Source organism: Albimonas marina (assembly GCF_029223255.1).
Lineage (GTDB): Bacteria > Pseudomonadota > Alphaproteobacteria > Rhodobacterales > Rhodobacteraceae > Albimonas.
The window spans coordinates 224,361-279,849 of sequence record NZ_JARHUC010000002.1; the positions used below are offsets into that span (position 1 = coordinate 224,361).

General features: G+C 72.9%; 50 protein-coding genes and 1 tRNA gene (1 of these 51 running past the window's edge). 33 read left to right on the forward strand and 18 right to left on the reverse strand.

The genetic code is table 11. The features are described from left to right. The 9 genes from P2H44_RS04795 to P2H44_RS04835 form a co-directional block, all read left to right on the forward strand. Positions 1–320 carry the 3' end of a bifunctional helix-turn-helix transcriptional regulator/GNAT family N-acetyltransferase gene (locus tag P2H44_RS04795; RefSeq protein WP_275762307.1) on the forward strand. It extends 637 nt beyond the left edge of the window, so 320 of the gene's 957 nt are visible here — the last part of the coding sequence; the start codon falls outside the window, past its left edge; it ends in the stop codon at positions 318–320. Between the two features lie 40 nt (positions 321–360). After that, positions 361–2,028 carry an energy-dependent translational throttle protein EttA gene (gene ettA / locus P2H44_RS04800; RefSeq protein ID WP_275762308.1) on the forward strand — a complete coding sequence of 556 codons (1,668 nt, stop codon included), beginning with the start codon at positions 361–363 and terminating at the stop codon, positions 2,026–2,028. 159 nt (positions 2,029–2,187) lie between these two features. After that, on the forward strand, positions 2,188–2,892 hold the full coding sequence (locus P2H44_RS04805) for an NlpC/P60 family protein (protein ID WP_275762309.1): 705 nt from the start codon (positions 2,188–2,190) through the stop codon (positions 2,890–2,892). A 105-nt stretch (positions 2,893–2,997) separates the two neighbouring features. Next, positions 2,998–3,834 carry a pentapeptide repeat-containing protein gene (locus tag P2H44_RS04810; protein WP_275762310.1) on the forward strand — a complete coding sequence of 279 codons (837 nt, stop codon included), beginning with the start codon at positions 2,998–3,000 and terminating at the stop codon, positions 3,832–3,834. A gap of 160 nt (positions 3,835–3,994) precedes the next feature. Then, complete coding sequence (gene serS, locus P2H44_RS04815; protein ID WP_275762311.1) at positions 3,995–5,287, forward strand: serine--tRNA ligase; 1,293 nt, start codon at positions 3,995–3,997, stop codon at positions 5,285–5,287. A gap of 185 nt (positions 5,288–5,472) precedes the next feature. Then, complete coding sequence (locus P2H44_RS04820; protein WP_275762312.1) at positions 5,473–5,889, forward strand: SET domain-containing protein; 417 nt, start codon at positions 5,473–5,475, stop codon at positions 5,887–5,889. A gap of 168 nt (positions 5,890–6,057) precedes the next feature. Next, complete coding sequence (gene surE, locus P2H44_RS04825) at positions 6,058–6,867, forward strand: 5'/3'-nucleotidase SurE (protein WP_275762313.1); 810 nt, start codon at positions 6,058–6,060, stop codon at positions 6,865–6,867. A 63-nt stretch (positions 6,868–6,930) separates the two neighbouring features. Then, positions 6,931–7,599, forward strand: coding sequence for a protein-L-isoaspartate(D-aspartate) O-methyltransferase (locus tag P2H44_RS04830; protein WP_275762314.1), 669 nt, complete (start codon positions 6,931–6,933; stop codon positions 7,597–7,599). 85 nt (positions 7,600–7,684) lie between these two features. Next, entirely contained in the window at positions 7,685–9,157 is a 1,473-nt protein-coding gene (locus P2H44_RS04835) for a peptidoglycan DD-metalloendopeptidase family protein (protein ID WP_275762315.1), read from the forward strand. Between the two features lie 189 nt (positions 9,158–9,346). Here the strand turns inward: P2H44_RS04835 and P2H44_RS04840 are convergent, their stop codons facing one another. The 4 genes from P2H44_RS04840 to P2H44_RS04855 all read right to left on the reverse strand — a co-directional run bounded on the left by P2H44_RS04840 (position 9,347) and on the right by P2H44_RS04855 (position 11,900). Beyond that, entirely contained in the window at positions 9,347–10,150 is an 804-nt protein-coding gene (locus P2H44_RS04840) for an ATP-binding protein (RefSeq protein WP_462976265.1), read from the reverse strand. Positions 10,151–10,233: 83 nt separating this feature from the next. Next, positions 10,234–11,055 (reverse strand): twin-arginine translocase subunit TatC, encoded by an 822-nt coding sequence (gene tatC / locus P2H44_RS04845; protein WP_275762317.1) that lies wholly within the window; start codon positions 11,053–11,055, stop codon positions 10,234–10,236. Positions 11,056–11,134: 79 nt separating this feature from the next. After that, positions 11,135–11,644: a Sec-independent protein translocase protein TatB gene (gene tatB / locus P2H44_RS04850; RefSeq protein ID WP_275762318.1), complete on the reverse strand. Its 510-nt coding sequence runs from the start codon at positions 11,642–11,644 to the stop codon at positions 11,135–11,137. A 31-nt stretch (positions 11,645–11,675) separates the two neighbouring features. After that, positions 11,676–11,900, reverse strand: a complete 225-nt coding sequence (locus tag P2H44_RS04855) for a twin-arginine translocase TatA/TatE family subunit (RefSeq protein ID WP_275762319.1) — start codon at positions 11,898–11,900, stop codon at positions 11,676–11,678. 277 nt (positions 11,901–12,177) lie between these two features. Here P2H44_RS04855 and P2H44_RS04860 point away from each other — a divergent pair, with 277 nt between their 5' ends. Beyond that, positions 12,178–12,477, forward strand: coding sequence for a hypothetical protein (locus tag P2H44_RS04860; RefSeq protein ID WP_275762320.1), 300 nt, complete (start codon positions 12,178–12,180; stop codon positions 12,475–12,477). Between the two features lie 63 nt (positions 12,478–12,540). Here P2H44_RS04860 and P2H44_RS04865 read toward each other — a convergent pair whose 3' ends face one another. The 3 genes from P2H44_RS04865 to P2H44_RS04875 form a co-directional block, all read right to left on the reverse strand. Further along, complete coding sequence (locus P2H44_RS04865; RefSeq protein ID WP_275762321.1) at positions 12,541–13,626, reverse strand: ABC transporter ATP-binding protein; 1,086 nt, start codon at positions 13,624–13,626, stop codon at positions 12,541–12,543. A 146-nt stretch (positions 13,627–13,772) separates the two neighbouring features. Continuing rightward, complete coding sequence (locus tag P2H44_RS04870; RefSeq protein WP_275762322.1) at positions 13,773–14,306, reverse strand: GNAT family N-acetyltransferase; 534 nt, start codon at positions 14,304–14,306, stop codon at positions 13,773–13,775. Positions 14,307–14,341: 35 nt separating this feature from the next. Next, positions 14,342–15,136 (reverse strand): SDR family oxidoreductase, encoded by a 795-nt coding sequence (locus P2H44_RS04875; RefSeq protein ID WP_275762323.1) that lies wholly within the window; start codon positions 15,134–15,136, stop codon positions 14,342–14,344. Between the two features lie 223 nt (positions 15,137–15,359). Between P2H44_RS04875 and P2H44_RS04880 the strand changes: the two genes are divergently transcribed. The 3 genes from P2H44_RS04880 (at position 15,360) to P2H44_RS04890 (ending at position 18,912) form a co-directional block, all read left to right on the forward strand. Further along, positions 15,360–16,190 carry a universal stress protein gene (locus P2H44_RS04880; RefSeq protein ID WP_275762324.1) on the forward strand — a complete coding sequence of 277 codons (831 nt, stop codon included), beginning with the start codon at positions 15,360–15,362 and terminating at the stop codon, positions 16,188–16,190. Positions 16,191–16,381: 191 nt separating this feature from the next. Next, the gene (locus P2H44_RS04885) at positions 16,382–17,230 is read left to right on the forward strand and encodes a DUF1206 domain-containing protein (RefSeq protein WP_275762325.1); all 849 of its coding nucleotides are present in this window, start codon (positions 16,382–16,384) and stop codon (positions 17,228–17,230) included. 77 nt (positions 17,231–17,307) lie between these two features. Then, on the forward strand, positions 17,308–18,912 hold the full coding sequence (locus tag P2H44_RS04890; protein WP_275762326.1) for a peptide chain release factor 3: 1,605 nt from the start codon (positions 17,308–17,310) through the stop codon (positions 18,910–18,912). A 16-nt stretch (positions 18,913–18,928) separates the two neighbouring features. Here the strand turns inward: P2H44_RS04890 and P2H44_RS04895 are convergent, their stop codons facing one another. Further along, on the reverse strand, positions 18,929–19,861 hold the full coding sequence (locus tag P2H44_RS04895) for a sulfotransferase family protein (protein ID WP_275762327.1): 933 nt from the start codon (positions 19,859–19,861) through the stop codon (positions 18,929–18,931). 366 nt (positions 19,862–20,227) lie between these two features. Here P2H44_RS04895 and P2H44_RS04900 point away from each other — a divergent pair, with 366 nt between their 5' ends. From P2H44_RS04900 to P2H44_RS04935, 8 genes are all read left to right on the forward strand, one after another. After that, a complete protein-coding gene (locus tag P2H44_RS04900) occupies positions 20,228–20,842 on the forward strand; it encodes a hypothetical protein (RefSeq protein WP_275762328.1) in 615 nt (204 codons plus the stop codon). 45 nt (positions 20,843–20,887) lie between these two features. Next, entirely contained in the window at positions 20,888–22,663 is a 1,776-nt protein-coding gene (locus tag P2H44_RS04905; protein WP_275762329.1) for a DEAD/DEAH box helicase, read from the forward strand. Positions 22,664–23,028: 365 nt separating this feature from the next. Next, positions 23,029–24,141 (forward strand): Gfo/Idh/MocA family protein, encoded by a 1,113-nt coding sequence (locus tag P2H44_RS04910; protein WP_275762330.1) that lies wholly within the window; start codon positions 23,029–23,031, stop codon positions 24,139–24,141. Beyond that, positions 24,138–24,500, forward strand: coding sequence for a nuclear transport factor 2 family protein (locus P2H44_RS04915; protein ID WP_275762331.1), 363 nt, complete (start codon positions 24,138–24,140; stop codon positions 24,498–24,500). The genes P2H44_RS04910 and P2H44_RS04915 overlap by 4 nt, the downstream gene beginning before the upstream one ends. Before the next feature lie 121 nt (positions 24,501–24,621). Then, entirely contained in the window at positions 24,622–26,067 is a 1,446-nt protein-coding gene (locus tag P2H44_RS04920; RefSeq protein WP_275762332.1) for an amidase, read from the forward strand. A 103-nt stretch (positions 26,068–26,170) separates the two neighbouring features. Next, positions 26,171–26,980, forward strand: coding sequence for an N-acyl homoserine lactonase family protein (locus P2H44_RS04925; RefSeq protein WP_275762333.1), 810 nt, complete (start codon positions 26,171–26,173; stop codon positions 26,978–26,980). A gap of 111 nt (positions 26,981–27,091) precedes the next feature. Beyond that, positions 27,092–29,398, forward strand: a complete 2,307-nt coding sequence (locus tag P2H44_RS04930; protein ID WP_275762334.1) for a tetratricopeptide repeat protein — start codon at positions 27,092–27,094, stop codon at positions 29,396–29,398. Further along, positions 29,395–30,279 (forward strand): class I SAM-dependent DNA methyltransferase, encoded by an 885-nt coding sequence (locus tag P2H44_RS04935; protein ID WP_275762335.1) that lies wholly within the window; start codon positions 29,395–29,397, stop codon positions 30,277–30,279. Before P2H44_RS04930 ends, P2H44_RS04935 begins: the two co-directional genes overlap by 4 nt. Before the next feature lie 259 nt (positions 30,280–30,538). On the opposite strand, the gene P2H44_RS04940 is transcribed toward P2H44_RS04935, so the two are convergent. Next, complete coding sequence (locus P2H44_RS04940; protein ID WP_275762336.1) at positions 30,539–31,255, reverse strand: alpha/beta fold hydrolase; 717 nt, start codon at positions 31,253–31,255, stop codon at positions 30,539–30,541. 332 nt (positions 31,256–31,587) lie between these two features. On the opposite strand from P2H44_RS04940, the gene P2H44_RS04945 reads away from it, so the two are divergent. The 6 genes from P2H44_RS04945 to P2H44_RS04970 all read left to right on the forward strand — a co-directional run bounded on the left by P2H44_RS04945 (position 31,588) and on the right by P2H44_RS04970 (position 38,962). After that, positions 31,588–32,559, forward strand: coding sequence for a DMT family transporter (locus P2H44_RS04945; RefSeq protein WP_275762337.1), 972 nt, complete (start codon positions 31,588–31,590; stop codon positions 32,557–32,559). Between the two features lies 1 nt (position 32,560). Then, positions 32,561–33,151 (forward strand): NAD(P)H-dependent oxidoreductase, encoded by a 591-nt coding sequence (locus tag P2H44_RS04950; RefSeq protein ID WP_275762338.1) that lies wholly within the window; start codon positions 32,561–32,563, stop codon positions 33,149–33,151. Positions 33,152–33,305: 154 nt separating this feature from the next. Then, complete coding sequence (locus P2H44_RS04955; protein ID WP_275762339.1) at positions 33,306–33,692, forward strand: RidA family protein; 387 nt, start codon at positions 33,306–33,308, stop codon at positions 33,690–33,692. A 1-nt stretch (position 33,693) separates the two neighbouring features. Next, entirely contained in the window at positions 33,694–34,428 is a 735-nt protein-coding gene (gene recO / locus P2H44_RS04960) for a DNA repair protein RecO (RefSeq protein ID WP_275762340.1), read from the forward strand. 424 nt (positions 34,429–34,852) lie between these two features. Continuing rightward, a complete protein-coding gene (locus tag P2H44_RS04965) occupies positions 34,853–36,892 on the forward strand; it encodes an ASKHA domain-containing protein (protein WP_275762341.1) in 2,040 nt (679 codons plus the stop codon). Positions 36,893–37,273: 381 nt separating this feature from the next. Beyond that, complete coding sequence (locus P2H44_RS04970; RefSeq protein ID WP_275762342.1) at positions 37,274–38,962, forward strand: ABC transporter substrate-binding protein; 1,689 nt, start codon at positions 37,274–37,276, stop codon at positions 38,960–38,962. Between the two features lie 494 nt (positions 38,963–39,456). Here P2H44_RS04970 and P2H44_RS04975 read toward each other — a convergent pair whose 3' ends face one another. Beyond that, on the reverse strand, positions 39,457–40,518 hold the full coding sequence (locus tag P2H44_RS04975) for an alcohol dehydrogenase (RefSeq protein WP_275762343.1): 1,062 nt from the start codon (positions 40,516–40,518) through the stop codon (positions 39,457–39,459). Between the two features lie 100 nt (positions 40,519–40,618). Beyond that, positions 40,619–41,386: a glucose 1-dehydrogenase gene (locus P2H44_RS04980; protein WP_275762344.1), complete on the reverse strand. Its 768-nt coding sequence runs from the start codon at positions 41,384–41,386 to the stop codon at positions 40,619–40,621. Between the two features lie 187 nt (positions 41,387–41,573). On the opposite strand from P2H44_RS04980, the gene P2H44_RS04985 reads away from it, so the two are divergent. Continuing rightward, entirely contained in the window at positions 41,574–42,542 is a 969-nt protein-coding gene (locus P2H44_RS04985; RefSeq protein WP_275762345.1) for an alpha/beta fold hydrolase, read from the forward strand. Positions 42,543–42,545: 3 nt separating this feature from the next. On the opposite strand, the gene P2H44_RS04990 is transcribed toward P2H44_RS04985, so the two are convergent. Both P2H44_RS04990 and P2H44_RS04995 read right to left on the reverse strand, forming a co-directional pair. Beyond that, positions 42,546–43,160, reverse strand: a complete 615-nt coding sequence (locus tag P2H44_RS04990; RefSeq protein WP_275762346.1) for a PIN domain-containing protein — start codon at positions 43,158–43,160, stop codon at positions 42,546–42,548. 5 nt (positions 43,161–43,165) lie between these two features. After that, positions 43,166–44,392, reverse strand: coding sequence for an RSP_2647 family RNA methyltransferase (locus tag P2H44_RS04995; protein WP_275762347.1), 1,227 nt, complete (start codon positions 44,390–44,392; stop codon positions 43,166–43,168). A 173-nt stretch (positions 44,393–44,565) separates the two neighbouring features. Between P2H44_RS04995 and pth the strand changes: the two genes are divergently transcribed. The 3 genes from pth to P2H44_RS05010 all read left to right on the forward strand — a co-directional run bounded on the left by pth (position 44,566) and on the right by P2H44_RS05010 (position 47,203). Further along, a complete protein-coding gene (pth, locus tag P2H44_RS05000) occupies positions 44,566–45,249 on the forward strand; it encodes an aminoacyl-tRNA hydrolase (RefSeq protein WP_275762348.1) in 684 nt (227 codons plus the stop codon). Between the two features lie 389 nt (positions 45,250–45,638). Continuing rightward, positions 45,639–46,736: a redox-regulated ATPase YchF gene (gene ychF, locus P2H44_RS05005; RefSeq protein ID WP_275762349.1), complete on the forward strand. Its 1,098-nt coding sequence runs from the start codon at positions 45,639–45,641 to the stop codon at positions 46,734–46,736. Between the two features lie 221 nt (positions 46,737–46,957). Next, positions 46,958–47,203, forward strand: a complete 246-nt coding sequence (locus P2H44_RS05010; RefSeq protein ID WP_275762350.1) for a hypothetical protein — start codon at positions 46,958–46,960, stop codon at positions 47,201–47,203. A gap of 37 nt (positions 47,204–47,240) precedes the next feature. Here the strand turns inward: P2H44_RS05010 and P2H44_RS05015 are convergent, their stop codons facing one another. From P2H44_RS05015 to P2H44_RS05025, 3 genes are all read right to left on the reverse strand, one after another. Further along, the gene (locus P2H44_RS05015) at positions 47,241–48,008 is read right to left on the reverse strand and encodes a hypothetical protein (protein WP_275762351.1); all 768 of its coding nucleotides are present in this window, start codon (positions 48,006–48,008) and stop codon (positions 47,241–47,243) included. 1,278 nt (positions 48,009–49,286) lie between these two features. Further along, a tRNA-Ala gene (locus tag P2H44_RS05020) sits at positions 49,287–49,362 on the reverse strand. Positions 49,363–49,550: 188 nt separating this feature from the next. Continuing rightward, on the reverse strand, positions 49,551–49,886 hold the full coding sequence (locus P2H44_RS05025; RefSeq protein ID WP_275762352.1) for a TIGR02300 family protein: 336 nt from the start codon (positions 49,884–49,886) through the stop codon (positions 49,551–49,553). 337 nt (positions 49,887–50,223) lie between these two features. Here P2H44_RS05025 and P2H44_RS05030 point away from each other — a divergent pair, with 337 nt between their 5' ends. Further along, positions 50,224–51,732 carry a polyhydroxyalkanoate depolymerase gene (locus P2H44_RS05030; protein ID WP_275762353.1) on the forward strand — a complete coding sequence of 503 codons (1,509 nt, stop codon included), beginning with the start codon at positions 50,224–50,226 and terminating at the stop codon, positions 51,730–51,732. Beyond that, positions 51,729–52,472 (forward strand): M48 family metallopeptidase, encoded by a 744-nt coding sequence (locus tag P2H44_RS05035; protein ID WP_345798977.1) that lies wholly within the window; start codon positions 51,729–51,731, stop codon positions 52,470–52,472. The genes P2H44_RS05030 and P2H44_RS05035 overlap by 4 nt, the downstream gene beginning before the upstream one ends. 82 nt (positions 52,473–52,554) lie before the next feature. Here the strand turns inward: P2H44_RS05035 and P2H44_RS05040 are convergent, their stop codons facing one another. Continuing rightward, on the reverse strand, positions 52,555–53,016 hold the full coding sequence (locus P2H44_RS05040; RefSeq protein ID WP_275762354.1) for a hypothetical protein: 462 nt from the start codon (positions 53,014–53,016) through the stop codon (positions 52,555–52,557). Between the two features lie 130 nt (positions 53,017–53,146). Then, positions 53,147–55,372 (reverse strand): transglycosylase domain-containing protein, encoded by a 2,226-nt coding sequence (locus P2H44_RS05045; protein ID WP_275762355.1) that lies wholly within the window; start codon positions 55,370–55,372, stop codon positions 53,147–53,149. Positions 55,373–55,489 lie beyond the last annotated feature (117 nt).

The following is a 55,489-nucleotide window of genomic DNA, read 5'->3' on the forward strand; positions in this document are numbered from 1 at the left end:
TGGCCTGCGCAGGCCTGAAAGGGGGCGAGGACTTCGCCGAGGTGAAGCGCGTGTGGGTGGCGCCCGCGGCCCGCGGCCTCGGCCTCGCCTCGCGGATGATGGAGGCGGTGGAGGCGGAGGCGCGCGCGCTCGGCATCCCGCTCCTGCGGCTCGACACCAACCGGGCGCTGCCGGAGGCGGCCTCCCTCTACCGGCGGCTGGGCTGGGCGGAGATCGCGCGCTTCAACGACGATCCCTATGCGGAGCTGTTCTTCGAGAAGCGCCTCGAACCCGCCGCCCCGCAAGCCGGCCGCATTGCACCCGGCGTCGGCCGCCGGTAGAAGGCGCGCGACCCCGAACCCTCCAGGCAAGGACCCTCGAATGGCCTCCTACCAGTACGTCTATCACATGGACGGCGTCTCGAAGACCTACCCGGGCGGCAAGAAGTGCTTCGAGAACATCCGCCTGAACTTCCTGCCCGGCGTGAAGATCGGCGTCGTGGGCGTCAACGGCGCCGGCAAATCGACGCTGATGCGCATCATGGCCGGCGTCGACAAGGACTTCCAGGGCGAGGCCTGGGCCGCCAAGGGCGCCAAGGTCGGCTACCTGCCCCAGGAGCCGCAGCTCGACGAGAGCAAGACCGTCCGTGAGAACGTGATGGAAGGCGTCGCCGAGAAGACCGCGCTGGTCCAGGAGTACAACGAGATCGCCATGAAGATCGCCGAGGACTACTCGGACGAGCTCATGGAGAAGATGACCGAGCTCCAGGACCAGATCGACGCCCAGAACCTGTGGGACATCGACAGCCAGGTCGACGTGGCGCTCGAGGCGCTGCGCTGTCCGCCGGACGACGCCAACGTCGCCGCGCTCTCGGGCGGCGAGAAGCGCCGCGTGGCGCTGTGCAAGCTGCTGCTCGAAGCGCCCGACATGCTGCTGCTCGACGAGCCGACCAACCACCTGGACGCCGAGACGATCCTGTGGCTGCAGAAGCACCTGATCGAGTACAAGGGCACGATCCTGATCGTGACCCACGACCGCTACTTCCTCGACGACATCACCTCGTGGATCCTCGAGCTCGAGCGCGGCCGCGGCATTCCCTATGAGGGGAACTACTCCGCCTGGCTGGAGCAGAAGGCCAAGCGGCTGGAGCAGGAAGCGCGCGAGGACAAGTCCCGCCAGCGGGAACTGGCCAAGGAGCTCGAGTGGGTCCGCTCGAACCCCAAAGCCCGTCAGGCCAAGTCGAAGGCCCGTCTCAACCGCTACAACGAGATGGCCAACCGCTCCGAGAAGGAGCTGGTCGGCAAGGCGCAGATCATCATCCCCAACGGTCCCCGTCTGGGCGGCAAGGTGATCGAGCTCGAGAACATCAAGAAGGGCTTCGGCGACAACCTGCTGATCGACGGCCTGTCCTTCTCCCTGCCGCCGGGCGGCATCGTGGGCGTGATCGGCCCCAACGGCGCCGGCAAGTCGACGCTGTTCCGGATGCTGACCGGGCAGGAGCAGCCCGACGAAGGCTCGATCACCTTCGGCGACACGGTGAAGCTGAGCTACGTCGACCAGTCGCGCGACGCGCTCGATCCCAACAAGACCGTGTGGGAGGAGATCTCCGACGGGCTCGACATCATCAAGCTGGGCGAGGCGGAGGTTCCGTCGCGCAACTACGTGGGCGCCTTCAACTTCAAGGGCTCCGACCAGCAGAAAAAGATGAGCCTGCTCTCGGGCGGCGAGCGCAACCGCGTGCACATGGCCAAGCTCCTGCGCTCGGGCGGCAACGTGCTGCTCCTCGACGAGCCGACCAACGACCTCGACGTCGAGACGCTGCGCGCGCTGGAGGACGCCCTGCTGGAGTTCGCCGGCTGCGCCGTGGTCATCTCGCACGACCGCTGGTTCCTCGACCGCATCTGCACGCACATGCTGGCCTTCGAGGGCGACAGCCACGTCGAGTGGTTCGAGGGCAACTTCGAGGACTACGAGAAGGACAAGATCAAGCGCCTGGGGCCGGACGCCGCCCAGCCCAAGCGGATCAAGTACAAGAAGTTCGCCCGCTGAGGCGACCGCGGGCGCGGATGCGCCGGCGACGGGACCGACCGGGGCGCGCCGCAGGGCGCGCCCCGTTTCGTTTCCGGCGGCCCCGGGCGTCGCTTCATTCGCGCTTCAGGAATATTGACGCAGGGTCATTTCCCCGTCCCCATTCGGTGGAGCGCGTCGATGACCCCTCAGGACTGGCTTCGCGTTCAGGCGCGGCTGCACAAGCTCGGCTTCAATCCCGGCCCCATCGACGGGGTGCGCGGGCGCCTGACGATCACCGCCGTCCGCCGCTTCCAGCAGGCGAACGGCCTGGTCGCCGACGGGATCGTGGGGCCGAAGACCCTCGCGGCCCTGTTCGAGGCGGCCGAGGCGCCGCCCGTCTCCTCCGTCGACGGGATGCCCTGGTTCGAGGAGGCGCAGCGCCTGGTGGGCGTCGCCGAGGCGCCGGGGGCGGCGGACAACGCGGTGATCCTCGACTGGGCGAAGGACCTCGACATCCACTACCCCGGCGACGACATCCCGTGGTGCGGGCTGTTCGTGGGCCATTGCGTCGGCGCGACCCTGCCCGACGAGGGTCTGCCCTCCGCCGTGCTGCGCGCCCGCGCCTGGGAGAGCTTCGGCCAGCCCTGCCGCCCGCAGCTGGGCGCGGTGATGGTGTTCTGGCGCAAGAGCCTCGCCTCCGGGATGGGCCACGTGGGCTTCTACGCCGGCGAGGACCCCGACGCCTTCCTGATCCTGGGCGGCAACCAGAGCGACAAGGTCTCCCGCGCCCGCGTCGGCCGCGACCGCTTCCTCGGCGCCCGCTGGCCCCTCACCGCCCTTCCCCCCGCCGGCGGCGCGGTGCTGGTGGCAGCCGAAGGGGGGCTGTCGACGAACGAGGCGTGAGCGCGCGGCCCCGGTGGGGCGCATGTCGATGCGCCGCTCGTCCCTGACCTCTGGCGCATCCGCGCCGACCCCGGCAATCTGCCCGCCGATTGCCGGAGCGTTCCATTGCCTGTCGCCCACCTCCTCCGCGCGGCCGCCCGCGCCCTGCCCCGACCGCCCCGCTCCCGGCGCCTCTCCGGCCCGTCGCTCCGCGGCGCGGACCTGCGCGGGCGGATGCTGGAGAAGGCGGATCTGCGCGGCGCCGACCTGACCGGGGCCGACCTGCGCGGCGCCCGGCTGCGCTGGGCGCGGCTCGACGGCGCGCGGCTGATGCGCGCCCGGCTGGACGACGCATCGCTCGACGGCGTCGTGCTGGAGGGCGCGGACCTGCGCGGGGCGAGCCTTCGTCTCGCAAGCCTCTGGTTCGGCCATCTCGCAGGCGCTCGGTTGGACCGCGCCGATCTCACGGAGGCCGACGCCACCCTGAGCGACCTCGGCGGCGCGAGCCTGCGCCGCGCCCGCCTGCGCCGCACGATCCTGGACGAGGCGAACCTGGCGGAGGCCGACCTGCGCGGCGCCCGGCTGGACTCCACCTTCATCCACTGGACCGACTTCACCGGCGCCCGCCTCGACGGCGCGACCCTGACCGACGTCCTGTTCGATGCGCCGACGCTGACCGGGACGTCGCTCCGGCGCGCCCGGATGGACGGCTGCGCGGCGTGGGAGGTGGAGCTCGCGCTCGGCGCGCAGATCTCGGCCCCGCAGCTCTCCCCCCTCTTCGCCGACGGCTCGGTCCGCCTGCTGAAGGACGGCTCGCCCGTCGAGCCCGGGTCCGCCGGCTGGCCCGAGGGATGGAGCGCCGCCCGCCTCGACGCGCGTCATGCAGGCGAGCGGTTCGCCGACGCCTGGCGCCGCTGGCGCGCGGCCAGCGGCGTGACCCGGGCGCTTCCCGACCGGCCCTGAGCGGGAGCGCGGGGCCGCCGTCCGCCTGCGCTCGCCCAGAGCGGCCGCGAGGCGCGCCTCGTCCCCACGGCCCGCCGCCGTCCCGCGAAAGCCTTCCCCTTCGCCCGCGCCTGTCGCATAACCCGCCCCGCAAGACCGACTCGGACCCTTGGAGGCTTCCATGCACGACATTCGCCAGATCCGCGAGAACCCCGCCGCCTTCGACGCGGCGCTGTCTCGTCGGGGGGTGAAGGACGCCTCGCAGGCCCTTCTGAAACTGGACGAATCCCGCCGCGCGAAGATCGCCGCCGCGGAGACCGCCCAGGCCGAGCGCAACGCGGCCTCCAAGCTCGTCGGCAAGGCCAAGGCCTCGGGCGACGAGGCGGAGTTCGAGCGGCTGCGCGCCCTCGTCGCCGCCAAGAAGGACGAGATCGCCCGGCTGGAGGAGGAGGCGAAGGCCGAGGACGAGGCGCTGCGCGACGCGCTCCTGTCCCTGCCCAACCTGCCGCTCGACGACATCCCCGACGGCGAGGACGAGGACGACAACGTCGAGATGCGCCGCTGGGGCGAGCCCCGCGCCTACGCCTTCGAGCCGAAGGAGCATTTCGAGATCGCCGAGGCCATGGGCCTGATGGATTTCGCCGCCGCCGCGAAGCTCTCCGGCGCGCGGTTCGTGGTGCTGAAAGGCGCGCTGATCCGCCTGCACCGGGCGCTGGCGCAGTTCATGCTCGACACCCATGTCGAAGAGCACGGGCTGACCGAGGTCTGGACCCCTGTCCTCGTGCGCGACGAGGCGATGCTGGGCACCGGCCAGCTTCCGAAATTCGCCGAGGATTCCTACCGCACGGAAAACGGCTGGTGGCTGATCCCCACGGCGGAGGTGACGCTGACCAACCTCGCGGCGGGCGAGATCCTCGAAGCCGGCGCGCTGCCGATCCGCTACACCGCGCACACGCAGTGCTTCCGCTCCGAGGCGGGCTCGGCGGGCAAGGACACCCGCGGGATGCTGCGCCAGCACCAGTTCGAGAAGGTGGAGATGGTCTCGGTCGTGGCCCCGGACGAGGGTCTGGCGGAGCTCGACCGCATGACAGGATGCGCCGAGAACATCCTGAAGGCGCTGGAAATTCCCTTCCGCACCATCGTGCTGTGCACCGGCGACATGGGCTTCGGCGCCCGGCGCACCCATGACATCGAGGTCTGGCTCCCGGGCCAGGGGGCGTATCGCGAGATCTCCTCCTGCTCGCTCTGCGGCGACTTCCAGGCCCGTCGCATGAACGCCCGCTATCGTCCTGAACCGACGGCGAAACCCGAGTTCGTGCATACGCTCAACGGTTCGGGCCTCGCGGTGGGCCGGGCGCTTATCGCGGTGATCGAGACCTACCAGCGCGCGGACGGCGGCATCGACATCCCCGAGGTCCTGCGGGCCTGGATGGGCGGCAAGTCCGCGATCGGGCCGGACGGCGCCCTGGTCTGAGGGCGCGGGTCCGGCACCGCCTGCGCGAATATCGCTTGATCGGGCGCGGAATCGGCGTATTGACGATTCCGCGCGCCGCCCCGCGCGGGGAGCGTCCGAGGGCTGGAAATTCATCCCGCAACCCTCTGACATCCTCATGAAAAAACGTCCGGACGGGCGGCCCGGCCTCACGGAAAATCGCGGCCATGATGACGGTCCGCTGCTATCTCGCCCCCTCGTCCATCGAAGGCCTGGGGGTGTTCTGCCATGAGCCGATCCGCAAGGGCGACGTGATCTGGCGCTTCGACGACCGCTTCGACCAGAAGCTGCCCCGCGCCCTGGTCGCGGACGCCGATCCGGTAATGCGCGAGTTCCTCGAGCGTTACGGCTACGACCACCTCGACCACCCCGAGTTCCTGTTTCTGGACGCGGACGAGGGCCGGTTCATGAACCACGCCGACGCCCCCAACACCGACTTCAAGGGCGCCGACATGGGCATCGCGCTGCGCGACATTCCCGCGGGCGAGGAGCTGACCTGCGACTATCGCGAGTTCACCTTCGGCGACCTGCACATGCAGCCCTCCCGTCACCGGGTGGCGGCGGCCGCGCTCGCGGCCGAGTGACGCCCCGCGGGGGCCAAGCCACGGGGGGGCGGCGAAAATCGCCCCCCCGGGACGCCTCATGGCCCGCGCCCGGCTGGACCTCGGACCCGGGCGCGGGTAATCCTGCGGCATGCGTCAACGCTTCGGACCCTTCGCGCCACAGGCGGAGGGCGGAGCAGCGGGGGCTCCATGCGAATTCTGATCACGAACGACGACGGCATCACCGCGCCCGGACTGCGCGCGGCGGAGGACATCGCGCTGGCCCTGGCGGGGCCGAAGGGCGAGGTGTGGACCGTCGCGCCCGAATCCGAGCAGTCGGGCGTCGCCCATTGCATCTCCTACACCAAGCCGATGCGGATCAATCCGCTGGGGCCGCGGCGCTTCGCGGTCGACGGCTCGCCCGCCGACTGCGTGATCGTGGCGCTGAGCCACATCATGGCCGACTGCCCGCCGGACCTGATCCTGTCGGGCGTCAACCGCGGGCACAACGTAGCCGAGGACGTGGTCTATTCCGGCACCGTGGGCGGGGCGATCGAGGGTACGCTGGCCCGCGTGCCGTCGATCGCGCTGAGCCAGGGCTACGGGCCCGACAACCTCGAGCTCGACGACATGTTCGAGGGGGCGCGTCGCGCGGGCCCCGACGCGGTGCGCCGCGTGCTTGAGATGCCGTGGGAGCCGAAGGCCGATTACGGCCTGTTCTACAACATCAATTTCCCGCCCGTGCCAGGCGACCGGATCCAGGGGATCCGGGCCGCGAACCAGGGCCGGCGGCCCGGCGGCGCCTTCAAGGTGCAGGAGACGGTGGCGCCGAACGGGCGCTCCTACTTCTGGCTGGCGCATGCGCGCGGCAACGAGCTGGCCGCCGAGGGCACCGACGCGCGCGGCACGGCCGAGGGCTGGATCACGGTCACGCCGCTGCGCTGCGACCTGACCGCCCACGACCGGCTGGCCGAGGTCGAGGCGGCGCTGTCGGGCGACGGCGCGCGGCGCACGGCCTGACGCCGCCGCGAGGCGGCGCACGGGCGACGATGGACGAAGAGCCGAAGGCATGAGGGGGCGCGCATGACGGCGGGCGAACGCGAGGGAACGGCCGAGGAGGTCATGCAGCTGATCTTCTCGCTGCGCTCCAAGGGCGTGACCGACAAGCGCGTGCTGGACGCCATCGAGAAGACGCCGCGGGCGGCCTTCCTCGACCGCTCCTTCAAGGACCGGGCGTGGGAGGACATCCCCCTGCCCATCGCCTGCGGGCAGACCATCTCCCAGCCCTCTGTGGTCGGGCAGATGACCCAGGCGCTGGGGGCGACGCCGCGGTGCAAGGTGCTCGAGGTCGGCACCGGCTCGGGCTACCAGGCGGCGATCCTGGCGCGGCTCGCGCGGCGGGTCTACTCGGTGGAGCGGCACCGCCCGCTCGCCCGCCAGGCCCGCGAGGTGATCGAGCGCAAATTGCACCTCTCCAACGTCTCGATCATGACGGCGGACGGCGCGCTGGGCCTGCCCGATCAGGCGCCCTTCGACCGCATCATGGTCACCGCCGCGGCCGAGGACGTGCCCGCGATCCTGCTGGGCCAGCTTCGCGAAGGCGGGGTGATGGTCCTGCCCGTGGGCCAGACCGACGACGTGCAGCAGCTTCTGCGGGTCGAAAAGACGCCCGACGGCCTGCAATATTCCGAGCTGTCGCCCGTCCGCTTCGTGCCGCTGCTTGAGGGCGTGGCCGCGGACGTGGTTGACTGAGCCGCGACCCCATCGGTCGGGCCGGATCTCGCCGGCCCCGCCCCCCGGCCCTTGCGCCGCCCGAGTTCCGACGCGCAGAGACGCCATGACCCAGTCGATCTTCTTCGCCGCCCCCCGTCCCGAGACCGAGGCCCGCTCCGGCGCCGAGGCCCGGCGCGCCCGGGCCTTCCCCCTGCTGATCGCCGCCTCGGCGCTGGCGCTGGCCGCCTGCTCCGACGGGTCGGGCGGCGGCGCGGAGCGGGCCGCCCCCGCGGCGCCCGCGCCCGCGGCCCCCGCGCCGACGGCGGCGCCCTTGCCCGCCAACCCCACGACCCCGGATTCGCGCGGCGTGATCGTCTACCAGGACTATTCCGCGGTGGTCGCGCGCCGGGGCGACACGGTGCAGGCGATGGCGCTGCGCGTGGGCGTCTCGCCCGCCGAGCTCGCGGCCTACAACGGCCTGCCGACCAGCTACATCCCCTCGCCCGGCGACGAGCTGGTGCTGCCCCCGCGCGCGGGCGGCTATGCCTCGGCGGGCGGATCGGCGGCGGAGGCGCCGCAGGCGCTGTCCGCGGCCCCCTCCGCCCCGAGCGGCCCCGCGCCGGCGGCGGCGGTGACCTCGGCCTCCGCCGCGTCGGTCGAGACGACCACGGCCGCGGGCGGCTGGTCGCCCTCGATGGTCGAGGGGGCGCTGCAGCGCTCGAACGCGCCGGCCGACGTCTCCTCGGGCTCGCCCCGGCTGGGGACAGGCGCGGGATCGGGCGGCGGCGGCTCGGACGTGGGCTATCACGACGTGGCCGACGGCGAGACGATCTATTCCATCGCGCGCCAGTACGGGGTGACGCCGGAATCGCTGATCTCGTGGAACGCGCTGTCGGGGCCCGACTACCGGGTAACGGCGGGCCAGGTGCTGGTGATCCCGGCGGCGGGCTCGGCCGCGGGCTCGACCGCCGCGCCGCTCTACCCGCCGGGGGGCGAGGGCGTGGCGACGCCGCCGCCCTCCTCGGGCGCGCCGCTGCCGGCGGACACCCAGCAGGCCCGGCCCCTTCCCTCGCCGAACCTGAGCCAGTACCAGTCGCCGCCGCCGGCCCCGACGCCGGCGCCCGCCGCCGCCCCCGCGGCCGCGCCGGCGATCTCGGCCCCCGTCGAGGCCGCGCCGCAGCCCGCCTCCGTCGAGCGCGCAGCGCCCGCGCCCACGGCCAGCGTCGCGCCCGGCAAGCTGCTGCGGCCGGTGCCGGGGCGGATCGTGTCGGGGTTCAACCGCTCCGGCTCGGGCAAGCGCAACGACGGCGTGGACTTCGCGGCGACGCCGGGCGAGGCGGTGTCGGCCGCGGCGGCCGGGACGGTGGCGCTGGTCTCGCGCTCGCTGGGCGAGTGGGGAAACATCGTGCTGGTGCGCCACACGGACGAGATGATGACCGTCTACAGCCGCCTGGGAGACATCTCGGTGACCAAGGGCGAGACGGTGGCCGCCGGCCAGCGGATCGGCGCGGTGGGCCAGCCGGACTCCGGCGCGGCCACCCTCCACTTCGAGGTGCGCAAGGGCGCCTTCTCCGAGAATCCGGAGACCTATTTCTGAGCGTCCAGCGGCTTGCCGCGAAGACCTGAGGTTTCTCTGCAAGGCCGCCCTTCGGGCGGCCTTCGCGCTTTCAGCGCGGACGAACGGCGCGACGGGGTCTCAAGACCCCGCCGCAGCTCGCTGAGTTTCTAGGGAAAAAGCTGGCTGGAGACCGCGCCGACCGGCGCAGCCGCAGCCGCGCAGGCGGCGTCAGCCGATGGCGACGCCCCGGCGGCCGGCGAGGTCGGTGACGAACTGCCAGGCCACGCGCCCGGAGACCGAGCCGCGGGTCTGGCGCCACTCGATCGCCTCGGCGCGCAGCTCCTCGTCGCCGATCTTGATGCCGAAGGCGTCGCAGTAGCCGCGGATCATCGCGAGATACTGGTCCTGCGCGCAGGCGTGGAAGCCCAGCCACAGGCCGAAGCGGTCGGAGAGGCTCACCTTCTCCTCCGTCGCCTCGGAGGGGCTGATGGCGGTGGAGCGCTCGTTCTCGATCATGTCGCGCGGCATCAGGTGCCGGCGGTTCGAGGTGGCGTAGAAGATCACGTTGGCCGGCCGCCCCTCGACGCCCCCGTCCAGCACGGCCTTCAGGCTCTTGTAATGCGCGTCGTCCTTGTCGAACGAGAGGTCGTCGCAGAACAGCAGGAAGCGCCGGTCGGCGGCGGCCCGCAGATGGGTCAGCAGGCGGCCGATGCTCGGCAGATCCTCGCGCTGGATTTCCACAAGGACCAGAGGGACTTCGCGCCCGTCGTTCACCCGCGCATGGGCGGCCTTCACCAGGCTCGACTTGCCCATGCCCCGCGCGCCCCACAGCAGCGCGTTGTTCGCCGGCAGCCCGTCGGCGAAGCGCCGGGTGTTGTCGAGCAGCACGTCGCGGGAGCGGTCGATGCCCACCAGCAGGTCCAGGTCCACCCGGCTGACCGTCGGCACCGGGTCCAGCCGGTCGGGCGAGGCGTGCCAGACGTAGGCGTCGGCCTGCGTGAAGTCCGGCGTCGCCAGCGGCGGCGGGCTCATCCGCTCCAGCGCCGCGACGAGGCGGGTGACCAGGTCCTCGCCTTCCGTCTCGGGCTTGGCGATCAGGGGGCGGGCGAAACCGGTCATGTGAGGTCCATATCCTCCTCGTCCTCCTCCTCCTGGCGGGCGCGCTTGCGCTCGGCCGCGCGGACGAGGTGGATCGAGATCTCGTAGAGGCCGTAGACCGGGATGCCCAGGCCCAGCTGGCTGAGCGGGTCCGGCGGGGTCAGGATGGCGGCGGCGGCGGCGATGGCGACGATCGCGTACTTGCGCGTGCGCGCCAGCCCGTCGGCCGAGACCAGGCCCGCGCGACCCAGCAGGGTCAGCAGCACCGGCAGCTGGAAGCAGATGCCGAAGGCCAGGATGAAGGTCATCATGATGTCCAGGTAGTCCCGGACCTTGCCGAGGAACTCCGTGGACGTGGCCAGGCCGTCGCCGTCGCCGGTGGTGCCGTAGTCGAGGAAGAAGCCGAAGGCCATCGGCGCGACGAAGAAGTAGACGAGGCACGCGCCGGTGAAGAACAGGATCGGCGTGGCCACGAGGAACGGCCAGAACGCGCCACGCTCGTTCTTGTAGAGGCCCGGGGCGACGAACTTCCAGACCTGGGTGGCGATGATCGGGAAGGCCAGGAAGAAGCCGCCGAAGACCGCGAGGCGAAGGTCGGTGAAGAACTTCTCCTGCAGGGCGGTGTAGATCAGCCGCGGCTCCATCCCCCGGTCCAGCAGCGCGCCGCGCAGCGGGCCGGTGAGGATGTCGAAGATCTGGCGCGCGAAGATGAAGCAGAAGATCGTCGTCGCCGCGAAGCCCCACAGCGACCAGATCAGCCGGCTGCGCAGCTCGGTCAGATGCTCGATCAGGGGCGCGCGCGAGGCTTCGATCTCGTCCTCGTCGATATGGGTCGTCATCGGGTCTCACCCAGCGTTCGGGGGCCGGGGAGACCCCGGGGCCCGGCGTGCCGCCGCCGCCCCGACGGGGCGGCGGCGCTCACGCGGATTTCGAGGCCGGCGGCGGGGCCGCCGCGGCTGCGGGATCGGACGCGGGCGTGCCGGGCGCCGGGGTCGGGGCGGCGGAGGGCGAGGGGCCGGGGACCGCCTGTCCGGCAGCCTCCGCCTCGGCCTTGCGCGCGGCTTCCTGCTCGGCGGCCCAGGCGGCGTTCTCGGCCGCGTCCGCGGCGTCGAGCGAGCCCGCCTCGGGCTTGGTCTCGGAAGCGGTCTTGTCGCCGCCCTTCAGGAAGTCCTTCGCATAGGCCTTGGGCGCGCCGGGACCGACCTTGCGGTTCCACTCGCCCATCGACTTCTGCACGTCCTTCAACTCGCCGAGGTCCGCGGCGTCGGCCGCGTCCTCCATGGTGCGCTGGAAGTCGCGCGCCATGCGCCGCGCCTTGGCCACGTACTGGCCGCAGGTGCGCAGCATTCCCGGTAGCTCCTTCGGGCCCACCACGATCAGCGCGAGCGCGCCGATCACCAGCAGTTCCGACCAGCCGATGTCGAACATTCAGGCGACCTCCGCCGTCGCGGGTTGCGCCTCAGGCGTCCTTCTTCTCGGCCGTCGGGGTCACGTCCACGGCGTCGTCGCCGGGCTCGCCGACCCGCTTGGTCGAGGTCGTGGACGTGTCGTCGTCCTGCATGCCCTTCTTGAAGGACTTGATGCCCTTCGCGACGTCGCCCATCACGCCGGAGATCTTGCCGCGCCCGAAGAGCAGCACGACGAGGACGGCGACGATCAGGATCTGCCAAATGCTCGGGGCCATGGCCCTGCCTCCCATGTCTGGCTTCCGCGCGCCTTGGCGCGGACGGTCATCGCATCATGTATTGGATACTGACGCCCGGTTGAAGCCCCCATCGCCCTGCGCGGCCCCCACGCGTGCTGCGTCAATGGTCGCGGGGGGCGGGATTCCGGCCGTCGGCGGGACATCCTGCCCAGCGAACGGGCCGGGGTGCGTTCATCGGCCGCTCAGCGGAGGCGGTCGAGCGTGCGACGTCGGGCCGCCGGACGCGGCCCGGCCACGAGCAGGGAGAGAGAAGAACATGCGTCTTGGCGCCCTCTGCGCCGCGGGAGCGGCGATCCTCACGCTGGCGGCCTGCGAGCCCCAGCACCCCGGCCACCTGAAGGAGGGCGCGCGCGACGCCCCCAAGGCGGCCGAGCGGGTCTGCCGGCAGCGGGTGAAGGCCCGGACCGGGGACAAGCCGGTGCGGATCCTGAGCTCGGATCCCTCGGGCGGAACCTCGCTGGTGCGGCTGCGCGATCATCGCGACGCGGGCACCTGGCGCTGCACGGTCGACGACCGCACCGGGCGGATCACCGACATGGTCTACAACGCCGACTGACGGCGCCAAGCCGTTGGCGAGGCGGGCGCTATCCGGCGGATAGCGTCCCATCGCGGGACGGGATCAGGCCGCGGGGAAGACGAAGCAGCGGTCGCGGCGCAGGGACAGCCACAGGCCGGCCCCGCGCTCGGGCAGCCAGGCGCCGGGGACGGTGGCGCGCAGGACCGAGCCGTCATGCTCCATGCGCACCTCGATCAGGCTGTCGGAGCCCATGAAGCGCGCCCGCTCCACCCGCCCGCGGGCGGGGGCGCCGTTGGCGGCCGAGGGGCGCGGGCCGCCCTGCCCCACGTCGGGGTCGATCTTCAGGTGCTGGGGGCGGATCACGATGTCCACCTCCTGCCCGTCCTCGAGCCCCGGGGTCAGGAACAGGCCGAAGGGCGTCTCGAGCTGGCGCTGGCGGGCGCGGGCCCGGATCACGTTGAGGTCCGAGAAGAACGCCGCCGCCTGGCGATCGGCGGGATAGTTGTAGATGTGGTAGGGCGCGCCGATCTGCACGATCCGTCCCGCCCGCATCAGCGCGATGCGGTCGGCCATGCGCATCGCCTCCTCGGGCTCGTGCGTCACCAGCAGCACGCCCGCCCCCTCGGCCTTGAGGACCGAGAGCGCTTCGTCGCGCACCTCGTCGCGCAGGCGCTTGTCGAGGCCCGAGAAGGGCTCGTCCATCAGCATCACGCGGGGGCTGGGCGCGAGCGCGCGGGCCAGCGCCACGCGCTGCTGCTCCCCGCCCGAGAGCTGGTGGGGATACTTGGGGCCGTAGCCCGCGAGGCCGACCTGGCGCAGCAGCTCCTCGACCCGGCCGGGATCGGCGGCGCGCTGGGCGCGCTTCAGGCCGAAGGCGATGTTCTCGGCGACCCGCAGGTGGGGGAACAGCGCGAAGTCCTGGAAGACGAGGCCCACGTTGCGCGCCTCGGGCGGGCGGTGGCGGCGGGCGTCGGAGACGACGTCGCCGTCGATGGCGACCGCGCCCGCGTCCTGCCGCTCGACCCCCGCCGCGATGCGCAGGGTGGTCGACTTGCCGCAGCCCGAGGGACCCAGCAGGCACAGGATCTCCCCCGGCGCGACCTCGAGCGAGACGTCGTCCACCACCGCCGCGCCCTCGTAGACCTGGCGCAGACCGTCGAGGGCCAGGCGAGGGGGGACGTCCGTCAAAAGGCCTCCTGCGGCGGCGGATGGGGGCGGGGCGCGCACGCGCTTCCCGAGCGTTTTTCTCAGGTTCGGCGGATAGCAACCGCGCCGCGCCGTGGCAAGCGGCGGCGGGACGCACGGGGAGATGGGGACGGGCGGACGCGGCGCGCTCAGAGCCGGCGGATCATCGCCACCCGGTCCACGGTGGGCAGGCCGCGGGCGGCGAGACCCGCGGAATCGCGCCGGCAGGGCTCGGTCCAGGCCTCGGGCGGCAGAGCGGCGAAGCCCAGGCGTTCGTAGAGGGGCGCGTTCCAGGCCACGTTGCGGAAGGTGGTGAGGGTCAGGGCGGCGAGCCCCCGCTCCGCCGTGCGGAGCATCGCCCGCTCGATCAGCGCGCGGGCGAGACCCCGGCGCTGGAATCGCGGCGCGACGTCGAGCTCGGCGAGGTGGAGCGTGCCGCTCGCCGCGTCGGGCTCGAGGATGGCGAAGCCCACGACCTGGTCGAAGAGCTCCGCCACCTCCAGCCGGCGCAGGGCGGCGGCCTGCGCGTGCTCGGCGGGCGGCGGCGGCGTGCGCGCCGCCACCCAGGGCTGGGGACTGTCGGCGAACTGCAGGGCGCAGGCCGCCTCGATCCGGGCGCAGGCGACCGCGTCCTCGACCCGGCCGGGCCGAAGGACGGGCGGAACCTCGCCCAGACCGCTCATGACGGCCCGCTCATCGCCGTGCGCCCGCGCGCCCCTCACATCGTGGTGTTGCCGATGCCCCCGTCGAGCAGGACGTTCTGGCCGATCATGAAGCCCACGTGCTGGGAGCACAGGAAGGCGCAGGTGGCGCCGAACTCCGCCGGCGTGCCGATGCGCTTGGTGGGGATGGCGGAGGCGCGCTCGGCCATCGCCTCGTCCATGGTGATGCCGCGCTTCTCGACCTCGGCCGCGTTCAGCGACTTGATGCGGTCGGTGTCGTGGGCGCCCGGCAGCAGGTTGTTCATCACCACGCCGTGCTGGGCCACCTGGCGCGAGGTGCCGGCGACGTAGCCGGTCAGGCCCGCGCGAGCGGCGTTCGACAGGCCCAGCACCGGGATCGGCGACTTCACCGACTGCGAGGTGATGTTGACGATCCGGCCCCATTTCTTCTCGATCATGCCGGGCAGGACCGCCTTGATCAGGGCGATGGGGGTCAGCATGTTGGAGTTCAGGGCCTTCAGCCAGTCGTCCTTCTCCCAGTCCGACCACATGCCCGGGGGCGGGCCGCCGGCGTTGTTGACCAGGATGTCCACGACCCCGCCGCCCATCTCGCGCGCCGCCGCCAGCACCGCGGCCTGCCCCTCGTCCGAGGTGATGTCGCCCGCCACCGTCGCCACCTGCACCTGGTGGGCGGAGCGGATCTCGGTCGCGGTCGCCTCCAGCGCCTCGGCGCCGCGGGCGTTCAGGACGAGGTTCACGCCGGCCTCGGCCAGCGCCTGGGCGCAGCCCTTGCCGAGACCTTTGGAGCTTGCGCAGACGATGGCGGTCTTGCCGCGGATGCCGAGGTCCATGGGGTTCCTCCCTCTTGGTTCGAGGCGCGCGGTTCGGGTCGCGCGCGGGGTTGTCCGCGCCGCCGCGCGGCGCATCGCGCCGTCGCGGCCCGGGCGGGGGGCGCGCGAACCCTAGGCCCGCCGCGGCGCCGGGACAAGGCGGCGCAGGCGATGGCGCGGGGCGGGCGCTTATCATGGGGCGGCGGGGCGCCTAAATATGCAGCGACTTCAGAGGGAGAGCGCCATGAAAACCATTCTCGCCGCCACCGACCTGTCGCTGCGCTCGGAGCGCGCGGTGCGTCGCGCCTTCGCCCTGGCCGGAGCGCATGGCGCTGCCGTCCGGCTGGTGCATGTGGTCGACGACGACCTGCCCGAGGGCATCGCCGCCCGCCGCAGCCAGGAGGCGCGCGAGGAGATCGAGCGGTTCTGCGCCGCCCTGCCCGGCGCGCAAGGGATCGAATGGTCGGTCGAGGTGCTGGCCGGCGACGCCGTGCCCGCGATCCTGGAGGCGGCCGAGGCGGCGGAGGCCGACCTGGTGGTGACCGGCATCCCGCGGGCGCGCTGGCTGCTGGACGTCTTCGGCGGCACCACGGCGGAACGCCTGGCCCGCACCAGCCTGCGCCCGGTGCTGCTGGTCTCGATCGCCGCCGAGACGCCCTACACCTCGATCCTGACCGGGCTGGACCTGTCGCCCGCCTCCGCCGCCGCGGCCCGCACGGCCAAGGCGATGGCGCCCGGGGCGAAGGTGACCGGGTTCCACGCGGTCCACATCCCCTACGCCGGCCTGACCGCGGGCGGGGAGCACAACGCGCTGGGCGCGCCGTTCATGAGCCTGGCGAAGGCGGATCTCGAGGGCTGGATGGCGGCCACGAAGCTCGACGAAACGATCGGCGCCCCGCGGCTGGAGGAGGGCGGCGTGACGGTCGTCTTCGCCCGGATGATGGAGGAGCTGAAGCCCCAGGTGGTCGCGGTCGGCGCCCACGGGCGCGGGGGCCTGTCGCCCACCCTGCTCGGCCGCTTCGCCGCCGACCTGCTGCGCGATCCGCCCTGCGACCTGCTGCTGGTGCGCCGCTGATCCGACGCGCCCGCGCGGGTCGCCGCTGAGCCCGCGCGCCCGCTCGGGCTACCGCTGAGCGCCCGCGACCGCGCGGGCCGAGGCCCCGTGGGCCGCGCGCGACCATCTCTCTCCCGCCCTGAATCCGCCCCTGTCCCGGCGCCGCGCGCGCCGAGACAGGGCTCACGGAATGGAGAGCGGGAGACCAGACCATGAGCGACGCCCCCGGATGGGCGGTACCGGCGATGCGCATCGGCTTCGTCGGCCGCGGACTGACCTACGCCGTGACCGGCGCCCTCGCGGTGTCGGCGGCGCTGCACAACTCGCAGGCCGACGGCACCACCGACGCCCTGCGCCAGCTTCGGAACTCCCCCTGGGGGCTGGCCGCGCTGGCGGTGATCGCGGGCGGGCTCGCCTGCTACGGGATCTTCCGGCTGGCCGCCGCGGCGCTGGACCTCGACGCCCACGGGGGCGGCGCGAAAGGGGCGGTGGCGCGGCTGGGGCTGGTGGCCTCGGGGGTGATCCACCTCGGGCTCGGGCTCTACGCCGGGTCGCTGCTGCTGGGCCTGCGGATCGGCGGCGGCGGCGAGGACGGCGGGAGCGCGCGCACGGCGACCGAGTGGCTGATGCACCAGCCCTACGGCGTGTGGGCGGTGGCGGCCATCGGGCTCGTGGTGATCGGGGCCGGCGGCTACTACGTCCACAAGGGCGTCTCGGGCAACTATCGCTGCAAGCTGCACGGCACGCCGCTAACCCGAAAGCTCGACATCGTGCTGCGCTACGGGGTGATGGCGCAGGGCGTGGTGGTGGGCGTGATCGGGCTGCTGCTGGGCTGGGCCGCCTGGACCTACGATCCCGACAAGGCGGGGGGGCTGGGCCAGGCGCTGGCGGCGCTGCGCACCGCGGCCTTCGGCCAGGCGCTGCTGCTGGCGGTGGCCGTGGGGCTGATCGCCTTCGCGCTGTTCTGCCTGGTGATGGCCGTCTACGGGCTGGTGCCGCGCTGCCGCTCGGACGAGACGCCCACGCTCGCCCGTCGGCTGGAAGTGCAGGCGGGGGGCTGAGGCGGAGGGCCGAAGGCGTCGGGCGGGCGCACGGCGCCCCGTTGCGCGGGAGCGCGCCCGCCCGTATATCGCCCGCCATGCAGGACCTGTCGAACGCCCCCCAGCTTCCGCCCGAGATCGCGCGCCGTCGCACCTTCGCGATCATCTCGCATCCCGATGCGGGCAAGACCACGCTGACGGAGAAGTTCCTCCTTTACGGAGGCGCGATCCAGATGGCGGGACAGGTGCGCGCCAAGGGCGAGGCCCGGCGCACCCGCTCGGACTTCATGAAGATGGAGCAGGAGCGCGGGATCTCGGTCTCCGCCTCCGCCATGTCGTTCGAGTGGAACGGGACCTGGTTCAACCTGGTCGACACGCCCGGCCACGACGACTTCTCCGAGGACACCTACCGGGTGCTGACCGCGGTGGACGCCGCGATCATGGTCATCGACGGCGCCAAGGGCGTCGAGAGCCAGACCCGCAAGCTGTTCGAGGTCTGCCGGCTACGCGACATGCCGATCCTGACCTTCTGCAACAAGATGGACCGCGAGAGCCGGGACACGTTCGAGATCATCGACGAGATCCAGGAGATGCTGGCGATCGACGTGGCCCCAGCCTCATGGCCCGTCGGCCAGGGCCGCGACTTCGTCGGCGCCTACGACCTGCTGCGCGACCGGCTGAACGTGATGGACCGCGCCGACCGCAACGTGCGCGCGAAAAACGTCGAGATCGCAGGACTTTCCGACCCGAAGCTCGCCGAGCACATGAGCGCCGAGCAGGCCGAGACGCTGGCCGAGGAGGTCGAGATGGCCCGCGGCCTGCTGCCCGCCTTCGACGGCCAGGCGTTCCGCGAGGGGCACATGACCCCGATCTGGTTCGGCTCGGCGCTGAACTCCTTCGGCGTGCAGGAGCTGATCCAGGGGCTCGCCGACCACGCACCGCCTCCGCAGCCGCGCCCGGCCGAACCGCGGCAGGTTTCTCCAGAAGAATCAAAGGTTTCCGGATTCGTCTTCAAGGTTCAGGCGAACATGGACCCCAAGCACCGCGACCGCGTGGCGTTCCTGCGCCTGTGCTCGGGCCACTTCAAGCGCGGCATGAAGCTCAACCACGTAAGGTCCGGGAAACCCATGGCGATCTCGAACCCGGTGATGTTCCTGGCCTCGGAGCGCGAGGTCCTGGACGACGCCTGGGCGGGCGACATCATCGGCATCCCCAACCACGGCCAGCTGCGCATCGGCGACGCGCTGACCGAGGGCGAGAACCTGCGCTTCACCGGCATCCCCGCCTTCGCGCCGGAGCTGCTGCAGACCTGCCGCGCGGGCGATCCGATGAAGGCCAAGCACCTCGACAAGGCGCTGACCCAGTTCGCCGAGGAGGGAGCGGCCAAGGTGTTCAAGCCGCAGATCGGCTCGGGCCACATCGTGGGCGTGGTCGGGCAGCTCCAGTTCGAGGTGCTCGCCAGCCGGATCGAGCAGGAATACGGCCTGCCCGTGCGCTTCGAGCCCACCCAGTTCACCGGCGCGCGCTGGGTCTCGGGCCCCAGGGAGGCCGTCGAGGCCTTCATGAAGGGCAACAAGGGCCACATGGCCGAGGATTCGGACGGCGACCCGGTCTACATGATCCGCCTGCAATGGGACCTCGACCGCATCGCCCGGGACCACCCCGAGGTGAAGCTGTCGGCGACCAAGGAAATGCTGACCTGAGGCGCCGGCAGGCCGACTACTCGGCGGCCATCGGAAGCGGGTCGGCGCCGGCGTACGTTCGCGGATCCGAAGACGGCGTCGGCGCAAGCGACGCCGCCTCCTCGAAGAGCGAGGCGAGACCTGCACGCTCCAGCGCGGACCGGATCTCGCCGGCGTTGGCGACGACCTCTTCGAACCGCGTGGGCAACAGCTTGCTCGACTTTGAAACGACCGCGTTCGGCTCGGCGCCCAGATAGCGGCAGATCCGGTCGACCGTCGACTGGTGGCGCGTGGACGCCATCAGGTCCTGCTCATACGAGACGGCCATGTGCTCGATCCCGCGCAGCGCGGCGCGCTCGACCTCCAGCAAAGCGAGCTGCAACCGCGCCTGGGCGACGAACAGCGCGGGGTCGAGCGTGACGACGCCCGACGCCGGCCGCTCCCCCGGGCGAGCGACGTATCGATTGGTTTGCTGGGCGATGGAAAGCGACAGGGCCTGAGGAAGGGTCTCGCGCGTCAGATGCAGGATGCGGCAGCCATCGTCCGCCAGACCTCGCAGGAAACCGGCGATCGACCGTATCCGCTGCACCTCGATCAGCTGGTAGGACAGCAGCTTGCAGCCATGCACCGGGGCCTTGCGCAGCGCCGCGAGCCGCGCCAGGTGCCGCCGCGGCGACAGGACGCCGAAATGCAGCGCCTCGCCCCGGCAGTGGATATCCGCCACCTGCTCGAGAAGCCGCACGAGCAGCGTCGACCCTGACCGCGCGCGGCACAAGATCACGAACGTCGGTCCCTCGCGCCCTCCGAGCAACGCCAGCTTCGCCGTCGCCCCCGCCTCATGGACATAGCCATGTCGGCTGAAGACGTCGGGATGCCATCTTCCCATCCGGTAGGGCTCCCCGATCGGAGCCAGGTCTTCCAGAGACCTCATCGTGCCGGACATGCCGACGAATGCACGGTTGATCGCCATGGTGCGCTTCCAGTTCGACCGATTTCGCGAAAACCGAAATCACTGCGGCCAGTACGGCCGCGCAGGGTTAAGAAGCGGTAAATGCAGCGCGCGACGTCGGATGGCATTTCTTTGTGGAGAAGCGCGGTCCCACCCTGGATGGCGACGATCTGTTCGCTTCATTTTGGGCGGCGCCCCGCGATGAGTCCGCGAAGGTCCGCGTGGGGTGCGAGCTTCTCTTCGGCTTGAGAGCCTGAGGCCCTGCGGGTCGCCTGCCATCCTCGCAGCCACCGTCTTCGACGCTGCGCGCAGATGAAACGCGCAGCGAGGCGAAAGACGGCGAGGGACTCCGCCGTGGCCACGTCCCGCCGCAGGAGCGCTCCGCTCGTGGTCGAGCCGTCGAAGCGGTCATTGGCGATCTGGGTCGCCAGAGAGGGCGTCGCCACGCCCGCCGATATCGCGGCCGCGACAATGGGGCCACATGAAATGATCATGATGATGCTCTTCATCGGTTGGCGTAGCAGCGCCGCCGAGATCATCCGCTGTGAACATCGCATTGGGCCAAGACTTGATGACGGGCCGGCTGCGCGGAGAAGTCCCACGCGCCACGCCATTCAGCGCGGCCGCATGCGTGCGGCGAGGGCGAGCGAGGCCGCCCACGCGTCAGACGCCGCGGGAAGCCGCGCCAGCCTTGCCGCCGGCGGCGCGGCGGTCGGCGCGGTGGTCAGGGCCTTGGTCCGCATGACATTTCTTCGCCCCGGCCGCCGGGCGCCGCCCTTGCGCGCGTCCCCCGCAGCGACGCCCGATGCGATGCGCCCTGCATTCGAACGCCCCGGCGTCGAACCGGGTCTCGCGACGGCCATCATGGACGGCCGCGCGCCCGAAATTCGGGTCGCGCGCGCCCTTCGCCGCCCGTTTTCATTGACTTTCGCGCCCATGTGCGCAAATAGGCCGCCAGACGCGCCGTCCGGGCGCGCGACGACGGGACCGCGCGGAGAATAGCGGTCCACTTACGTGACCGAAATATCCACTCCGCGAAGGACCCTTATGAAATTCTCTGATCTCGATCTCGACCCCAAGGTTCTGCAGGCCGTCGAAGAGGCCGGCTACGAGACGCCCACCCCGATCCAGGAGCAGGCGATCCCGCACGCCCTGATGGGGCGCGACGTGCTGGGCATCGCCCAGACCGGCACGGGCAAGACCGCCTCGTTCACCCTGCCGATGATCTCGATCCTGGCGCAGGGCCGGGCCAAGGCGCGCATGCCGCGCTCGCTGATCCTGTGCCCGACGCGCGAGCTCGCGGCCCAGGTGGCCGAGAACTTCGAGACCTACGGCAAGTATCACAAGCTGACCATGGCGCTGCTGATCGGCGGCGTGAGCTTCAAGGACCAGGACAAGCTGATCGACCGCGGCGTCGACGTGCTGATCGCCACGCCCGGCCGCCTGCTCGACCATTTCGAGCGCGGCAAGCTGATGCTGACCGGCGTGCAGGTGATGGTGGTCGACGAGGCCGACCGGATGCTCGACATGGGCTTCATCCCGGACCTCGAGCGGATCTTCGGCCTGCTGCCCTTCACCAAGCAGACGCTGTTCTTCTCGGCCACCATGCCCGCCGAGATCACCCGCCTGACCGAGACCTTCCTGCACAATCCCAAGCGGGTCGAGGTCGCGCGCCAGGCCACCGCGGCCGAGACGATCGAGCAGGGCGTGATCCGTCACAAGCCCGCCCGCAAGGACCGCTCGGAAGGCGACAAGCGCGAGATTCTGCGCCGCCTGCTGCGCAGCGAGGGCGACAGCCTGACCAACGCCATCGTCTTCTGCAACCGCAAGCGGGACGTGGACGTCGTCTACAAGTCGCTGAAGAAGCATGACTTCAACGTGGGCGCCCTGCATGGCGACCTCGACCAGTCGGTGCGCACCCGCACGCTGGACGGGTTCCGTTCGGGCGACATCTCGATCCTGGTGGCGTCCGACGTGGCGGCGCGCGGGCTCGACATCCCCTCGGTCAGCCACGTGATCAACTTCGACGTGCCGATCCACTCCGAGGATTACGTGCATCGCATCGGCCGCACCGGCCGCGCGGGGCGCAAGGGCAAGGCGATGTCGATCTGCTTCCCCCACGAGGAGAAGCACCTGGCCAAGATCGAGGAGCTGCTGGGCAAGGAGGTTCCGCGCCTCGAGTCCCCGCTCGCGGCCGAAGCCGAGCCCGAGGCGGCCGAGACCGCCTCCGAGAAGAGCTCCGAGAAGAGCTCGTCCAAGGCCGCCGCGACCTCGCCCGAGGCCGCCGAGCGGTCGGACGCGCGCGCCACCCGCCGCCGCACCCGCACCGCCCGCGGGCGCAAGAAGGACGAGGCCGAGACGGTCGAGGCCCCCGCCGACGCGGCCGCCGAGACGCCGGTCGAGACGATCGAGGCCGAGGCCGCCGCGCCGGAGGCCCCCGCCGAGGAGGCGCCGAAGGAGCGTCGCCGCGCCCCGCGCCGCCGCAAGGCCGCCTCCGAGGATCCGCGCGACGCGGCCCCCGTCGAGGACCCGCGCGACAGCGCCCCCGTCGCCCGGGAGGAGCGCGAGGAGCGCCCCGCCCGCCGCGAGCGCGAGGACCGCAACGAGCGCGGCAGCAACGACCGCAACGCCGATCGCGGGAACAACGACCGCAACGCCGACCGCGGCGGCCGCCGTCGCGGCGGGCCGGTGGTGGGCATGGGCGACCACGTCCCCGCCTTCATGCTGCGCGAAGTGAACCTGGAGCGGATCCTGGGCCGCGGCCCGACCAAGGCCGAGGACGCCGACGAGGCGGACGAGGACCGGCGCAGCGAAGCCGCCTGAGCCCGACGCCCGACCCGATGCGCGAAGGCCCGCCGGTCCGCCCGGCGGGCCTTCGCCATGACGGGGGGGCGACGGGAGACGATTCGTCTAGGCTTGGCCAAGGTCGTCCGTTCGATCCTCATCAGGCGACGCCGGCTTGACCGGCGCGTCAACCGTGTCCACCATGGCGACTGCGCCGCTGGGCGATTGACTTCGCGCGACCGCTCCACCGCAGATTGCGTCAGGAAACGTAGCGTCAAACCGACGAGACACCTTTGCGGCGCGGAACGCCTGCGCATATAGACTTCGTTCATGTCGACGTTAACGCCACGCCCCACGCAGCCGACGCCGTCCTCCGCCGCTCCGCGCCGGCGGCGGCGCATCGCATGAGCGCGCCCGTTCCCGTCGTGGTGCTTGGCGCCGGACGCGACGGACTGAGGCAGGCGAGACTGATCGCGGACTGCGCGGCGCTGGAGCTGAAGGCGGTGGTCGACCCCGCCGACAGCGCGCGCGAGCGGGCCGAGGAGATGGGCTTCCCCACCGCCGGAGACGTCGAGGACGCGCCGGCGGGCGTCGTCGCCGCCGTCATCGCCCAGCCCGCCACCAGCCGCGCCCCCGCCGCCGAGGAGGCCGCCGCGCGGGGCTGGGCCACGCTGACCGACCGCACGCTGGCCGTGTCGCTGCGCGACGGGCGGCGCATCCTCGACGCCTTCGACAGGGCCGGCGCGCCGCTGCTGGTGGGCCACCACCGCCGCCACCACCCCGCCGTCGCCGCGGCGCGGGAGGCGGCCCAGGGCGGGCTGCTGGGCCGGCTGGTCGCGGCCGACGCGGTGTGGCTGCTGCGCCGGCCCGACGACGAGCGGAGCTTCGCGTGGAAGGTGCGCTCGGGGGCCGGCGCGGCGCTGACGCAGCTCGCCAACGACGTGGACCTGCTGCGCTGGCTGATGGGGGAGATCGCCTCGGTCTCGGCCATCGCCTCGCGCGCCACGCCGCAGTCGTCGGAGACGGACTCGGCCGGGGCGCTGCTGCATTTCAGCTCCGGGGCGCTGGCGACGGCGCTGATGAGCTCGGTCGGCCTCTCGCCCTGGGGCTGGGAGGCCGGGACCGGCGACGACGACGAGATCGCGCGCAGCGGCGAGGATTGCCTGCGGCTGGTGGGCTCGGAAGGCTCGATGTCCCTGCCCTCGCTGACCTACTGGCGCCATGGCGGGGCCGGCAAAGGCGACTGGACCCGGCCGCCGATGCGCCTGTCCCTGCCCAGCCCGATGCTGGACGCGCGGGCCGCCCAGCTCGACCACTTCGCGCAGGTCGCGCGCGGCGAGGTCGAGCCGCTGGTCAGCGGGCCGGACGCGCTGCGCACGCTGGCCGCGGCGCTGGCGGTGGAGGAATCGGCGCGCACCGGCAAGGTGCTGGCGCCCGACCCCGACCGTCCCGACGCGTGGGAGCCGACGGCGGCCTCGATCTTCCGCAACCTCTCCGCGCCGGACCCCGAGACATGAGCGAGCCGATGACCCTGGCGGGGGCCCGCGCCTTCGCCGACGGCTGGCAGGCCGACTGGAACAGCCACGACCTGGAGCGGATCCTGGCCCACTACGCGCCCGACGTCGTCTTCCGCTCCCGCAAGGCGGCGGCGCTGGTGGGCGCGGGCGAGGTGCGCGGGATCGAGGCGCTGCGCGCCTACTGGGCCGCCGCCCTCGCCCGCCAGCCGGAGCTGCGGTTCGAGGTGACGCAGGTCTACGCGGGCCACGGGATGATCGCCATCGCCTACCGCAACCACCGCGGGGTGGAGGCGCTGGAGACGCTGCGGCGGGGACCCGACGGGCGGGTGGTCGAGGCCTCGGCCTGCCACGCGGACTGAGGGCCGGGGCGCGCGCCTCCGCTGACGCAATCGCACGCCGATACGATCGTGTTGCGGGGTTTTCAGCAGCCCCGTCTGGGGCCATGGTGGGCGGGATCCATTCCGACAGGAGCCCCCGCGCATGTCCATCTCCGACGCCTATGAAGATCTCGACGCCACCGCCCTCGCCGGCCTGGTCGCCAAGGGCGAGGTGACGCCCGGCGAGCTGCTGGACGAGGCGCTGACGCGGGCCGAGCGGGTCGATCCGCAGATCAACGCCCTGACCAACCTGGTCCCCGAAAAGGCGCGCGAGCTGATCGAGGCGGGCCTGCCCGAGGGTCCGTTCCGCGGCGTGCCGTTCCTGCTCAAGGACCTGGGCGCGGGTGCGGTGGGCTTCCCGGTCTCCTCCGGCTCGAAGCTGTTCGAGGCGACGATGCCCACGGTCGACTCCTACTTCTACGCCAAGCTTCGCGACGCGGGCCTGGTGACCTTCGGGCGGACCACCTCGCCGGAGTTCGGCTGCGGGCCGGCGACCGAGTCGGCGGTCTACGGCGGCCCCACCCGCAACCCGTGGAACCTGGAGCGGACCTCGGGCGGCTCCTCGGGCGGGTCGGGGGCGGCGGTGGCCGCGCGGATCCTGCCGGCGGCCCACGCCTCGGACGGGGCGGGCTCGACCCGCATTCCGGCGACCTCCTGCGGGCTCTTCGGGTTCAAGCCGACGCGGGCGCGGATCAGCCAGGGGCCGACGGTGGGCGAGGGCTGGGGGGGCCTGTCGTCCTCGGGCTTCGTGACCCGCTCGGTGCGCGACAACGCGGGGCTGATGGACGTGGTCTCGGGGCCGATGCCGGGCGATCCCTACTGGGCGCCGCCGATGGCCGAGAGCTATCTGCAGGCCGCCGACCGGGCGCCGGGCAAGCTGCGCATCGGGATGCTGACCACCACCTTCAAGGGCGCCGAGATCCATCCCGACGCGAAGGCCGCGGCCGAGGACGCCGCCGCCCTGCTGACCGAGATGGGCCACGAGGTGTTCGAGGCCGCCCTGCCCCAGGCCGACGTCGACGGGATGCTCCAGGCGACCGCGCGGATGATCGCCGCCGGCACGGCGCGCACCCTGCGGGCGGTCGAGCGCGCCCGCGGCCGCCCCATCCAGCCCGGCGAGGTCGAGCCGCTGGCGATGGACGCCAAGCGCGTGGCCGAGGAGATCTCGGGCGCCGACTACCTGGAGTGCATCGAGACGCTGCACGCCTTCGGGCGCGCCTTCGCGACCTACCTCGCCGGCATGGACGTGCTGCTGACCCCCACGCTGGCCGAGCCGCCGGCGGAGTGCGGGCGCTTCACCCATGCCCATGGCGACTTCGACACCTTCCGCTTCGGGCCTGGGGGCGTGGCGGATTACTCGCCCTACACCGCGGCCTTCAACGTCTCGGGCCAGCCGGCGGCCTCGGCGCCGCTGTTCTGGAACGAGGCCGGGCTGCCGATCGGGGTGCAGCTCGCCTCGGCCTTCGGCGAGGATGCGATGCTGATGTCGCTGTGCGCCGACCTCGAGCGGGCGCGCCCCTGGGCGGACCGCAAGCCGCCGGTGCGCTGAGCCGACGTCGCGGAGGGGCGCGCGCCGCGCCCCTTCGCGCTTTTCATCCGCGCGCGCTGCGGCCACTGTCTCCCCCAAACAAGACGCATGGGAGGAGACGGGCATGGACGGGACCTGGGAGGTCTACGCGCTGAAATACGGCGAGGTCGCCACCCGGCGGCGCGCCGACAATTTCCTGGGCGGCGACCCGCATGACGGGCCGATGCCGCTGGACTATTTCACCTGGGTGCTGCGCTCGGGCGACCGGACGATCCTGGTCGACACCGGCTTCGAGCGGGAGGAGGGCGCCCGCCGCGGCCGCGAGATCGACCGCGAGCCGCATGAGGCGCTGGCCCCGCTGGGCATCGCGCCCGAGACGGTGGACACCGTCATCATCACCCACCTGCACTACGACCACGCCGGCGGCCTGCCCCGCTATCCGGCGGCGACCTTCCACCTGCAGGCCGCGGAGATGGCCTTCGCCACCGGGCCCTGCATGTGCCACCCGCAGCTGCGCCACACCTTCTCGGTCGACCATGTCTGCGAGATGGTGCGCAAGGTCTACGCAGGCCGGGTGATCTTCCACGACGGCGACGCCGAGGTCGCGCCGGGGGTGACGGTGCACCGGATCGGGGGGCACTCGCTGGGCCTGCAGGCGGTGCGGGTGCGCACGCGGGAGGGGTGGCTGTGCCTGGCCTCCGACGCCTCCCACTACTACGCCAACTACCTGACCGGGCGTCCCTTCCCCATCGTGGTGGACGTGGCCGAGACGCTGGACGGCTATGCGCGGATCCGCGCGCTCGCCTCCACGCCGGGGCTGGTGATCCCGGGGCACGATCCGCTGGTGCGCCGACTGTTCCCGGAGGTGGCGGGCGGCTTCGTGTTCCGCCTCGACGCGACCCCGCGCGACTTCGATCCGCTGTCGCTGGCGTAGGGCGACCGGGGCGCGGGGCGGGCGAGGAAAGGCGCGACGCCGCAGCCGGTTGCGGCGGCGCGCGGCCGGGTCCATCGTCCCCCTCCGCGCCGCCGATCCTGGAGCCGCCGCGTGACCGGTCGCCGAAACTGGACTGATTTTCTGGGCGCTTCAGCCGACGCCCGAACCGACCGCGATCCCGCGGCGCCGGCCCCGTCCGGGCGCCGGGCGAAGTGGATCGCGGGCGCGGTGGCCGTGGCGCTGGTCGCGCTGGGCGTGGGCGCGGCGGTGGCGCCCTGGGACGCGTGGCTCGAGCAGGCGGAGGATGCGGCCGGCGCCGGCGGCAAGCCCGCCCTGACGCCGCCCCCGCCGGGCGTCGCCCGCGCTCCGGCCGAGGTCCCGATCTTCCGCCGCACCGAATTCCAGCGCGAGGCGCGCGAGGTCAGCGAGTCCTTCCGCCTGGGCCGGCCGGCCGAAGGCGAGGCCGCGCTGCGTCGCCTGATCGCGCGCTGGCCGCGGATGGAGGCGCTGCGCCTGGCGCTGGCCGAGATCCTGGCGCGACGCGGGGAGTACGACGCGGCCGAGGCGCAGCTCGCCGCCGCGGCCGAGGCGGGATACCGCGACGCGCAGGCGGTGACGCGCTCGCCCCTCTTCGCCCCCATGCAGGACCGTCCCGGCTTCCAGGCCGCCCTCGCCGCGATGGACGAGCCGGCGCCCCCGCCCGCCGATCCGCCGAAGCCCGCCATCCCCTCGGCGATCGCGGACGGCGACGCGGTGATCTCCGAGGCGAACGCCGAGTGGTCGACCCGCGACGGCGTGGTGCGCGCCTGGTTCACCGCGCCCGAGGCCGACGGCTCCCCCCGCCTGGCGATGTCGGGGGACTCGCCCGAGGCGCGCCTGCTCAACCGGCTGGTGGCGGGCGGCGCGGCCGCGGGCAACCGGGGCGACTTCTACGAGAACCGCGACGACGACCATTCGCTGCTGCGCCGGGGCCTGTTCCCGGAGCTGACCTACCTCGAACATGAGCCCGCGGTGCGCGCGCAGGGCTTCGGGCGGGGGCTGGCGGACGGCATCGTCGTCGCCTCGGGCGAGGAGCTTTATCCGCCGCTCTTCGGCAACGCCTCGACGGCGGTGGCGGGCGGGCCCTACTGGCGCAGCATGGCGCGGCTGGGGCTGACCAGCACCGGCGGGCCGCAGGAGTTGTGGCGCGAATACGCCTCGAACCAGATCTACATCTACCCCGAGCACAAGGACCACGACGGCTTCTACGGCGACGTGTTCCACGCCAACACGCCCTACATGATCGTCAGCCAGGGCAGCTCCGGCTCCGACCAGACGGCGCTGCGGGGGGTGGCCGCGATCCTCGCCGCGCTGAAGCCCGAGACCAAGGCCGCCCTGGTGCGCGAGCGGCTGGTCGCGCCCACGGTGCAGATGATCTGGCGGCGCGGCCAGGCGGGGATCGAGAGCGACGAGGCCTATCTCTCGCCCCTCGCCCATCCCACCGTCTTCGACCCCGAGACCGCCGAGCCCGAGCGGATGATCGAGATCGCCAACGCGCTGGAGCCTGCGCAGATCCCGCCGATGGTGCGCCTGAAGGTGCTGGAGGAGAGCCGCCCCACGCCGGGCATCACCCTGTTCGGCGAAGGCCTGGCGCAGCCCTGGTTCGACACGCCCTCGGCGATCTCGCGGCTGTTCCGGGGGACGGAGCGCACGATGACGATGCGGGTGGGCGCGGCCGAGACGCAGGCGCGCGACGACCGCCCGGTGAGTTTCCGCTGGGTGCTGCTGCGCGGCGATCCGGCGAAGGTGCGCATCCGCCCCGGCGGCGCGCGCGGCGAGCAGGCGGTGATCGAGGTGGACTGGCACGAGGGGGTGGAGGCGCCCCCGCGGGGCCTGCGCTCGCACCGCGTCGACGTCGCGGTCTTCGCGCAGGTGGAGGGGGCCGCGCTCTCGGCCCCGGCCTTCCTCTCCATCGCCTTCCCCCCGCGGGAGGAGCGGCTCTATCGCGACGACGGCCAGGTGGAGATGATCAACTACGACGCTTCGGTGCGGCAGGCGGAATACGCCGACCCCTGGCTGTGGCCGGAGCGGGGCTGGCGCGACCTCTACCGCTACGAGTCCGACGGGCGCCCCGCCGGCTGGACCCGCACCGCCGAGGACGCGTTCGAGCGCTACACCCGCCACGGCGCGCGGGTGATCGAGAGCGACCTGCGCGAGCGTCCGCTGCGCGCCGAGGTGATGGCCTATCCGCTGATCCCGGAACGGGAGGTCCGCGTCGTGCACCGGGTCCCCGCCGGGCCGCGGCTGGTCTACGAATACGACGGGCCGCAGGACCGGGTGGGCTATGCGACGCCCGAGCCTGCGCCTGCGCCCGCCGCCGCCCCTGCCCCGGCGCCCTCGGCGCCCGCTCCCGCTCCTGCCCCGGACAAGACCCAGTGACCGAATCTTCCGACGACCGGCCCGACGACACGCCCGAGACCGACGACCCGCTCGAGGCCGCCTACGCCCGCGCGCTGGCGCTGGAGAAGGCGGGCGAGGCGGACGCCGCGGCCGAGGCCTGGCGCCAGGTGCTGGCGCTCGACCCCGAAGATCACGGCGGCGCGGCGGTGCGCATCGCCGCCCTGCGGCGCGGCGAGGCGCCGGACCGGGCGTCGCCGGCCTATGTGGCGACCCTGTTCGACCAGCACGCGGCCTCGTTCGAGGACATCCTGGTGGGGCAGCTCGGCTACCGCGCGCCCACGCGCCTGGCGGAGATGCTGGCCCCGATGATGCCGGAGGAGGCGGAGCCCAGCCTCCTGGACCTCGGCTGCGGCACCGGGCTGATGGCGGCCGCGCTCGACGCCGCCCTGCCCGGCCTGCGCGGCCATTCCACCGGCGTTGACCTGTCGGAGGAGATGCTGGGGGAGGCGGACGAGCGCGGCCTTTACGACGCGCTCTACGTCGGCGACGCGGTCGCCTTCCTGCACGCGCCGGCCGAGGACGAGGACGGCGACGTCGCGGGCCCGTGGGACCTGATCGCCGCCGCCGACGTGCTGCCCTACCTGGGCGCGCTGGAGGACCTGTTCGCCGGCGCCTTCGCGCAGCTCGTCCCCGGCGGGCGGCTGCTGATCTCGACCGAGACCCTGCCCGAGGACGCCTTCCCCGCGCAGGGCTGGACCGTGGGCCCCCACCAGCGCTTCCACCATTCCGAGGCCTACGTGCGCCGGACCCTGGCCGAGGCCGGCTTCGAGATCGAGGCGCTGGAGCCCTGGACGATCCGCACCAACCTCGGGAACCCCGAGCCCGGCCACCTGGTGATCGCCCGCCGCCCGCAGGGCTGAGCGGGCCGCCGGCGGCCAAGGGCGTGCATGAGGCCCCGGGTCAGGCCCGGAGCGCCGCCTGCAGGCGTCGCGGGGGGCGCTGGTTCCGGGTCGGCGGCGCAGTCCGTTGCGGACGCGGGAGGCCCCGGGTCAAGCCCGGGGCGCCGGCGTGCGGCAGGGGCTGGAGCGCCGGGTCCGCCGCGGGGCCGCCGTTCGCCGCGGAGGGGCGAGGCCCCCGGTCGCGCCCGGGGCGCCCTACGGACGGGGCGGGTCGCCCGCTTCAGAGCTTCGCGAGGAAGGCGTTCACCGCCTCGGCCGTCGCCTCGGGCGACTGCACGGGCAGCAGGTGGCCGCCGGGGAGGACCTGGAACTCCCCGTGGGGGAGCTTGGCTGCCATCTTCTCCATGGTCTTGGCGGGCGCGGTGTCGTCGGCGTCGGCGGCGAGGCACAGCACCGGCTGGGTGACCTTCTCCAAGTCGTCGCGGCGGTTGAAGGTGGTCAGGCAGCGGACCACGTCGCGATAGACCGTCTCGTCGAGCCGGCCCATCGAGTCGGCGAAGCGCGCCATCCGCTCCTCCGAAACGCCCGAGCCCGCCATCTGGGCGGAGGAGCGCTTGGCGAGCTCGGGCATCGACATGCCCTCGTCCAGCGGCTTCAGGCGGGCGGCGAGGAACTGCTCGGCGAAGCTGGGGTCGCGGCCGCCGAAGGCCGGCGAGGTGGCGCAAGCCACGAAGGCGCGCACCTTGCCGGGATGGGTCAGCGCCGTCTCCAGCGCCAGCATGCCGCCGAAGGAGTGGCCGAAGATCACCGCCGGGCCGCCCGTCTCGTCGATCTTGCCCGCCAGCCAGTCGGCGAGCGCGGGGAAGGAGGCCGGGCCGCCCCAGGGCTCGTCCCCCCACCCGGGCATGTCCAGCGCGCGGGAGCCGGGCACCAGGGGCGTGACCTCCTCGAAGGTCTCCTTGCCGGCGCCGATGCCATGGATGAACAGGACGGTCATGCGTATCCTCCGTTGCGGCCGGTCGGGCGAGGGATCGCGGACGCCGGCCTTGTCGTCTCGGGCCAGAGCGAACCCGCCCCGACGGCCGGCGTCAAGCGCCGGCAGGCGCAGGGGGGCGGCGGGTCGCGCCCGGCGATACGGCGCGCCGGGGCCGGCGGCGGGCGCCCCGCCGCGGATCCCGCTGACCGACCCGCCCGGGCGCCGTGGCGCGACATGGCTCGTCTGTCCCCGCCTCGACCGCATCGCCTGCCGGGACATGGACATCGCTTGCGTTCGCCGCTAGCGTCCGCGCCTCGGCCGATTTCCGCCGACCTGCTCCCGGACGCCGTCTCATGCCTCGACCCGAAACCGGACCCGCCTCGCCCGGCGGCGGAGCCGTGCCGGAGCTGTCGCCGGCCCCCGTCATCTCGCCGACCTCCGCCCCCGCGGACGCGCGCCGCGGGCTGCTGGTGGTGGCGCTCGGCGTGCTGGTGTTCACCCCCGACGCGCTGGCGATGCGGCTCTCGGAGCTCGACGCCTTCACGCTGGCGGTGGCGCGGGGCGTCTTCGGCGGCGTGGTGCTGACGCTGGGCTGCTGGCTGGTCTACGGCCGCGGCCTGTGGCGCGCGATGCGCTCGCTGGGCCGCTGGGGGCTGGCGCTGGTCGCGCTGGAGGCGGCGACGACGGTGCTCTTCACCCTCTCGGTGGTGTGGACCAGCGTGGCGAACGCGATGCTCGCCTTCGCCGCCACGCCGATGATCGCGGCCCTGCTCGCGCGCGCCGTGCTGGGGGAGCGGATCGCGCCCCAGACCGGCCTCGCCATCGCCGCCACCGGGCTGGGGCTGGGGCTGGTCGCGGCCGGCGCCTGGGACGAGGGGGCGCTGTCGCTGAAGGGGATCGCGGCGGGGTTCCTGTCGGCCGCCTGCATCGCGGCCTTCTTCGTGATCCTGCGGCGGCTGAAGGCCTCGTCGGCCACGCCGGTGATCGGGCCGGGGTGGCTGCTGGGGGCGCTCCTCGCCGCCCCCTTCGCGGCGTTCGAGCCTGTGGCGGTCCACCAGGTCGCCTGGGCCTTCGCGTCGGGCGGGATCATCATGCCGCTGGCGATCACGCTGATCTCCTGGGGCTCGCGACGGCTGCCGGCGGCCGAGACCTCGATGCTGACGCTGCTCGAGGTGGTGACGGGCCCGATCCTGGTGTGGATCGTGCTGGGCGAGGATCCGGGCGCCTGGACGCTGGCGGGCGGGGCGGTGGTGCTGGGGGCGCTGGCCGCCCATGCCGCCTGGCGCTGGCGCGCGGCGCCCCCGACGACGGAGGCCGCGGCCTGAAATGCGCCTGCTGATCGTCTATTGCCACCCGGTCGAGGGCAGCTTCGGCTCCGCCGTGCGCGACGCGGTGGTCGAGACCGCCCGCGCCGGCGGCCACGAGGTGCGCCTGACCGACCTCTACGCCGAGGGGTTCGACCCGGTGATGAGCCGCGAGGAGCGGATCGGCTACCACGAGCCCGGCGCGAACGAGATCCCCGTCGCGCGCCACCTCGACGACGTGCGCTGGGCCGAGGGGCTGATCTTCGTGCATCCGACCTGGTGGTACGGCCCGCCGGCGATGCTCAAGGGCTGGCTCGACCGGGTGTTCGTGCCCCACGTGGCCTTCCGCATGCCGACCGAGACCCAGGGCATCCGCCCGGGCCTCGTGAACATCCGCCTGATCGGGCAGGTCAGCACGCTGGGCTCGTCGTGGGGACTGTGGCGCCTGATCGGCCAGCCGGGACGGCGGATCATCCTGCGCGGCCTGCGCGCCTGCTGCGCGCCACGCTGCCGGACCTTCTGGCTGGGCCTGCATTCGATGGACACGGTCCCGGAGGCCCGCAGGACCGCGTTCCTCGCGAAAGTCCGCCGCCGCATCGCCCGCATCCGCTGACGCCCGCCGGCGGCGGCTCCATTGTCCCCAGGGCGCCTCGGCGCGACGCCGGCGGCCCTCGCGGAGCGCCCGTTCGCGGGCGAGGCAGGCGCGTCCTCTCCGCTGGACGCCGGGAGCGCCGGCCCCCAAACTCCCCCGAAACCCGGAGCCCCGCATGATCCCCATCACCCCCCCGTCGATCCGCCCGCCCTTCGCCCGCTACTCCCACGCCGTCGAGGTGACCGCCGGCGCCCGCCTGCTGTTCGCCTCGGGCCAGCTGGGCCTCGCCCCCGACGACACGCTGCCCGAGGGGGCCGAGGCGCAGGCCGCCCGCTGCTTCGCCAATCTCGCCGAGATCCTGCGCGAGGCGGGCATGACCCCCGCCAACGTCGTCCGCCTGAACGCCTTCGTCACCGCGCGCGAGCACATGGCCGGCTACATGGCCGCCCGCGACGCCTTCGTGGCGGATCTGCCCACGCCCCCCGCCTCGACCCTGGTCATCGTCTCGGGCTTCACCCGCCCCGAGTTCCTGGTCGAGGTCGAGATGATCGCCGCGGCCTGAGATGGCCACCGCCTGGCGCGACGAGGGCCTGCTGCTGGCCGTGCGCCGCCATGGCGAGGGGGCGGCGATCCTCGAGGTGCTGACGGCCGAGCATGGCCGTCACGCCGGCGTCGCTCCCGGCGGCGGCTCGCGCCGCATGGCCCCGGTGCTGCAGCCGGGCGCCCAGCTCTCGGTCGAGTGGCGCGCGCGGCTGGAGGAGCACATGGGCTCGTGGCGGGTGGAGCCGTCGCGCTCGCGCGCCGCGGCGATCATGTCCGACCGCCGGGCGCTGGCCGCGATGGGGTCGATCTCCGCCCTGCTGGTCTCCTTCCTGCCCGAGCGCGAGCCCCATGCCGCGCTCTACGCCCGCACGATCCAGCTCGTCGACGCGCTGGGCACGGACCCGGACTGGCCGGCGCTCTACGCGCTGTGGGAGCTGGCGCTCCTGGGCGAGCTCGGCTTCGGCCTGGACCTGTCGAGCTGCGCGGCCACCGGCGCCTCGGGCCCGAACGCCGATCTCGCCTGGATCAGCCCGCGCACCGGCCGCGCCGTCAGCCGGGAGGCCGGCGGCCCCTGGTCCGACCGGCTTCTGCCGATGCCGCGCCTGTTTCTGGGCGACCCGCGCCACGACGAGGCCGACATCGCCCGCGCGCTGCGCGCCACCGGCCATTTCTGGGAGGCTCAGGTCGCCCCCGCCTTCAACCGCCGCGCCCCGCCCGAGGCCCGCGCCCGCCTCGTCGCCCTGTTCCGCCCCTGAGCTCCAGGCGCCCCGGCGCGACGCCTGCGGCCCTCGCAAAGCGCCTGTTCTCCGGAGCCGTCTCTCGCGGATGCCGGAAAGAGCGACTCGGTCCCCGGGGTCAAGGATCGCGTAGCGACCGGCGAAGCCGGCTTGTCCTTGACCCCGGGGACCGAGTCGCTCAGGCATCCATCAGCGAGAGACGGGTCCGGAGAACAGGCGCGGGCCCTGTTCTTTGGTGAGTCAGGAGCCCGCCGGAGGCTCCCCCCTCCGAAATCGAGGCACGCCCCCCGCACCAGGCCCAAGCCCGCCCGCAGGGCGCCTCCGTCCCTCGCGTCCCGCCCCTCTCCGGCCGCTCGCGGCCTGCAAAGCGTCGTCCCGGCTCTCGCAACCCGTCGCGCTCCGGTCTAGGTGTGTCGCGCAGCCCCCCGACCGTGGAGCCGACATGACCGACGCCCCCGACCCGCTCGTGATCTTCACCCCCTCCGGCCGCCGCGGCCGGTTCCCGGCCGGCACGCCGGTGCTGACCGCCGCGCGCCAGCTGGGGGTCGATCTCGATTCGGTCTGCGGCGGGCGGGGCATCTGCTCGCGCTGCCAGATCACGCCCAGCTTCGGCGAGTTCTCCAAGCACGGCGTCGTCTCGCGCCCCGAGGCCCTGTCCGAGTGGAACAAGGTCGAGCAGCGCTACAAGGACAAGCGCGGCCTGATCGACGGCCGCCGGCTGGGCTGCCAGGCGACGATCCAGGGCGACGTGGTGATCGACGTGCCGCCCGAGTCCCAGGTCCACCGCCAGATCGTGCGCAAGCGCGCCGAGGCGCGCGACATCGTGCTCGACCCCGCCGTGCGCCTGCATTTCGTCGAGGTGGTCGAGCCCGACATGCACCAGCCCTCCGGCGATCTCGAGCGGCTGCGCGACGCGCTCGCCCAGCAGTGGGGGGTGGAGGGGGCCACCGCCTCGCTGGGCCTGCTCAAGCGCCTGCAGAAGACGCTGCGCGAGGGCGAGTGGAAAGCGACCGTCGCGGTCCACACGCCGGCCGAGGGCGCGGCGCCGCGGATCCTCGAGGTCTGGCCGGGGCTGCGCGAGAAACCGGTCTGGGGGGCGGCCATCGACCTCGGCTCAACCACCATCGCCTGCCACCTGGCGGACCTGCACACCGGCGAGGTCCGCGCCTCGGGCGGGGTGATGAACCCCCAGATCCGCTTCGGCGAGGATCTGATGAGCCGGGTCAGCTACTCGATGATGAACCCGGGCGGGGCGGAGGAGATGACGCTCGAGGTGCGCCGCGCCCTCGCCGCGCTGCTCGCCGAGACCGCGCAGGAGGCCGGGGCCGAGCCCGCCGACATCCTCGAGACGGTGATCGTGTGCAACCCGGTGATGCATCACCTGGTGCTGGGGGTCGATCCGGTGGAGCTGGGCTGGGCGCCCTTCGCGCTGGCGACCTCGGACGCGGTGAGCTGCTCGGCCGCCGAGCTTTCGCTGAACGTCCACCCCGACGCGCAGGTCTACCTGCTGCCCTGCATCGCGGGCCACGTGGGCGCGGACGCCGCCGCGGTGGCGCTGTCGGAGTCGCCCCAGACCTCCGACGACCTGGTGCTGATCGTCGACGTGGGCACCAACGCCGAGATCCAGCTGGGCGACAAGCGGCGGGTGCTGGCCTGCTCCTCCCCCACCGGGCCCGCCTTCGAGGGGGCGCAGATCTCCTCGGGCCAGCGGGCGGCGCCGGGGGCGGTGGAGCGGGTGCGCATCGACCCGGAGACGAAGGAGCCGCGCTTCCGCGTCATCGGGCAGGAGGCCTGGTCGGACGAGGCGGAGTTCGACGCGAGCCGGATCACCGGCATCTGCGGCTCCGGCATCATCGAGGTGATCGCAGAGATGCGCCTCGCGGGGATCATCGACGAGGACGGGGTGATCGGCTCGGCCGAGCAGACAGGCTCTGCGCGCTGCGTCGCCGACGGGCGGACCCACGCCTACGTGCTGCACGACGGGCGGGAGGACGGGGGCCCGCTGGTCTCGGTCACCCAGAACGACGTGCGCGCGATCCAGCTCGCCAAGGCGGCGCTGACCGCGGGGGCGCAGCTGCTGATGGACCGCATGGAGGTCGAGACGGTGGACCGCGTGGTGCTGGCCGGCGCCTTCGGCGCGCATATCAGCCCGCTGCACGCGCTGGTGCTGGGGATGATCCCCGACTGCGCGGTGGACAAGGTCACCTCCGCCGGCAATGCCGCGGGCACCGGCGCGCGCATCGCGCTTCTGAACCGCGGCGCGCGGCGGGAGATCGAGCAGGTGGTGCGCCGGATCGAGAAGATCGAGACGGCCATCGAGCCCCGCTTCCAGGAGCATTTCGTGGGTGCCATGGCGATCCCCCACAAGAGCGCGCCCTACCCGGAGCTCGGCAAGGTCGCAACCCTGCCCGCCGTCTCCTACGGCGGCTCGGGCGGCGGCGGCGGCGACGCGGGCGGGCGCCGGCGGCGTCGGCGGGGCTGAGCGGGGGCAGGCGGCTTTCGCTGGGCCGAGCCTCCGGTCTCCGCCCCGCGGCGAGCGACAGGCCGGCGGCATAGGCTCGGCCCTCCGCGGTCGCCAGCGGCGGGGAGCGGGTCGAGGCCGTCCGTGTCCGCAGGCGGCCTCTTCCGGCCGCGGCAGGGCCCGCTTTCGGCCGCGAAGGGCCTCGGATCGGGGCGGTCGCGTGGCGAAGGGTTGCGCAGGGGCCGCACACGGGCTTGCGCAGGCCCGTGTTGTTGAATTCGCAAGGCCCCTGCCCCACCCTTTCAGCCCTGCGGCGCTCCCCGTCTTTCGGGCGGGGGCGGGCGCGGACCTTCGGCCGGGGCGCCCGCCCCCGCCGCGCTTCACCTGGCCGGAGCCGCGCCCATGCCCGACGATCCCGTCCCGTCCACCGGCCGTTCCTCGGCTCCGGGCCGCTCCGGCGACGCGCCGCACCCCGCGCTGCCTGCCTGGGCGGCGGAGGCGAGGGCCGGGCGCATGGACCGGCGGGAGTTCCTGGGGCTGGCCACCGCGCTGGGCGCCACGGCCGCCGCGGCGCACGGGATGCTGGGGCTGGGCGCGCCCGCCGCGCGGGCGCAGACGGCGACGCCGGGCGGGGTGATGCGCTGCCAGATGAAGGTGCGCCCCGTGCGCGACCCCCGCGCCTTCGACGGGGCCGAGATGGGCAACGTCGCGCGCGGCGTGGTCGAGCCGCTGGTGCGCTACACCGCCGACTTCGTGTTCGAGCCGTGGCTGCTGCGGAGCTGGGAGGTCTCGGACGACGCGCGCAGCTACCTGCTGCATGTGCGCAAGGGCGTGACCTGGTCGAACGGCGATCCGTTCGACGCAGCCGACGTGGTCTTCAACCTCGAGCGCTGGTGCGACATGGGGGCGCCGGGGAACTCGATGGCCTCGCGGATGGCCGCGCTGATCGACCCCGAGACGGGGCGCGCCGCCGAGGGCGCGATCGAGACGGTGGACGACCACACCGTGCGCCTGACCCTGCGCAAGGGCGACGTGACGGTGATCCCGGGCTTCGCCGACTATCCCGCCCTGATCGTGCATCGCGGCTTCGAGGCGGCGGGCGGCGACCTATCGGCCGCGCCCGTCGGCACCGGGCCCTACCGGCTGGAGGGGATCGAGCCCGGCGTCTCCGCCACGCTGGTCAAGCGGGGCGAGTGGTGGGGCGGGGACGTGGCGCTGGAGCGGATCGAGTATCACGACCTCGGCCCCGACCCGCGGGCCTGGGCCGCCGCCCTGCGGGAGGGGCGGATCGAGATGGTCCACGAGTCGACGGGGGAGTTCATCGACCTCTTCGACGCGCTGGAGCTGAAGAAGTGGGAGACGCCCTCGGCCGCCACCATAGCCTGCCGCATGAACGTGACGGCCGAGGTGGACGGGCGCGCGCCCTATGCGGATGCGCGGGTGCGCCGGGCGATCCAGTCGGCGGTGGACAACGACGTGGTGCTGGAGCTGGGCTACGCGAGCCACGGCCGCCCGGCCGAGAACCACCACGTCGGCCCCATGCACCCCGAGTACTTCCCCCTGCCCCCGCGCCGCCCCGACCGCGACGCCGCCCGCGCCCTGCTGGAGGAGGCGGGGATGGCGGATTACGAGCACGAGCTGATCTCGATCGACGACGACTGGCGCCGGGCGACGGCGGACGCGGTGGCGGCCCAGCTTCGCGACGCGGGCATCCGCGTGCGGCGCACGCTGATGACGGGGGCGGACTACTGGGCGGCCTGGACCCGTTTCCCCTTCGCCGCGACCGACTGGAACATGCGCCCGCTGGGCGTGCAGGTGCTGGCGCTGGCCTATCGCTCGGGCGCCGCGTGGAACGAGACCGGCTGGTCGGATCCGGAGTTCGACGCCCTGCTCGACCAGGCGCTCGCCCTGCCCGACCCTGAGCGGCGGCGCGAGCTGATGGAGGAGATCGAGCGGCGCCTGCAGGAGGCGGCGGTGATCGTGCAGCCCTACTGGCGCACGCTCGCCCGCCACGCCTCGCCCGCCGCGCAGGGCGTGGGGATGCACCCGATGCTGGAGCATCACCACGACCTGTGGTCGCTGGACCATTGACGCGCGCGGGAGGGGGCGGTCGGGTCGGGCCCTGTCCGGGGCCCCGAAACGAAGCCGGCCTCCCGCCCGCGCTGCGACCGCGGAGGGGAGGCCGGAGAATGTGCGGCCCGTCGCCAAAGGGTCTGAAGCGACGGGCCTGTGTCTTGGCGGCCTAGGCCGCGTCCGACGGGGTCACCCGACGATGAGCATCGCCATGGCGACCAGCGTCATCACAGGCCCGGCGATCGCGCCGAGACTGAGGATAAGCGCTTCGATCTTCTCCATGACACCCTCTTCTTCGTGAACCTTAGCATTCCATCTAGTGGAGCGGCCCCCGGCGTCAAACGCCCGCCACCCTTTCGGCGCCGGCAGGGTGCGTCAGGTAAACATCAACACATTGTTTCAGATGCAAATTGTCTTCCGAAAAAAATTTGCGCGGCCGTGTCGGCCGCGCAACGTTCGGTTTCCAAAGACGTTTTTCGAACTCGCGCGGGCGCTGAACCCGCGCGCGCCGGTCAATCCTCGGTGGTGAGGACGACGCGTCCGACGATGTTGCCCTCGGCCAGGTCGACGACGGTGTCGTAGGCCTTTTCCAGCGGGCGGACGGTGATCGGAACCGACTTCACCTTCTTGGCCTTCACCAGCTCCATCAGCTCCTTGAGGTCGTTGCACGAGCCGACGTAGGAGCCGCGGACGGTCAGCGACAGCTGCGGCAGCTTGGGCAGCGGGGCCTTGAAGGTGCCGCCGTGCAGGCCGACGATCACGTAACGGCCGGTCTTGACCAGGCCGTTGAAGCCCAGCTGCGCCGTCGCCTCCATGCCCACGGTGTCGAGCACCGCAAGCAGCTTGCCCTGCGACTTCTGCTGCAGCGCCTTCAGCGCGTCGGCCTCCTCGCGCACGTCGATGGTCTCGTCCGCGCCCATGTCGACGGCGGCGGCGAGCTTCTCCTGCCCCATGTCGACCGAGATCACGTTCTTGAAGCCCATCGCCTTGGCGATGGTGACCGCCGCGAGGCCGAGGCCGCCCGCGCCCATGATCGCCAGCCACTCGTCGTCATGGATCGGCAGCAGCTTCTTGAGCGCGGTGTAGACCGTCACGCCCGAGCAGGCGTAGGGGGCGGCGATGGTCGGATCGACGTCGCCGATGTCGACCAGGAACTTCGCGTCGGGCACGATCACGTGGGTCGAGAAGCCGCCCGGACGCACGACGCCGAGCGCCTGCATCTTCTGGCAGTCGTTCTCGCGCTCCTCGAGGCAGGCGCGGCACTCGCCGCAGCCGATCCAGGGGTGCACCAGCATGGTCTGGCCGATCGGCGGGTTCTCGACGTCGGGGCCGGCCGCGATCACCTCGCCCAGGATCTCGTGACCCAGGGTGTGGGGCAGCTTCATGCCGCGGTCTTCCATGCGGAACTTCTGGCCGTCGCCGTAGTCGAAGTAGCCCTCCCAGATGTGCACGTCGGAGTGGCACACGCCCGAGCGACGCACGCGGACCAGAACCTCCTTGCCCGTGGGCGTGGGGTCTTCGCGCTCGATCATCTCGAAGGGCTTGTGCCACTCGACCACGCAATAGCTTTTCATGTCGTCTCCTCCCGTGTGGCGGGCCGCGCAGAGCCGCGGCGGCCCGAAATCGTCGGGCCGCGCACGGCCCGGTCGTCGGCCGGCCCCGCGGGGCCGGGATTCAGATGGTGCGGCCGCCGTCGACCTCGAGGATCACGCCGGTGATGAAGTCCGCCTCGTCCGAGCACAGGTAGAGGGCGGCGTTGGCGATGTCGCGCGGCGTGGACAGGCGCCCCAGCGGCACCGAGGCGCGGAAGGCCGCGCGCTTCTCGGGCGTGTCCTCGCCCATGAAGGTGGCCAGCAGCGGAGTCTCGCCGGCGACGGGGGCGAGGCAGTTGACCCGGATGTTCTCGGGCGCGAATTCGACGGCGAGGCTGCGCGACAGCAGGTTCACCGCGCCCTTGGTGGAGTTGTACCAGCTCAGCCCCGGCCGCGGGCGGATGCCGGCGGTGGAGCCGATGTTGAGCATCACGCCCCCGCCCTGCCCGCGCCAGGCCGGGATCGCCACCTGGCAGAAGTTCCAGATCTGCTTGACGTTGATCGCGTAGACCCGGTCGAATTCCTCTTCCGTGGTCTCCAGCGCGGGCTGGTTCCTGTGCGACCAGCCGGCGTTGTTCACAAGCACGTCGACGCCGCCCATCTTGGCCTCGCAGGCGTCCCAGGCCTCCGCCACCGAGGCGCGCGAGGAGACGTCGCAGCCCACCGCGAAGGCGCCGTGGCCGATGCGGCCAGCGGCCTCGGCGGCCTTGCCCTCCTGGATGTCGAGGATGGCGACCGTCGCGCCCTCCTTCGCGAAGCGCTCGGCGATGCCCTCGCCGAACCCCTGCGCCCCGCCGGTGACGATGCACCGCTTGCCCTGCATCCGCCCGGAACCCGCTTCGGTCGACATCGCATTCCTCCCGGTATGTCGTTTGGCGCGAACCCTGACGCGCGGCGGCGGGAAGATCAAGCGGGCTCGCCCCATTCCGCGACGCACCATGGAGGCGCCGCAACGCCGCGAAAAGCGCCCGGGAATCCTTGACGCGACCGCCCGCTTCGCGGCCCCTTGGGGCGGGCGCGGAGCAAGGGAGGCCGTCATGGGCATCGGCGAGTGGATCATCGTGGCGCTGCTGGTCGCGGCGGGGCTGATCGGCCTGCACGCGGCGCGCCTGAAGCGCGGCCAGCGCATGGCCGAGGAGGCCGCGCCCCGCATCGGCAAGACCACCCGCGTCCCCGGCGGCGCGATCCACTGGGTCGAGAGCGGCGAGGGCCCGCCCATCGTGCTGATCCACGGGCTGGGCGGCCAGTTCCGCCACTGGACCTACGCGGTGGCCGAGAAGCTGGCCGACGACTACCGGGTGATCTCGATCGACCGCCCCGGCTCGGGCTACTCCGAGCGCGACTCGGACGATCACGCGGCGCTGTCGATCCAGGCGCGGATGATCGCCGATTTCCTCGACGCAGAGGGGATCGAGCGGCCGCTGGTCGCGGGCCACTCGCTGGGCGGGGCGGTGACGCTGACGCTGGCGCTGGAGCATCCCGAGAAGATCGCGGGCTTCGCGCTGGTTGCGCCGCTGACGCATCCGACCACCAACGTCTCGCAGGCCTTCTCGGGGCTGGGGGTGACCAGCCCGCTGATGCGCCGGGCGCTGGCCTGGACGCTGGCGGTGCCGATGGCGAAGAAATACGCCGAGGCGACGCTGGCGATGGTCTTCGCGCCCGAGCCTGCGCCCGACGACTTCGTCACCCGCGGCGGCGGCGTGCTGGGGCTGCGCCCGCGGGCCTTCGTCGCGACCTCGGCCGATTTCGTGGCCGCGGGCGCCATCGGGGACCTCTCGCCGAGGTGGGAGGCGATCACCCTGCCCGGCGGCGTGCTCTATGGCGACGAGGACGCGCTGCTCGACCACAAGGAGCAGGGCGAGGCGCTGGTCGGCCGCCTGCCCCATCTCGACTGGCACGTGCTGGAGGGGCGGGGCCACATGCTGCCGATCACCGCCCCCGACGAGACCGCCGACTTCATCCGCCGCATGGCCGAGCGCGCCTTCGCCCCGACCGTGGCGGGCTGAGGCTCAGGCGCCCGGCCCGATCTCCCCGCGCTTCACCATCTTGGCGAGGCGCGGAAGGCGGGCCCGCTTCAGCCCGCCCGCGGCCTCCTGCGCCGAGGCGGCGAGCTTGGGGAACGGGCCCAGCGCGCGGGTCAGGGCGCGGGCCATCGCCTCGGGCTCGCGACCCGCGATCTCCCACAGCAGGGCGTCGGGATGGATGGCGGCGACGCCCAGGTCGCGCAGCTTGCGCGGCGGGAAATCGCGCAGGTTGAAGGTGGCGAGGAACCCCGCCCCCGCCGCCAGCGCCGCCGACAGCACATGCACGTCGCCCGCGTCCGGCAGGGTCAGGCCGGGGCCGGGCCCGGCCTCCGCACCCGTCCGTTCCCCGATCAGCGGCCCTTCGCCCGGCGCGGCCTCGGCAAGCCCGTCGGGCCAGCGGGCGGCCATCGACGCCGCCTCGGCCCGCACCTCAGCCTCGGCCTGGGGCCCATGCTGGCGCAGCGCGGTATGGGCCCATTCGCCCACCACGCCCGGCGACCAGCAGGGGACGATCAGCCCCTCGACCGCGGCCGAGAGCAGGCAGCCCCGCACCAGCTGCGGATAGAGCACGTTGGCGTCGAGGAAGACCCGAGGCGCCATGCGCCTCAGCCGTCCAGGCGGAAGGTCAGCGCCTTGAGGTAGGAGGTCTCGGCCAGCCCAGGATGCTCGGGGTGGTCCGGTCCCGCGCCGCCCGAGCGCAGGAGCTGCGCCTCGCGCCCCGCCTGGCCGATGCCGCGCACGCAGGCGGCGCGGAAGGCGGCCGGATCGGCGGCGTGGGAGCAGGAGCACAGCGTGAGGAACCCGCCCGGCTCCACCACCCGCGCGGCCAGGCGCGCGATGCGGGCGTAGGCGCGCAGCCCGTTCTGCAGCGCGCCCTTGTTGGGCGCGAAGGCGGGCGGATCGCAGACCACAACGTCGAAGCGCTCGCCGGCCTCGCCCAGCTCGTTGAGCGTGTCGAACGCGTCCCCGCGACGGGCCGAGAACCGCTCCCCGAAGCCCGAGCGTCGCGCGCCCTCGGCCGCCAGCGCCAGCGCCGGCTCCGAGCCGTCGACGGCGAGCGCCGAGGCCGCGCCCCCCGCCAGCCCCGCCAGGGCGAAGCCGCCGACGTGGGAGAAGACGTCGAGCATCCGCGCGCCCTTGCACAACCGGGCGACGAAAGCGTGGTTGGGCCGCTGGTCGAAGTAGAGGCCGGTCTTCTGCCCCTCGAGCAGGTCGGCGAGGTAGATCGCGCCGTTCATCGGCACCTCGACCGGCCCGTCGAGCGCGCCCGACATCAGCCGCGAGGCGCCCTCCAGCCCCTCGAGCCCGCGGGCGCGGGAGCCGGCGTTGAGCATCACCGTCTCGACGCCCGCGGCGGTGCGCAGGGCCTCGGCGATCATCTCCGCGCGCGCGTCCGCCCAGGCGGCGTTGGGCTGCATCACGGCGGCCGAGCCGAAGCGGTCGACGATGACGCCGGGCAGACCGTCGGTCTCGGCATGGATCAGGCGGTAGAAGGGCGCGTCGAACAGCGTCTCGCGCAGGTGCAGGGCGCGGGCGATCTTCTCCTGCATCCAGGGCAGGTCGATCTCCGCCGCCGGGTCGCGGTCGAGCAGGCGGCAGGAGATGCCGCTGTCGAGGTTCACCGCCACCAGGCCCAGGGGCCGCCGCTCGGCGTCCTGCAGTTCGGCCAGCGATCCGGGCGCGATCTTGCGGGTGCGCCGGTCGAGGACGACCTCGTCCTGGTAGACCCAGGGCGCGCCGGCGAAGAAGCGCCGCCCGGCCTTGGGCTTGAGCCGCACCACGGGCCGCGCGTCGGCGCCGCCCTCGTCGGAGATGTGATCGTCTTCGTCCATCCGCGCCCCATACGCCAAGCCTCGCCCGCAAGCCAGCCCCCGCGCGCGGCCCTGGCCGCCCGCCTCGCGCGCCCCCGCGCGCGGCCCCAGCCGCCAGCCTCGCGCGCTTGCCCCCTCGCCTCCGCGCGGGTTACCTGAGCCCGGACGCCCGCATTCGCACCAGGAGACCCCCCATGCTGCTCTTCGTCGGCCTCGGCAACCCGGGGCGCGAGCACGCGAAACAGCGTCACAACATCGGCTTCATGGCGGTGGACCGGATCGCCGAGGACCACGGCTTCTCGCCCTGGCGGGAGAAGTTCCAGGGCCTGGTCAGCGAGGGCCGGCTGGGCAGCGAGAAGGTCCTGCTGCTGAAGCCGCAGACCTACATGAACCTCTCGGGCCAGTCGGTGGGCGCGGCGCTGCGCTTCCACAAGATCGAGATCGCCGAGGTCACGGTGTTCCACGACGAGCTCGACCTCGCCCCCGGCAAGCTGCGGGTGAAGCATGGGGGCGGGCACGCGGGCCACAACGGCCTGCGCTCGATCCACCAGCACTGCGGCGAGGCCTACGCCCGGGTGCGCATGGGCATCGGCCATCCGGGCCGCAAGGAGCTGGTCTCGGGCTACGTGCTGCACGATTTCTCGAAATACGACGCCCAGTGGCTCGACGACATGCTGCGCGGCTGCTCGGACGGGGCCGAGAAGCTGGCCGCCGGCGACGACGCGGGCTTCATGAACGCGGTCGCCCTGCGCATGGCGCCGCCGAAGCCCAAGAAGCCCAAGCCCGCCCCATCGCCCGCCGCCGAGACCCCCACGCAGCCCTCCGAGGAGCCCCCCGCCCTCTCCCCGCTCGAGCGCCTGCGCAACCGCTTCTCCTGACGCCCGCCCCACGCGCTCCGGCGCGACGCCCGCAGGCCCGCGGAGCGCCTGTTCTTCGGAGCCGTCCGTCGCTGATGCCGATCAGAGCGAGTCGGCGGGAGGGGTCAGGGATCGCGAAGCGACCCCGCCCTTGGGCGGGGCTTGTCCTTGACCCCTCCCGGCGACTCGCTCAGGCATCTTCAGCGACGGACGGATCCGAAGGACAGGCGCGGCCTCTGTTCTTTGGTGAGCTCCCGAAGCGTCCTTCCGGGCGCGCAAGCGCCCCCGCGCAGCGGCCAGCCGACGAGCCCCGCCTCGGAGGCCTCCCCCCTGCGGGCGCGGCAGGTCTCCAGCTTGACCCCGCCGTCGCCCCATGCGATCCGGCCGCCGACAGCTGACCGGAGGGACACATGGGCTTCAAATGCGGCATCGTCGGCCTGCCGAACGTGGGCAAGTCGACCCTCTTCAACGCGCTGACCCGCACCGCCGCCGCCCAGGCCGCGAACTTCCCCTTCTGCACGATCGAGCCCAACGTGGGCGAGGTGGCGGTCCCCGACCCGCGCCTGCCCGCGCTCGCCGAGATCGCGAAGTCCAAGCAGATCATCCCCGCGCGCCTGACCTTCGTGGACATCGCGGGTCTGGTGAAGGGCGCGAGCAAGGGCGAGGGGCTGGGCAACCAGTTCCTGGCCAACATCCGCGAGGTCGACGCCGTCGCCCACGTGCTGCGCTGCTTCCAGGACGACGACGTCACCCATGTCGAGGGCCGGGTCGACCCGATCTCGGACGCCGAGATCATCGAGACGGAGCTGATGCTGGCGGATCTCGACTCCATCGACCGGCGGCTCAACAACCTCAGCCGCAAGATCCGCGGCGGCGACAAGGAGGCGGCGGACCAGGACCGGCTGCTGCGCCTGGCCAAGGCCGCGCTCGACGAGGGCCGCCCCGCGCGCACGGTCGAGATCGCGCCCGAGGATGAGAAGGCTTGGGAGCAGCTGCAGCTGCTGACCTCCAAGCCCGTGCTCTACGTGTGCAACGTCGAGGAGGCCTCGGCCGCCACCGGCAACGCGCTGTCGGAGAAGGTCGCCCGGATGGCCGCCGAGCAGGGCGCCGCCTCGGTGGTGATCTCGGCCGCGATCGAGGAGGAGATCGCCCAGCTCGACGACGCCGAGCGGGCGGAGTTCCTGGCCGACCTCGGCCTTGAGCAGCCCGGCCTCGACCGGCTGATCCAGGCGGGCTACGGCCTGCTGGGCCTGCGCACCTACTTCACGGTCGGGCCCAAGGAGGCCCGCGCCTGGACGATCCCCGCGGGCGCCCGCGCCCCCCAGGCCGCCGGCGTGATCCACGGCGACTTCGAGCGGGGCTTCATCCGCGCCGAGACCATCGCCTTCGACGACTACATCGCCTGCAAGGGCGAGGCCGGCGCGCGCGAGACGGGCAAGCTGCGCGTCGAGGGCAAGGCCTACGAGGTCGCCGACGGGGACGTGCTGCACTTCCTGTTCAACGCCTGATCGCCTTCGGGCGAGGACCGCGGGGCCGCCGGCCCCTCCGCCGCATCGTCGGCGGAGGGGCCGGCGGCCCTTTTCGTTCGCGGGTCGCGACCGTCGGACGGCGCCCTGGTCCCGCAGACGGCGCGGGGCCGGATCCGTAAACCCTGAAGGCGCGCGGCGTTAACATGTCTTGAACCTAAGCGCGCGAAGCTGATCCCGGGCAGAGAGGTTGGGGTCGGATCATGAAGGCGACGATCGTGGGACCGCTTGGAATGGGCGCGCTGGCGGGCATCGCCGGCGCCGCGGGGGCCGTGGGCGCGGGCTGGCCGATCCTGGCCTGCCTGGCGGCCTACAGCCTGTGCGGCGCGGCCGGCCTGATCGGCGGCGCCGTGGCGAACTACCGCTTCACCCTGTCCGAAGAGGCGCGGGAGGCCCGGCCAGAGGCTCCGGCCGAACCCGCCGTCGCCGCCCGCCGCCTCGTCGGCTGAGCGCGTCGGCGCCGCCGCGCGACGTCCCCCGAAGCGCTCAGGAAGGGGCGTCCGCCGCACGCGGCGGCCGGGCGGGCCGTCGGCGCGGCGGAGGGCGGCGCGGGGGCGGGTCGGGCTCGGGGACCAGGGTCAGGGCGCCCTCGCCGGCCTCGCCCCGCCAGCTCACGCTCCAGCTCCGCGGACGCAGCATCCGGGCGCGCAGCAGCTCCAGCCGCCAGCAGGGCTGAGGCCGAGCGCCCGGACCGGGGCGGGAGGGGGCCGGGGCCATGCGCCAGCGCGTCTCCACCCCCTGCGCCCCGCCGGGTTCGGGCGTCAGCAGCAGGACCAGCGGCGGCGGCGCCCCCTGCCCCGCGGCCAGCGTCGCCCCCGCCTCGGCCGCGAGGTGCAGCCGCCGCACCGGGGTCAGGCCGGGCGCGGAGGCGAGCTCGACCACCGTCAGCGAGGCCGCACCGGTGCGCAGCGTCTCCTCGGCGCACCACAGCGCGTCGTCGGGGCGGCGCGGGGTGGCCAGGACCAGCCGGGCGGGATCGAGGAAGGGCAGCAGCCCGTCGGGGTTCGGCGCCCCCTCCGGGCGCGGCGCGCGGATCCACAGCACCGGGCCGGGCCCCGCCTGGCGCGCCACCCCCGCCGCCGCCATGGCCGCGAAGATCGCGGCCGAGGGCCCGCAGACCTCGTGCGCGCGCCCCAGCGCCAGCGCCACGGGCGCGTCGCCCTCGCGCGCGCCGTCCCGCGTCTCGACGAGCGGCAGCGCCGGGCGCGGACGGCGCCCGGCCCCAAGCATCGTCCGAAGCGAGTCGCGGGTCATGGTCGGCTCCACATGTTCCTTATTCGTTCTATCCAGAATCGAGTCGCCAGACAATCGGGTGGAGAGGCGAAATCGATTTCACGCGTCAAGTGACGTCGCGTTATCAATGATTTGCAAATCCATGGCTCGCGGTTTTCGAGGATAGTTCGGGACGGGCGTTAACCCTAAATTGACAATTGTTAGTGGCGTAAAACTCACCGCTCCGGGGGTGATGGCCGCGGTTGGACCCCCAGACCCGACCGAGCGTAGCGTAGGACAAACTCCCGGAGCCCGCCGCATCCCCAGCGCGGCGGGAACAAGCCCCCAGCGGCGGGTCTCGCGGACGCGAGGCCCGCCGACTGCGTTTCCGGGGCCCGCGCCCTGCCCTCCGCCTTCCGGACCGACGCGACCTCCCCCCTGGGCGCCTGGGAGAATCGCGAATCCCACCCCACGGAATCGGAATGCGATTTCGGCGGCGACGGGCGACTGTCCCGACAGGTGCTTCAACGATTCCAGTCGGTTGAGCGCCGCCCCCTCGCACTTTCGGGGGATTTTTCCGAGACGCCGTTAACGTTACTTTAATACTTGTGAATAGCGTATCCGTCACTGCTCCGGGGGTGATGGCCATGGTCCGCGGGAACGTGCCCCCTCGGAACAGGCGTAGCGTCGGCCCGACATCCCCGGAGGCCAATCGCGGCGATCCCGCCGCAACCGGCAACAAGCTGATAAGACGTTGAAACGGCGGATCCTGCCCGGCAGGATCCGCCGTCGTCGTTTCCGGCGCCCGGCTCGGCCGATCCCGATGCCTCCGCCCGCGAATCGAGGCCGAGTCGCCGGCCCGACTCGCCCGCCGGTTCCAGACTGTTCGGACGCGCCCCGCGACGCGCGAAGATCTCGTTCGACGCGATTCCAAGGACTTGCCCCTCCCGCCCTCGCAGTTTCGGAGGATTTTGGGAACGGCGCAGGCCCTATAGCTTAATACTTGTAAATGGCGTTCCCCACCGTTCGGGGCGGCAAGGTCGAACCGCGCAGGAGCAGCGGAAGGACGAGCGTAGCGTAGCGTGCCGGAGAAGCGGACCTCGGCGGATCCCTCGCCGCCGAAGGCGCAGCCTGGGAAAGACAGCGAAGGGCAGGCGCCGGCGGGCCTCGCGAAAGCGGGGCCCGCTTCGCCTTCGGCGGGTCGGAACGCGCGACGAGCCCCGCGCCGTCAAGCGTCGGGGCTCGGTCCGCATCGGACGTCCGGGGCGGGTCGGCTGGTCGCCTCTCCGCTCCGCAGATCTCACTTTAGTGGAGGTCGGGTGGTGGAGCCAAGGGGAGTCGAACCCCTGACCTCTTGAATGCCATTCAAGCGCTCTCCCAACTGAGCTATGGCCCCTTTCCCGATGTGGCCGGCGGCTTGGGTGTTCCCGTCGGCGTGAGCGGTCATCTAGACCAGTGGAGTGATGGGCGCAAGAGGGGATCTTTCCCTTTTTCGCCCGGGACCTCCATCCCGTTGCGGCAGGCCGGCGCCCGGGGGCGACGGCCGGCCGGAGACCCGCCACGAAGGGCGGGCGAGCGACGCGCTCAGCTTTCCTCGTCGTCCTTGTCGCCGCCGCCGACGATGCCGATGTCGTCGTCGGAATCGTCGTCGTCGTCCTCCAGGAGAACGTCGTCGTCGGCGTTCGAATCGTCGTCGTCGTCCAGCAGGTCGTCATCCTCGAGAACGGGCGCGTCCTCGGCGGCCGCCTTCTCGGGCTTGGGCTTGGCCCGCGTCATCGTCGGGCCCTTGCGCTCGCTCAGCTGGGCGAGGTCGAAGGAGGCGCCGCAGCTGGGGCACGGCGCCGGATCTCTCATCAGGTCGTAGAAGCGCGTCTGGCAGCTCGGGCACACGCGCTTCGCGCCCCATTCAGGTTTGGCCATAAGGACCCCCGGCAGGCGAACAGGTTCTGCGAAGGTGCGCGCCATGCCACAGGTTTCGGCGGCGCGCAAGCGCAGGCGGGACAAGCGGCGACGCCGCCGGACGCCTGCGCCGACACGCGCAGGCATCGCGCAACAGGTGGAGCGGCGCGCGCCGGGCGCCGCGCGGCGGACGCAGCGGCGCGCGGAATCGGGTGCGCGTTCATTTCGCAGGTGCGAAAAGCTTGCCGGGAGGTCGCCCCGGGCCTAGGTTCCGCCGCGAACCCCCGAGGGGGCCCGAGGCGCCGCCCGGGCCGGCCTCGCGCGCTTCGCGCGCCCCGAAGGAGGCGGACGCCGCACCATGCTCTACCACGCTTATGAACTGTCTCACGCGGCCATCGGCCCCCTGCGCGCTGCCGCGCAGATGGGCCGCCAGGCTCTGAGCCACCCGCTGAACCCGGCCTCGATCACCTTCCCCGCCCGCGCCGCCGCGGCGGGGCTGGAGATGTTCGTCAACGCCACCCGTCGCTACGGCAAGCCGGAATGGGGGCTCGAGACCACCACCGTCTCGGGGGAGCCGTCGAAGGTGACGGTCGAGACGGTGATGTCGAAGCCGTTCTGCGACCTGATCCGCTTCCGCCGCGCCGGCGCGCCCGCGCGCTCGCGCAACGATCCGCCGGTGCTGGTGGTCGCGCCGATGTCGGGCCACTTCGCCACCCTGCTGCGCGGCACGGTCGAGGCGATGCTGCCCGAGCACGACGTCTACGTCACCGACTGGCGCGACGCGCGCAACGTGCCGGTGGCCGAGGGGGTCTTCGACCTCGACGACTATATCGACTACGTGGCCGAGTTCTGCCGCTTCATCGCCCGCCAGGGCGGCGAGCGGGCGGCGGTGATGGGCGTGTGCCAGCCGGGCGTTCCGGTGCTGGCCGCGGCCGCCATGATGGCCGAGGACGGGGACCCGGCGCGCCCGGCCTCGATCGTGCTGATGGGCTCGCCCATCGACACGGCGATGAACCCCAAGCAGCCCAACGAACTGGCGACGACCAAGCCGCTGAGCTGGTTCGAGCAGAACGTGATCGTCACGGTGCCCTTCCCCAACCTGGGCTTCATGCGCCGCGTCTATCCGGGGTTCCTGCAGCTCTCGGGCTTCATGCAGATGAACCTCGACCGGCACCTGAACGCCCATCTCGACCACTTCCGCCACCTGGTGAAGGGCGACGGCGAGAGCGCGGCGAGCCACCGGCGGTTCTACGACGAATACCTCGCGGTGATGGACCTGGACGCGGCCTTCTACCTGCAGACCATCGAGCGGGTGTTCCAGAAGCGCCTGCTGGCGATCGGCGCGTTCCGCTATCGCGAGGAGCGGCTGGTGAAGCCCTCGGCGATCCGCGACATCGCGCTGATGACGGTCGAGGGCGAGAAGGACGACATCACGGGCCTGGGCCAGACCGAGGCGGCGCACGGGCTGTGCAGCAACCTGCCCGAGGCGAAGAAGCTCCATCACGTGCAGCACACGGTGGGGCACTACGGGGTCTTCAACGGCTCGCGCTGGCGGCGCTCGATCCAGCCCAAGGTGCGCGACTTCGTGCGCGCTCAGCGGGCGATGCTGAGGGGCGAGCCCGAGGTGGTGGTGGCCCCGCCCGCGCAGACGCGCCGGCCGAGCCTGGACGGCGCGCTGGACGCGGCCGGCCTGCGCGGGGCGCGCCAGCTGAAGCAGGCGGCGATGAAGTCCGCGGGGCTGACCGAGCCGGCGGCCTCGGGCGCGAAGCCCGCCCCGGCCAAGGCCGCGGGGGAGGCGAAGACCGCGGGCGGCAAGCCGGCGGCGGCGAAATCCAACGGGGCCGGCGGGACCGGCGGAAAGCGGTGATCCTGCGCCTGCGCCGCCCCAAGGCGGCGCCGGAGCGCGACGAGACGCCGGACGAGCTGCCGGTGGAGGCCCTGGGCCTGTCGGTGCGCGTGCGCCGCAATCCCCGCGCCACCCGGTTCACCCTGTCGGTGAGCCGCGTGGACGGCCGCCCCCAGCTGACCCTGCCGCAACGCGCGAGCCTCGCGGAGGCGCGCGCCTTCCTCGAGCGCCACGTCGGCTGGCTGGAGGGGGCGGTCGCCCGGGTGCCGGCCGCGCGGGTGGTGGCGGCGGGTCGCGCCCTGCCCTTCCGCGGAACCTCGGTGGTGCTGGAGGTGCGGCCCGGCCGCTTCGCGCCCAGGCTCGAGGACGGGCGGCTGCTGGTCTGCGGCCCGCCGGAGGGGGCGCCGGGGCGCGCGAAGGCGTTCCTGAAGGACGAGGCGCGCGCGGCGCTGGTCCCCGCCGCGCAGGCCTACGCCGCGCGGCTGGGGCGCAGGCCCGCCAAGGTCACGCTGCGCGACACGCGCTCGCGCTGGGGGTCGTGCAGCTCCACCGGCGCGCTCAGCTTCTCCTGGCGGCTGGCGATGGCCCCGCCGGAGGTGCTGGACTACGTCGCCGCCCACGAGGCCGCCCACCTGGTCGAGATGAACCACGCCCCCGCCTTCTGGGCGCTGGTCGAGCGGCTGCGCCCCGACTGGCGCGACAGCCGCGACTGGCTGCGCCGCCACGGGGGCGACCTTCACCGGGTGGATTTCGGGGACTGAGGGCGCAGGCGCGCCCGCCCCGCAAGCGAAAAGCGCCCGACCGGGGGTCGGGCGCTTTCGAGTCAGAACGGGAGTGGCGGCCTCAGACGCTGGCGACCAGCACCACGGCGATCACCACCACCCACACCGCCAGGCCCGACATCATCAGGTACTTGGCGTTGGTCAGCGTGTAGCGCCACAGGAAGGCGCGCTGGATCGCGAACAGGATCGGCGTGCCGAACAGGTAGGCCCAGATCAGCAGCTGCGGCAGGCCCAGCGGACGCTCGGCCCGCTGCGGCGTGACGCCGGGCAGGTTCAGGTCGCGCAGGCGCTGGGTGTCCGCGGTGTGGATCGTCAGCGTGTCGCCCTGCATCAGCCCCTTGGCGAGGCCCAGCGCGAAGCCCACGCCCAGCAGCAGGAACAGCACCACCATCCCGTGCGGCAACGAGACCAGCGGACGGTTGTACTTGCTCTTGCGGCGACGGTTGCGACGCTTGTCCCGCGTGCTGATCCGCGCCATCGGGCGCGCATGGGAGAGGCCCGCGCCCTCGTCCTCGTCGGTCACGCGCGCCTCCCGGCCATGGCGGCGTGCAAGTCGGGATCGGCCGATCCCGGCGGTCGACGGCTGCTCATCCTGTCCCCCATTCCGCGTTCCCTCGGGCTGCGCCCCTCGGGAACCCTACGCTGCGCTTCGATCACCTGTCGGCGTTCGGATTCTTGTTCCAGCTCTCCGCGCCGGAGTCGCGGGACCGTCCGCCGCCGCCTCCGCCGGAGGACAGGGAGTCGACGACCCCCGCGATGAAGCTGCCCACGGCGCCCAGGCCGCTTTCGACCACGTCGCGCGCGCCGTTGCGACGCGAGCCGCCATTGCCGGAAGCGATACGCTCCCCCGACGGCGCATCGCTTGCCCCGCTCGGACGCTCGCTGTCAAGTTCGCGAAGCGGCATGCCCTCATGCAGGCCCAGCATCGCGCGCCGCCAGATCTCGGCCGGCAGGCCGCCGCCGGTCACGCCGGTCAGGGGCGTGTTGTCGTCGTAGCCCATCCACACGCCCACCACGTAGTCGGCGGTGAAGCCGATGAACCAGGCGTCGCGGGCGGCCTGGGTGGTGCCGGTCTTGCCCGCCGCCTCGCGCCCGTCGAGCTGCGCGCGCCGCCCGGTGCCGGAGCGGATCACCTCCTCCATCATCCCCGTCAGGCGGCGCGCGGTCTGGGCGGACATGGCGCGCGGACCGCGGTCGTCGGGGGCGTGGGTCATCAGGGGGGTGTTTTCGCCCCGCAGGGTCACGCTGCGGATGCCCCAGGGCTCGGTCTTCAGGCCGCCGTGGGCGATGGTCGCGTAGACGCCGGTCATGTCCAGCAGCGTCGCCTCCGAGGTGCCCAGCGCGATGGCGGGGCCGGGGGCGAGCTCGGCGGTCATGCCCATGTCGGCGGCCATCTGGCGGACCTTGGGCAGGCCCGTCTCGACGGCGGTGCGCACGGCGATGGTATTGACCGAGCGCGCCAGCGCCTGGGTCAGGGTCATCCGCCCGAAGCGCTCGTCGTTGTAGTTCGAGGGCGTCCAGCCCTTGATGGTGATCGGCTCGTCCCGGACGATGTCGTTGGGCGAGGCGCCGGCCTCGAGCGCCGCGGCGAAGACCACCGGCTTGAAGGCCGAGCCGGTCTGGCGCAGCGCCTGGGTGGCGCGGTTGAACTGTCCGCCGAGGCCGGTGGGATTGCGCCCGCCGACGATGGCGCGCACCGCCCCGTCGGGGGTCATCACCACCACGGCGGCCTGGGCGTCGGAGCCCTCCTTCACGTTCTCCTCGAAGACCGAGCGCACGGCGGCCTCGGCCGCGAGCTGGGCGCGGCGGTCGAAGGTGGTGCGGATGCGCACGTCCTCGGTGGTGTCGCGGGTCAGCCAGGCGGGGCCGGCCTCCATCACCCAGTCGGCGAAGGCGCCCCCCGCCCGGTCGGAGGCGGCCTGCGACAGCTCGGCGGGGTGGGCGCGGGCGTATTCGGCCTCGGCCTCGGTCAGGTAGTCCTGCTCCTCCATCAGCCCCACGATCACGGTGGCGCGGTTCTGGGCGGCGCCGAGGTCGTTGGTCGGCGCATAGCGCGAGGGCGCCTTCAGCAGGCCCGCGAGCATCGCGGCCTCGGCCGGGTTCACCTCGCGCGCGGACTTGCCGAAATAGCGCTGGGCGGCGGCCTCGAACCCGTAGGCGCCGGCGCCGAGATACACCCGGTTGAGGTAGATCGAGAGGATCTCCTCCTTGGTGTATTTCAGCTCCATGGCCAGCGCCATCGGCAGCTCCTTGAGCTTGCGCTCCAGGCTGCGCTCGTTGGTCAGGAACACGTTCTTGGCGGTCTGCTGGGTCAGCGTAGAGCCGCCCTGCACCAGGCCGCCGGCGCGGATGTTCACCGCCATGGCGCGGGCCAGGCCCAGCGGGTCGATGCCGAAATGGGAGTAGTAGCGCCGGTCCTCGGCCGCCACGACGCCGTGGACGAGGTGGGGCGACATCTCTCCGGCGCGCAGGGCGCCGCCGAACTGGTCGCCGCGCCAGGCGAAGACCTCCCCCGCCTCGTCGATCAGGGTGACCGAGCCGCGCTCGCGCCCGTCGAGCAGGTCGGAGGCCGCGGGCAGCGCGAAATAGTACCAGCCGACCGAGACCGCCACGACCAGCGCCACGCCCAGCGCGATGCGCGAGCCGACGAGCCAGGTCCAGCGGGCGACGAACAGCAGGGTGGAGCGCACGGCCCGGTCGAGCCAGCCCATCCGCCCGCCCGAGGCCCGCTCCCGCCGCGGCTTGGCCGCGCGGGCGGCCTTCGCGGGCTTGGGCGTCGCCGTCTTGGGCGTCGCGGGCGCACGCTTGGCGGCCGGCGCCGGCGCGCCGGGCTGCCGCTCGGCCTTGCGTTGCGCCGCGCGTCGCTGGGCCGTCGTCATGCGCCGGCTCGGAGGATCCTGTCTGCCTTTCGTCACGCCCTAAGTTCTCTTGTTCCGGAACCGCCTGCTCGTATCGAGCTGTGACGGCCATGAAAGTAGGGCATGCGGGCCGTTTTG

What these genes read in the sequence shown, in the direction of transcription:
- ettA (WP_275762308.1), top strand. Translation starts at nt 361, where the DNA reads ATGGCCTCCTACCAGTACGTCTATCACATGGACGGCGTCTCGAAGACC.
- P2H44_RS04805 (WP_275762309.1), top strand. Translation starts at nt 2,188, where the DNA reads ATGACCCCTCAGGACTGGCTTCGCGTTCAGGCGCGGCTGCACAAGCTC.
- serS (WP_275762311.1), top strand. Translation starts at nt 3,995, where the DNA reads ATGCACGACATTCGCCAGATCCGCGAGAACCCCGCCGCCTTCGACGCG.
- P2H44_RS04820 (WP_275762312.1), top strand. Translation starts at nt 5,473, where the DNA reads ATGATGACGGTCCGCTGCTATCTCGCCCCCTCGTCCATCGAAGGCCTG.
- surE (WP_275762313.1), top strand. Translation starts at nt 6,058, where the DNA reads ATGCGAATTCTGATCACGAACGACGACGGCATCACCGCGCCCGGACTG.
- P2H44_RS04830 (WP_275762314.1), top strand. Translation starts at nt 6,931, where the DNA reads ATGACGGCGGGCGAACGCGAGGGAACGGCCGAGGAGGTCATGCAGCTG.
- P2H44_RS04835 (WP_275762315.1), top strand. Translation starts at nt 7,685, where the DNA reads ATGACCCAGTCGATCTTCTTCGCCGCCCCCCGTCCCGAGACCGAGGCC.
- P2H44_RS04840 (WP_462976265.1), bottom strand. Translation starts at nt 10,150, where the DNA reads ATGAGCCCGCCGCCGCTGGCGACGCCGGACTTCACGCAGGCCGACGCC.
- tatC (WP_275762317.1), bottom strand. Translation starts at nt 11,055, where the DNA reads ATGACGACCCATATCGACGAGGACGAGATCGAAGCCTCGCGCGCGCCC.
- tatB (WP_275762318.1), bottom strand. Translation starts at nt 11,644, where the DNA reads ATGTTCGACATCGGCTGGTCGGAACTGCTGGTGATCGGCGCGCTCGCG.
- P2H44_RS04855 (WP_275762319.1), bottom strand. Translation starts at nt 11,900, where the DNA reads ATGGCCCCGAGCATTTGGCAGATCCTGATCGTCGCCGTCCTCGTCGTG.
- P2H44_RS04860 (WP_275762320.1), top strand. Translation starts at nt 12,178, where the DNA reads ATGCGTCTTGGCGCCCTCTGCGCCGCGGGAGCGGCGATCCTCACGCTG.
- P2H44_RS04870 (WP_275762322.1), bottom strand. Translation starts at nt 14,306, where the DNA reads ATGAGCGGTCTGGGCGAGGTTCCGCCCGTCCTTCGGCCCGGCCGGGTC.
- P2H44_RS04875 (WP_275762323.1), bottom strand. Translation starts at nt 15,136, where the DNA reads ATGGACCTCGGCATCCGCGGCAAGACCGCCATCGTCTGCGCAAGCTCC.
- P2H44_RS04880 (WP_275762324.1), top strand. Translation starts at nt 15,360, where the DNA reads ATGAAAACCATTCTCGCCGCCACCGACCTGTCGCTGCGCTCGGAGCGC.
- P2H44_RS04885 (WP_275762325.1), top strand. Translation starts at nt 16,382, where the DNA reads ATGAGCGACGCCCCCGGATGGGCGGTACCGGCGATGCGCATCGGCTTC.
- P2H44_RS04890 (WP_275762326.1), top strand. Translation starts at nt 17,308, where the DNA reads ATGCAGGACCTGTCGAACGCCCCCCAGCTTCCGCCCGAGATCGCGCGC.
- P2H44_RS04895 (WP_275762327.1), bottom strand. Translation starts at nt 19,861, where the DNA reads ATGGCGATCAACCGTGCATTCGTCGGCATGTCCGGCACGATGAGGTCT.
- P2H44_RS04905 (WP_275762329.1), top strand. Translation starts at nt 20,888, where the DNA reads ATGAAATTCTCTGATCTCGATCTCGACCCCAAGGTTCTGCAGGCCGTC.
- P2H44_RS04910 (WP_275762330.1), top strand. Translation starts at nt 23,029, where the DNA reads ATGAGCGCGCCCGTTCCCGTCGTGGTGCTTGGCGCCGGACGCGACGGA.
- P2H44_RS04915 (WP_275762331.1), top strand. Translation starts at nt 24,138, where the DNA reads ATGAGCGAGCCGATGACCCTGGCGGGGGCCCGCGCCTTCGCCGACGGC.
- P2H44_RS04920 (WP_275762332.1), top strand. Translation starts at nt 24,622, where the DNA reads ATGTCCATCTCCGACGCCTATGAAGATCTCGACGCCACCGCCCTCGCC.
- P2H44_RS04925 (WP_275762333.1), top strand. Translation starts at nt 26,171, where the DNA reads ATGGACGGGACCTGGGAGGTCTACGCGCTGAAATACGGCGAGGTCGCC.
- P2H44_RS04940 (WP_275762336.1), bottom strand. Translation starts at nt 31,255, where the DNA reads ATGACCGTCCTGTTCATCCATGGCATCGGCGCCGGCAAGGAGACCTTC.
- P2H44_RS04945 (WP_275762337.1), top strand. Translation starts at nt 31,588, where the DNA reads ATGCCTCGACCCGAAACCGGACCCGCCTCGCCCGGCGGCGGAGCCGTG.
- P2H44_RS04950 (WP_275762338.1), top strand. Translation starts at nt 32,561, where the DNA reads ATGCGCCTGCTGATCGTCTATTGCCACCCGGTCGAGGGCAGCTTCGGC.
- P2H44_RS04955 (WP_275762339.1), top strand. Translation starts at nt 33,306, where the DNA reads ATGATCCCCATCACCCCCCCGTCGATCCGCCCGCCCTTCGCCCGCTAC.
- recO (WP_275762340.1), top strand. Translation starts at nt 33,694, where the DNA reads ATGGCCACCGCCTGGCGCGACGAGGGCCTGCTGCTGGCCGTGCGCCGC.
- P2H44_RS04965 (WP_275762341.1), top strand. Translation starts at nt 34,853, where the DNA reads ATGACCGACGCCCCCGACCCGCTCGTGATCTTCACCCCCTCCGGCCGC.
- P2H44_RS04970 (WP_275762342.1), top strand. Translation starts at nt 37,274, where the DNA reads ATGCCCGACGATCCCGTCCCGTCCACCGGCCGTTCCTCGGCTCCGGGC.
- P2H44_RS04975 (WP_275762343.1), bottom strand. Translation starts at nt 40,518, where the DNA reads ATGAAAAGCTATTGCGTGGTCGAGTGGCACAAGCCCTTCGAGATGATC.
- P2H44_RS04980 (WP_275762344.1), bottom strand. Translation starts at nt 41,386, where the DNA reads ATGTCGACCGAAGCGGGTTCCGGGCGGATGCAGGGCAAGCGGTGCATC.
- P2H44_RS04985 (WP_275762345.1), top strand. Translation starts at nt 41,574, where the DNA reads ATGGGCATCGGCGAGTGGATCATCGTGGCGCTGCTGGTCGCGGCGGGG.
- P2H44_RS04990 (WP_275762346.1), bottom strand. Translation starts at nt 43,160, where the DNA reads ATGGCGCCTCGGGTCTTCCTCGACGCCAACGTGCTCTATCCGCAGCTG.
- P2H44_RS04995 (WP_275762347.1), bottom strand. Translation starts at nt 44,392, where the DNA reads ATGGACGAAGACGATCACATCTCCGACGAGGGCGGCGCCGACGCGCGG.
- pth (WP_275762348.1), top strand. Translation starts at nt 44,566, where the DNA reads ATGCTGCTCTTCGTCGGCCTCGGCAACCCGGGGCGCGAGCACGCGAAA.
- ychF (WP_275762349.1), top strand. Translation starts at nt 45,639, where the DNA reads ATGGGCTTCAAATGCGGCATCGTCGGCCTGCCGAACGTGGGCAAGTCG.
- P2H44_RS05010 (WP_275762350.1), top strand. Translation starts at nt 46,958, where the DNA reads ATGAAGGCGACGATCGTGGGACCGCTTGGAATGGGCGCGCTGGCGGGC.
- P2H44_RS05015 (WP_275762351.1), bottom strand. Translation starts at nt 48,008, where the DNA reads ATGACCCGCGACTCGCTTCGGACGATGCTTGGGGCCGGGCGCCGTCCG.
- P2H44_RS05025 (WP_275762352.1), bottom strand. Translation starts at nt 49,886, where the DNA reads ATGGCCAAACCTGAATGGGGCGCGAAGCGCGTGTGCCCGAGCTGCCAG.
- P2H44_RS05030 (WP_275762353.1), top strand. Translation starts at nt 50,224, where the DNA reads ATGCTCTACCACGCTTATGAACTGTCTCACGCGGCCATCGGCCCCCTG.
- P2H44_RS05045 (WP_275762355.1), bottom strand. Translation starts at nt 55,372, where the DNA reads ATGACGACGGCCCAGCGACGCGCGGCGCAACGCAAGGCCGAGCGGCAG.